The sequence below is a fragment of the Pseudomonas quasicaspiana genome (assembly GCF_021147825.1).
Taxonomy (GTDB): domain Bacteria; phylum Pseudomonadota; class Gammaproteobacteria; order Pseudomonadales; family Pseudomonadaceae; genus Aquipseudomonas; species Aquipseudomonas quasicaspiana.
Genome location: NZ_JAGTPI010000044.1, coordinates 1 through 51,397, shown reverse-complemented (window position 1 = coordinate 51,397; position 51,397 = coordinate 1). Strand labels below are relative to the sequence as shown.

At 57.2% G+C, this 51,397-nt stretch carries 40 protein-coding genes; 15 read left to right on the top strand and 25 right to left on the bottom strand.

The features are described from left to right. Nucleotides 1-91: 91 nt before the first annotated feature. The 3 genes from dapF to KDX30_RS21480 form a co-directional block, all read right to left on the bottom strand. Nucleotides 92-907, bottom strand: a complete 816-nt coding sequence (dapF, locus tag KDX30_RS21490; protein WP_231677433.1) for a diaminopimelate epimerase — start codon at nucleotides 905-907, stop codon at nucleotides 92-94. Between the two features lie 44 nt (nucleotides 908-951). Further along, nucleotides 952-1,281: a DHCW motif cupin fold protein gene (locus tag KDX30_RS21485; protein ID WP_027898278.1), complete on the bottom strand. Its 330-nt coding sequence runs from the start codon at nucleotides 1,279-1,281 to the stop codon at nucleotides 952-954. Nucleotides 1,282-1,494: 213 nt separating this feature from the next. Beyond that, nucleotides 1,495-3,645 (bottom strand): PAS domain-containing protein, encoded by a 2,151-nt coding sequence (locus KDX30_RS21480; protein WP_231677432.1) that lies wholly within the window; start codon nucleotides 3,643-3,645, stop codon nucleotides 1,495-1,497. A 385-nt stretch (nucleotides 3,646-4,030) separates the two neighbouring features. Between KDX30_RS21480 and dusA the strand changes: the two genes are divergently transcribed. After that, complete coding sequence (gene dusA, locus KDX30_RS21475; protein WP_231677431.1) at nucleotides 4,031-5,041, top strand: tRNA dihydrouridine(20/20a) synthase DusA; 1,011 nt, start codon at nucleotides 4,031-4,033, stop codon at nucleotides 5,039-5,041. A 166-nt stretch (nucleotides 5,042-5,207) separates the two neighbouring features. Continuing rightward, a complete protein-coding gene (gene tal, locus KDX30_RS21470) occupies nucleotides 5,208-6,134 on the top strand; it encodes a transaldolase (RefSeq protein ID WP_027898269.1) in 927 nt (308 codons plus the stop codon). Between the two features lie 75 nt (nucleotides 6,135-6,209). Here the strand turns inward: tal and rssC are convergent, their stop codons facing one another. Both rssC and rssB read right to left on the bottom strand, forming a co-directional pair. Then, complete coding sequence (gene rssC, locus KDX30_RS21465) at nucleotides 6,210-6,692, bottom strand: anti-sigma factor antagonist RssC (protein WP_027898268.1); 483 nt, start codon at nucleotides 6,690-6,692, stop codon at nucleotides 6,210-6,212. Next, entirely contained in the window at nucleotides 6,689-7,873 is a 1,185-nt protein-coding gene (gene rssB, locus KDX30_RS21460) for a two-component system response regulator RssB (RefSeq protein ID WP_027898267.1), read from the bottom strand. Before rssB ends, rssC begins: the two co-directional genes overlap by 4 nt. 264 nt (nucleotides 7,874-8,137) lie before the next feature. Between rssB and KDX30_RS21455 the strand changes: the two genes are divergently transcribed. After that, complete coding sequence (locus KDX30_RS21455; RefSeq protein WP_027898266.1) at nucleotides 8,138-8,437, top strand: PilZ domain-containing protein; 300 nt, start codon at nucleotides 8,138-8,140, stop codon at nucleotides 8,435-8,437. A gap of 78 nt (nucleotides 8,438-8,515) precedes the next feature. Here the strand turns inward: KDX30_RS21455 and KDX30_RS21450 are convergent, their stop codons facing one another. Continuing rightward, a complete protein-coding gene (locus tag KDX30_RS21450) occupies nucleotides 8,516-9,217 on the bottom strand; it encodes an MlaA family lipoprotein (RefSeq protein WP_027898265.1) in 702 nt (233 codons plus the stop codon). Nucleotides 9,218-9,426: 209 nt separating this feature from the next. On the opposite strand from KDX30_RS21450, the gene KDX30_RS21445 reads away from it, so the two are divergent. Both KDX30_RS21445 and KDX30_RS21440 read left to right on the top strand, forming a co-directional pair. After that, complete coding sequence (locus KDX30_RS21445; protein WP_231677430.1) at nucleotides 9,427-10,035, top strand: HAD family phosphatase; 609 nt, start codon at nucleotides 9,427-9,429, stop codon at nucleotides 10,033-10,035. Between the two features lie 270 nt (nucleotides 10,036-10,305). Next, nucleotides 10,306-10,569: a DUF4404 family protein gene (locus KDX30_RS21440; RefSeq protein WP_027898263.1), complete on the top strand. Its 264-nt coding sequence runs from the start codon at nucleotides 10,306-10,308 to the stop codon at nucleotides 10,567-10,569. 74 nt (nucleotides 10,570-10,643) lie between these two features. On the opposite strand, the gene queF is transcribed toward KDX30_RS21440, so the two are convergent. The 5 genes from queF to KDX30_RS21415 all read right to left on the bottom strand — a co-directional run bounded on the left by queF (nucleotide 10,644) and on the right by KDX30_RS21415 (nucleotide 15,415). Next, nucleotides 10,644-11,474, bottom strand: a complete 831-nt coding sequence (gene queF / locus KDX30_RS21435; protein ID WP_206361660.1) for an NADPH-dependent 7-cyano-7-deazaguanine reductase QueF — start codon at nucleotides 11,472-11,474, stop codon at nucleotides 10,644-10,646. A 73-nt stretch (nucleotides 11,475-11,547) separates the two neighbouring features. Next, nucleotides 11,548-12,060, bottom strand: coding sequence for a copper-resistant cuproprotein CopI (gene copI, locus KDX30_RS21430; RefSeq protein WP_049826770.1), 513 nt, complete (start codon nucleotides 12,058-12,060; stop codon nucleotides 11,548-11,550). A gap of 94 nt (nucleotides 12,061-12,154) precedes the next feature. Further along, nucleotides 12,155-13,399 carry a lipoprotein-releasing ABC transporter permease subunit gene (locus KDX30_RS21425; protein WP_231677429.1) on the bottom strand — a complete coding sequence of 415 codons (1,245 nt, stop codon included), beginning with the start codon at nucleotides 13,397-13,399 and terminating at the stop codon, nucleotides 12,155-12,157. Nucleotides 13,400-13,473: 74 nt separating this feature from the next. Continuing rightward, nucleotides 13,474-14,157, bottom strand: a complete 684-nt coding sequence (lolD, locus tag KDX30_RS21420; RefSeq protein WP_176469878.1) for a lipoprotein-releasing ABC transporter ATP-binding protein LolD — start codon at nucleotides 14,155-14,157, stop codon at nucleotides 13,474-13,476. 7 nt (nucleotides 14,158-14,164) lie between these two features. Continuing rightward, nucleotides 14,165-15,415, bottom strand: a complete 1,251-nt coding sequence (locus tag KDX30_RS21415; RefSeq protein WP_231677428.1) for a lipoprotein-releasing ABC transporter permease subunit — start codon at nucleotides 15,413-15,415, stop codon at nucleotides 14,165-14,167. 125 nt (nucleotides 15,416-15,540) lie between these two features. Here KDX30_RS21415 and KDX30_RS21410 point away from each other — a divergent pair, with 125 nt between their 5' ends. Both KDX30_RS21410 and KDX30_RS21405 read left to right on the top strand, forming a co-directional pair. Further along, nucleotides 15,541-16,122: a PilZ domain-containing protein gene (locus tag KDX30_RS21410; RefSeq protein WP_027898717.1), complete on the top strand. Its 582-nt coding sequence runs from the start codon at nucleotides 15,541-15,543 to the stop codon at nucleotides 16,120-16,122. 195 nt (nucleotides 16,123-16,317) lie between these two features. Continuing rightward, the gene (locus KDX30_RS21405; RefSeq protein ID WP_231677427.1) at nucleotides 16,318-17,040 is read left to right on the top strand and encodes a glycerophosphodiester phosphodiesterase; all 723 of its coding nucleotides are present in this window, start codon (nucleotides 16,318-16,320) and stop codon (nucleotides 17,038-17,040) included. Nucleotides 17,041-17,082: 42 nt separating this feature from the next. On the opposite strand, the gene sthA is transcribed toward KDX30_RS21405, so the two are convergent. Both sthA and KDX30_RS21395 read right to left on the bottom strand, forming a co-directional pair. Further along, nucleotides 17,083-18,477 carry a Si-specific NAD(P)(+) transhydrogenase gene (gene sthA, locus KDX30_RS21400; RefSeq protein WP_027898719.1) on the bottom strand — a complete coding sequence of 465 codons (1,395 nt, stop codon included), beginning with the start codon at nucleotides 18,475-18,477 and terminating at the stop codon, nucleotides 17,083-17,085. A gap of 312 nt (nucleotides 18,478-18,789) precedes the next feature. After that, complete coding sequence (locus KDX30_RS21395) at nucleotides 18,790-23,325, bottom strand: dermonecrotic toxin domain-containing protein (protein ID WP_231677426.1); 4,536 nt, start codon at nucleotides 23,323-23,325, stop codon at nucleotides 18,790-18,792. Nucleotides 23,326-23,655: 330 nt separating this feature from the next. Here KDX30_RS21395 and tcuC point away from each other — a divergent pair, with 330 nt between their 5' ends. Further along, entirely contained in the window at nucleotides 23,656-24,948 is a 1,293-nt protein-coding gene (tcuC, locus tag KDX30_RS21390; protein WP_099269245.1) for an MFS transporter, read from the top strand. A 227-nt stretch (nucleotides 24,949-25,175) separates the two neighbouring features. Here tcuC and KDX30_RS21385 read toward each other — a convergent pair whose 3' ends face one another. Further along, the gene (locus KDX30_RS21385; RefSeq protein WP_027898081.1) at nucleotides 25,176-26,639 is read right to left on the bottom strand and encodes a glyceraldehyde-3-phosphate dehydrogenase; all 1,464 of its coding nucleotides are present in this window, start codon (nucleotides 26,637-26,639) and stop codon (nucleotides 25,176-25,178) included. Nucleotides 26,640-26,855: 216 nt separating this feature from the next. On the opposite strand from KDX30_RS21385, the gene mfd reads away from it, so the two are divergent. From mfd to KDX30_RS21370, 3 genes are all read left to right on the top strand, one after another. Further along, the gene (gene mfd, locus KDX30_RS21380; RefSeq protein WP_231677425.1) at nucleotides 26,856-30,308 is read left to right on the top strand and encodes a transcription-repair coupling factor; all 3,453 of its coding nucleotides are present in this window, start codon (nucleotides 26,856-26,858) and stop codon (nucleotides 30,306-30,308) included. An 11-nt stretch (nucleotides 30,309-30,319) separates the two neighbouring features. Beyond that, the gene (locus tag KDX30_RS21375) at nucleotides 30,320-30,844 is read left to right on the top strand and encodes a CsiV family protein (RefSeq protein ID WP_231672381.1); all 525 of its coding nucleotides are present in this window, start codon (nucleotides 30,320-30,322) and stop codon (nucleotides 30,842-30,844) included. A 71-nt stretch (nucleotides 30,845-30,915) separates the two neighbouring features. Continuing rightward, nucleotides 30,916-33,657 (top strand): DEAD/DEAH box helicase, encoded by a 2,742-nt coding sequence (locus KDX30_RS21370; RefSeq protein ID WP_099269242.1) that lies wholly within the window; start codon nucleotides 30,916-30,918, stop codon nucleotides 33,655-33,657. 205 nt (nucleotides 33,658-33,862) lie between these two features. Here the strand turns inward: KDX30_RS21370 and KDX30_RS21365 are convergent, their stop codons facing one another. From KDX30_RS21365 to KDX30_RS21355, 3 genes are all read right to left on the bottom strand, one after another. Next, nucleotides 33,863-34,603, bottom strand: coding sequence for an S-methyl-5'-thioinosine phosphorylase (locus tag KDX30_RS21365; protein ID WP_231666220.1), 741 nt, complete (start codon nucleotides 34,601-34,603; stop codon nucleotides 33,863-33,865). 9 nt (nucleotides 34,604-34,612) lie between these two features. Then, nucleotides 34,613-35,611, bottom strand: coding sequence for a beta-N-acetylhexosaminidase (gene nagZ, locus KDX30_RS21360; RefSeq protein WP_231677434.1), 999 nt, complete (start codon nucleotides 35,609-35,611; stop codon nucleotides 34,613-34,615). An 86-nt stretch (nucleotides 35,612-35,697) separates the two neighbouring features. After that, nucleotides 35,698-36,414, bottom strand: a complete 717-nt coding sequence (locus tag KDX30_RS21355; protein ID WP_099269239.1) for a TetR/AcrR family transcriptional regulator — start codon at nucleotides 36,412-36,414, stop codon at nucleotides 35,698-35,700. A 247-nt stretch (nucleotides 36,415-36,661) separates the two neighbouring features. Between KDX30_RS21355 and lexA the strand changes: the two genes are divergently transcribed. Both lexA and sulA read left to right on the top strand, forming a co-directional pair. Further along, complete coding sequence (gene lexA, locus KDX30_RS21350) at nucleotides 36,662-37,270, top strand: transcriptional repressor LexA (RefSeq protein ID WP_027900633.1); 609 nt, start codon at nucleotides 36,662-36,664, stop codon at nucleotides 37,268-37,270. A 9-nt stretch (nucleotides 37,271-37,279) separates the two neighbouring features. Further along, complete coding sequence (sulA, locus tag KDX30_RS21345; protein WP_027900632.1) at nucleotides 37,280-37,750, top strand: SOS-induced cell division inhibitor SulA; 471 nt, start codon at nucleotides 37,280-37,282, stop codon at nucleotides 37,748-37,750. A 21-nt stretch (nucleotides 37,751-37,771) separates the two neighbouring features. On the opposite strand, the gene KDX30_RS21340 is transcribed toward sulA, so the two are convergent. From KDX30_RS21340 to KDX30_RS21310, 7 genes are all read right to left on the bottom strand, one after another. Beyond that, nucleotides 37,772-38,005, bottom strand: coding sequence for a hypothetical protein (locus tag KDX30_RS21340; protein WP_027900631.1), 234 nt, complete (start codon nucleotides 38,003-38,005; stop codon nucleotides 37,772-37,774). A gap of 151 nt (nucleotides 38,006-38,156) precedes the next feature. Continuing rightward, nucleotides 38,157-38,678 (bottom strand): DUF6586 family protein, encoded by a 522-nt coding sequence (locus KDX30_RS21335; RefSeq protein ID WP_231677424.1) that lies wholly within the window; start codon nucleotides 38,676-38,678, stop codon nucleotides 38,157-38,159. A gap of 221 nt (nucleotides 38,679-38,899) precedes the next feature. Further along, nucleotides 38,900-41,509 carry a type I DNA topoisomerase gene (topA, locus tag KDX30_RS21330; RefSeq protein ID WP_099269237.1) on the bottom strand — a complete coding sequence of 870 codons (2,610 nt, stop codon included), beginning with the start codon at nucleotides 41,507-41,509 and terminating at the stop codon, nucleotides 38,900-38,902. A gap of 114 nt (nucleotides 41,510-41,623) precedes the next feature. Beyond that, a complete protein-coding gene (locus tag KDX30_RS21325; RefSeq protein WP_027900628.1) occupies nucleotides 41,624-41,860 on the bottom strand; it encodes a DUF1653 domain-containing protein in 237 nt (78 codons plus the stop codon). Nucleotides 41,861-41,962: 102 nt separating this feature from the next. Then, complete coding sequence (gene fadA / locus KDX30_RS21320; RefSeq protein ID WP_027900627.1) at nucleotides 41,963-43,138, bottom strand: acetyl-CoA C-acyltransferase FadA; 1,176 nt, start codon at nucleotides 43,136-43,138, stop codon at nucleotides 41,963-41,965. A 34-nt stretch (nucleotides 43,139-43,172) separates the two neighbouring features. After that, nucleotides 43,173-45,320: a fatty acid oxidation complex subunit alpha FadB gene (gene fadB, locus KDX30_RS21315; protein ID WP_099269236.1), complete on the bottom strand. Its 2,148-nt coding sequence runs from the start codon at nucleotides 45,318-45,320 to the stop codon at nucleotides 43,173-43,175. Between the two features lie 586 nt (nucleotides 45,321-45,906). Next, a complete protein-coding gene (locus KDX30_RS21310; protein ID WP_231677423.1) occupies nucleotides 45,907-46,344 on the bottom strand; it encodes a hypothetical protein in 438 nt (145 codons plus the stop codon). Between the two features lie 110 nt (nucleotides 46,345-46,454). On the opposite strand from KDX30_RS21310, the gene KDX30_RS21305 reads away from it, so the two are divergent. Next, nucleotides 46,455-46,895, top strand: a complete 441-nt coding sequence (locus KDX30_RS21305) for a universal stress protein (protein WP_027900624.1) — start codon at nucleotides 46,455-46,457, stop codon at nucleotides 46,893-46,895. Nucleotides 46,896-47,118: 223 nt separating this feature from the next. On the opposite strand, the gene KDX30_RS21300 is transcribed toward KDX30_RS21305, so the two are convergent. Next, nucleotides 47,119-49,035 (bottom strand): ATP-binding cassette domain-containing protein, encoded by a 1,917-nt coding sequence (locus KDX30_RS21300; RefSeq protein ID WP_099269234.1) that lies wholly within the window; start codon nucleotides 49,033-49,035, stop codon nucleotides 47,119-47,121. A gap of 215 nt (nucleotides 49,036-49,250) precedes the next feature. Here KDX30_RS21300 and KDX30_RS21295 point away from each other — a divergent pair, with 215 nt between their 5' ends. Next, nucleotides 49,251-51,179: a transglycosylase SLT domain-containing protein gene (locus tag KDX30_RS21295; RefSeq protein WP_231677422.1), complete on the top strand. Its 1,929-nt coding sequence runs from the start codon at nucleotides 49,251-49,253 to the stop codon at nucleotides 51,177-51,179. Nucleotides 51,180-51,397 lie beyond the last annotated feature (218 nt).

Genomic DNA, 51,397 nt, shown 5'->3' with positions numbered 1-51,397 from the left:
ATTTAATTCCTTTTCGTAGCTGCCTACGGGTGCTTGGCATTTTCCGCCATCGCAGCCTTCGGCAGCTCCTACCAGTTAATGTGTGTCAGGACTACAGATCCAACAAGCGGTCGGCGATCAATCCCGACGCAACGCTCTCTACCGACCCGACCAGAAATACCGGGCCCATGCCATCCCATCGAACTGTCACTGTTCCGCCATCGCATTCGACCTCAACGGTATTGTCCAGCAAGCCACGCCGAATGCCGTTGACCGCAGCACCACACGCGCAGGACCCCGACCCGAGGGGAATACCACCGCCCCGTTCCCATATACGCAACCGGATGTGCTTGCGGTTGATAATCTGGACGAAATGCACGTTGGTCTTGAGCGGAAACAAGTCATTGGTTTCAAGGGCCGGACCGATTTTCGCGATATCAACATCAGCCAGATCATCGACAAAATAAGTGCAGTGCGGATTGCCCATGCTGCAGGCCGTCGGGCGACCGGCAAGTGGCAGCACTACAGAATCCAGTTCCAGAGACAGCGGAATATCTGCCCAACCAAACAGCGGCTTGCCCATGTCGACCGCGATATCACCGGTCGACGTTCGCTCGCACGCCAACAAGCCGCGATTGGTGCGTAACTTTACCGACGTTACATCCGCTTCGCGCATCAACAAATCCGCAACACCTCGCGTAGCGCTTCCGCACGCGTCTAGAGAAGAGCCATCGGCGTTCCAGAATATCAAGCGCGCCGCGGCATCTTCGCAATCGAGCAACACGGCGAGTTGATTGAAGCCGAGCCCTCGATTCCGGTCACCCAATCGGCGGGCGATGGCACTGGTGAACGGGTTGGCGGCGTTTCGCGTGTCTACAATGACGAAATCATCGCCATTGGCATGCATTTTATGAAAACCAAGCGGCATCACTGGATCCTGCGACAAGACGTGGAGATGATGTTTTAAGGGTATTAGTCCACCACAAACAACCTGGCGCCCGTTGTGGTGAACGAGCGATGTCCTTCGGCGTCATTACTGACCTGATAGCTCATACCCGCAGTGAGCACGAATTGGCGACCATCCTCAAGCTCGGTGTGCAATTCACCCTCAAGGCACAGCAGGATATGGCCTCTCCAACACCAGTGATCAGCCAGATAGCCTGGGCTGTATTCCACCATACGAACGCGCACCGCGCCAAACTGACAAGTGCGCCAATAAGCAGTACCGGTTTCACCGGCATGTTCTACAGGTTCGATTGTCGACCAGTCGGTTGTACCAAACGGGAAAGCGGTGAGTTCAATCATGGCTGGCTCAGAACAGGAGGGATGCAAACCGTATCAGCCCCAAGGAATGACCGACAGATACAGATTGCTTGTAGTCGCGAGATACAGAGCCCCCCCCATCCATGGCTGTTTGTGGGGCAGCAAAAATCAATCAGCATCCTGCCGCGCTTGGTAACCAGAAGCTACGGCGCATTGCGTGCCTCCATGAGTTACCGATAAGCCATACCGCGCTTACTCTCGCGAATCGCTGATCATCGCACTTATCCGCGCAGCCATGGTTTCGACCAGAAACGGTTTGGTGAGTACGGCCATCCCGGGAGCAAGGTGTCCATTCGCAAGAATCGAGCTTTCTGCATAGCCGGTGATAAACAACACTTTCAGGTTCGGTCTGGAAATCCGCGCCGCATCCGCCATCTGGCGTCCGTTGATTCCGCCAGGTAGCCCGACATCGGTCACCAGCAGGTCGATGCGAACATTGGATTGCAGCAATTTCAATCCGGCCGCGCTGTCCTTGGCTTCAATTGCCACAAAGCCAAGTTCTTCAAGGATGTCGGTGACAAGCATGCGCACCGTAGGCTCGTCATCCACCACCAGAACTGTTCCGCCGTGGTCGGCGCGATTGAATGCCGAAGGCGCAGCCAGTAAATCTTCGTCTGGCGTCTCACCGTGGTGCCGAGGCAAGTACATGCACACCTTCGTGCCCCGATCGACTTCCGAGTAGATCCGGACCTGCCCACCCGACTGCTGGGCGAACCCGTAAATCATCGATAACCCCAACCCCGTGCCTTCACCAATGGGCTTGGTCGTGAAGAAAGGCTCAAACGCACGCCCGACGATCTCAGGTGGCATGCCATTACCCGTATCGGTCACGGACAGCGAGAGGTACTCCCCGGCAGGTATCTGATGCTGTTTGGCGGCACACTCGTCGAGCCATGCGTTGGCGGTCTCGATGGTAATGCGACCGCCGTCTGGCATTGCGTCACGCGCATTGATGCACAGATTCAGGAGGGAGTTTTCAAGCTGAGAGGCGTCAACCAGCGCCCCCCAAAGCTCAGGCATATCGGCTACATCAATCGTAATGCCAGGGCCCACCGTGCGCTGAATCAGTTCAAGCATGCCTCGAACGAGTACGCCTACATCCGTGGGTTTGGGGTCAAGAGTCTGGCGACGCGAGAAGGCCAGCAATCGATGGGTCAGAGCAGCAGCACGCCGAGAGGCACTCTGCGCCGCTACCATGTAGCGTCCCACATCCCCAAACCGTCCCTGCTGCATTCGGGTCTGCATCAACTCGAGTGATCCGGAAATCCCCGCCAGCAAATTATTGAAATCGTGCGCCAAACCGCCGGTCAATTGGCCTACGGCCTCCATTTTCTGGGACTGGCGCAGCCGCTCTTCCGCCTCCGAAAGCTCAGCGGAGCGCTCGGCGACGCGCTGCTCGAGCGTTTCATTGAGCCTGCGTAACTCGGTAATTGCGAGGTCGCGTTCTGCTTCGACAATACGTCGTGCTTCAACGTCTATCAAAACGCCCGGAAAGCACTGAGGGGTGCCATCTGGCGCATGATCAACGCGACCGTTGGCTTCCAGCCAATAATATTTGCCGTCAGCACGCCGCACTCGATATTGGTGAGCATAGAGGCCGCCTCTGGCAATAGCCTCGTTGATAGCCCCGGCCAGTCCGGCCTGATCATCAGGATGGACAGTGGCAACAATCTGAGCAAGCGGGATACCTTCCCTGCCAAGCGCGGGATCCAGGCCAAATGCGTGGGCGAAAGCATCATCTACCGTAAAACGGTCGGTTGGCAGATCCCAACTCCAGGTACCAATGATTGCCCGGGCAGCCAGTGCAAGCTCTACGCGCTGGATATTTTCCTTATTGAGCGCCTCGCTGACACGCAAGCGCTCCTCGGCGGCGCGCCGTTCGGTCATATCAAATACAAATCCCGGAAAACTGGTGGGCTTGCCGTCGATATCGGTTTCAACACGCCCATGAGCGTCGAGCCAATAATACTTCCCGTCTGCGCGTCTCACCCTGTACTGATGGGAGTAGGTTCCACCGCGGTTAACGGCCTCTGCGATAGCGGCATCCAGCCCTGGCCGGTCTTCGGGGTGCACATTTTCCAGAACCCTTTCGATGGGTAGGTCAGCCTGTATCAGGCTTGAATCAATACCGAAAGCAAGGGCAAAACCAAGGTCGATAGTGAAACTGTCACGCGCGGGGTGCCAATTCCAGGTCCCGATCACTCCCCCGGCGGCCAGGGCGTTGCGTTGGTGCTCGTAATCCCGATGAGCCTCAACCTCGCGCGCGCACCGGCTCTCGGCTTCGGCCAGTCTCGCCCGAAGTTCATCGTTCTCAATCCTTAGGGAATAAATCTCGTTAGACACGCTGGCCATCTCAGACAAACTGCGCTGCTTCGGCCAGGGCCGAAACTGGATGCAGGTAACCAGGTGAACGTTTGAATGAGCTGCGGGGCAAGCAGACAGGCTGGCGGCAATGGATGTTCATGCCTTGAATGTTCCTATTACGCAAGTAATTGCCATATTACACGGGTGGCACAATGCCGTCCCCGGTTGAAGATGGCGGCGAAGCAAGGCACATGTATTTTCCGACGAGCACCCATTCCCGTTGTGCTCGGGCTATTGCCGGGGCTCTGGTAGACTTCAGCCTTTCGAACCCCTCGCGCTGAAATTCCGCGTCTCATTTACCGCTTCCAGGCGGTGATCATTGCGCAGTGACACGCTCGAAACTGGGAAAAACACGCAGACCAAAATGCAGACACAATTCGCTTCAAACCCTTTAAACACAGGCCCTGAACCCTCCCGCCGCTTCAGCGTTGCCCCAATGATGGACTGGACTGATAGACATTGCCGATTCTTCCTGCGCCTCCTCTCCAAGAACGCTCTGCTCTACACCGAAATGGTTACCACCGGCGCGCTGCTCAACGCTGACCCACATCGCTTTCTCCAGCACGACGAGGCGGAGCATCCGCTGGCGTTGCAGTTGGGGGGCAGTGTCCCGGCGGATCTGGCGGCGTGTGCGCGGATGGCCGAAGCAGTGGGTTATGACGAGGTGAATCTGAATGTCGGCTGCCCGAGTGATCGGGTTCAGAACAATATGATTGGTGCGGTGCTCATGGCGCATCCGCAGTTGGTGGCTGATTGCGTAAAGGCGATGCGTGATGCGGTGTCGATTCCGGTGACGGTCAAGCATCGGATCGGGATCAATGGTCGTGACAGCTACGAGCAATTGTGTGAGTTTGTCGGCACCGTTCGCGACGCGGGTTGCACCAGTTTTACGGTGCATGCGCGGATTGCGATTCTTGAGGGCCTTTCCCCCAAGGAAAACCGTGATATCCCGCCGCTGCGCTATGACGTTGCCGCGCAGCTGAAGCGTGATTTTCCTGATCTGGAAATCATCCTCAATGGCGGTATCAAGACCCTCGAACAATGCCAGGAACACTTGCAGGTATTCGACGGCGTAATGTTAGGTCGCGAGGCGTATCACAATCCGTATCTGCTGGCCGAGGTCGATCAGCAGTTGTTTGGCAGTGAGGCACCGGTGATTTCCCGGGCTGAAGCGCTGGCAGAAATGCGCCCATACATTGCCGCGCACATTCAGAGCGGCGGTTCCATGCATCACGTTACCCGTCACGTGCTGGGCCTCGGCACGGGTTTCCCCGGCGCCAGACGCTTCAGGCAGTTGCTGTCGGTGGACATCCACAAGACTCAGGATCCGCTGGCGCTACTGGATCAGGCGGCCGGGCTGCTGGAAGGTCGCTGAAAGCAGGGAACAAGCGCGGCGGATAGCGCTCCAACCAGTCTGGATCGAGTTTTCGCCCGCCCGGGCAACAGGCCGCCCTGTTCTGGCGCGGCGTTATGCTTAGCGCCCTTGAGTGGGCGCCATCGCTCGGGTAATGTCACCTAACCGCACAGGACAGAGCACGCTCATGACTTCCAAGCTGGATCAACTCAAAGCATTCACCACCGTTGTTGCCGACACCGGCGATTTCGCAGCCATCGAAAAGCTCAAGCCGGTCGACGCGACCACCAATCCTTCCCTGCTGCTCAAGGCCGGCTCCAGCGACAGCAACGCTGATCGCCTCAAGGCAGCCTTCAGCGGCGCCAATGGCGATATCGGTCTGGCATCTGATCGTTTTGCCGTCGCTATCTGCCAGGAAATTCTCAAGGTTGTTCCGGGCCGCGTTTCGACTGAAGTCGACGCCCGCCTCTCTTTCGACACCAATGGCTGCATCGAGCGCGCCCAGCGCCTGATCGATATGTACGAAACGGCCGGCATCAGCAAGGATCGCATCCTGATCAAGCTGGCTTCGACCTGGGAAGGCATCCGCGCCGCCGAAGTACTGGAAAAGAAAGGCATCCAGTGCAACCTGACGCTGCTGTTCTCCTTCGCCCAGGCCCAAGCGTGTGCCGATGCTGGCGTATTCCTGATTTCGCCGTTCGTAGGCCGTATCTACGACTGGTACAAGAAGGCTGAAGGCAAGGATTATGTGGGCGCGGAAGACCCGGGCGTGAAGTCTGTGACCCGCATCTACAACTACTACAAAGCCAACGACTACAAGACAGTCGTTATGGGTGCCAGCTTCCGTAACCTGAGCCAGATCGAGCAATTGGCCGGTTGTGATCGCCTGACCATCAGCCCGGACCTGCTGCAGAAGCTTGCCGAAGATACCGGCACGCTGGAGCGCAAACTGAAACCGGGCAATGCCGGTGAGCCGCGCGTAACGCTCAATGAAAGCGAATTCCGTTGGGCGTCCAACGAAGATGCGATGGCGACCGAGAAACTGGCTGAAGGTATCCGTCAGTTCGCTCGCGATCAGGAAAAACTGGAAGCGTTGCTAAGCGCCAAGGTCTGATCCAGAACGCTGAAAGACTAAAAGGGCGGCATCCTCACGGATGCCGCCCTTTTTGCTGCGCTCCTCACCAGTGGATCAGTGACGTTCGAGGGCGTTGACCAGGTCGTGGAAGGCTTCGCGATTGGAGTCATTGAGCCCCATCAGGATCTTGTGCGCTTCCAGCACCTTGGCCTTGACCACCTCTTCGCACTGGTCCTGAGACGGCAGGTCCGTCAGGCACTCAGGGCACGGAATCGGACGATCAACGATATTGAACACTTGATCGAAACCCATCGACTGCAGAAGCCGGGTGATGTCTTCGTGGGTGGTGACCAGCGTTGGCAACAACCCTACTTTTTGACGCGACAGGATCGACAGTTTGGCCAGCAAGCCAAGTGTCGTGCTGTCTATGCTGCGGGTTTCGGTCAGATCAATTACTACCGTTGAAAAATTCAGCGCAGTGAAGATCCGCTCAATAGTCGCATCCAAAGCCGAACATAACGTCAGACGCACTTCCCCGACAAACTTGAGGACAAACGTGCCTTCCTGCTCGGCGAACTGGATTCTACCGGTACTCATTCAAGGTTCCTGCTCAACACTAACAAGGCGATATCATCCGGCATCTCCCCTAGCGTGGCCAATCCAAAAGTCTGGCGCAAGCCATCCAGGCTGCCGCCCGCCGCCTTTACCAGTTCAGGTAGTGCGGCTTCTTTCTCTTTGAGTGTATCACCGGGAAGCAAGTCCAGAATGCCATCAGACAGCAGGGTCAGACTAAACGACTCGGGCAAGTCGATCACATGATCCTGATAGGTGGCTTCGTTGAACAGCCCTACGGGCAAACCGCGACCTTGCAGGTAGCGTGCTTCACCCGGTGTATACAACACAGGCAACGGCAGATGACCGCCGACTGCGTACGTCAGTTGCCCCGACTCCTCGTCAATCACACCGCCAACCATCGTTACATGCTTGCCCAGCTTGCAACTGATCAGGCCGCGGTTGATGTGGCCTAGAACGTCAGAGGGCTTGAATTCCGGTAGCGTACCACCACGCTTGGATTCGAACAGCAAGCGTGTGGTCATGAACTTGAGCAGCACGGTGATGAACGCCGAAGAAGCGCCATGCCCGGAGACATCCGCGAGATAGAACGCAACGCGGCGCTCGTCGACGCGGAAGTAATCAACGAAATCACCCGACAGGTAAAGCGAGGGAATGATTTCGTGAGCGAAATTGAACTGATCGATCGACCACGGGCTGATCGGCAGCATGTTCATCTGCACCTGTCGACCGGCATCTTGGTCTTCCTGGAGCAGATGCAAGCTTGCTTCCAGCTCGCGGTTTGCGGTTTCCAGCTTCTTGCGATACTGCTGGTTCTCCTGCAGCAGACGCGCACGGTCAAGTGCGCGACGCACCGAGTGCTCCAGCACGGCCAAGTCTTCCAGAGGCTTTATCAGGTAATCCGCAGCGCCCAGGCGGAGCGCCTCGACAGCGTCATTCATCACGCCTGCACCCGACACCACGATTACAGGCGTTTCCGGCGCGATGGCCGTCACCTGACGAATCAGCTCAAGCCCGCCCATTTGCGGCATGCGCAAATCGCAGATCACCAAATCAGGCTTGTCCTGCTCGAATATCTGTATGCCCTCCAAGCCGTTATTTGCTTGAAGGACGCTGAAGCCACTGTCTTCCAAATAGGCGGCAAGGCTCGCTCGCACTACTTCGTCGTCATCGATTATCAGCAGCGTGGCACTGGTTTTCTGCATGTGGGCAAACGGCGCCAGATAAGGTTGGCGTAAGCACCCCGGTTCACGGGTCTGCGTACTGGATTCGCTTCTAGCCACTCTGACCGCACGACCGGACTTGTGATCCCGTAACTGGCGTTTCAGAGGTGCCCTTCAAGGCGCAGACGGTACTCCCATCCGACGGGCGTTTCAAGCACGCGGCAGTCCCGACATTGCGTCTTTACACGGCAAATCGCTCAGAGTTATAAGAACCATGAATTCAGCAATGGAAATGAAGGACTGGACATGAGTCTAAATGATCGAAGCTACGAGGAGAAACGGGACTTCATCCGGATGCGCGTGGAAGCTGACATCAGCTTGATCTACGCAGGCCAGGTCATCCCGGCTGTATGCATTGATTTATCGAGCTCCGGGATGCAGGTACAGGCACCCAGAACCTTCAGGGTTGGCGAAAAACTGCACGTGAGAATCGATTCGGACCACGCAGCCCTCAAAGGCCTTGAAGCAGAAACAGAGGTTGTATGGGTCACTGACGAAGCCGATGGCGGACAAAAACTGGGCCTGACCATCGTCAAGATGAGCTGAGATCCGGCGGAACTGGTTCACAAATGGTAAAAAATAAAGGCGACCACAGGTCGCCTTTATAATTTCAACTGACCGAGATCAGAAATCGTCGACCACCTGACCATCCTTGACGCGGAACTCACGGTTCTGCAGGTACGCGTTACGGATAAAGATGTACTTGTCGCCATTGATCAGGCGCTCGGCCGACAACAGGCTGGCACGGGTATCCACCAGGTTGATGCCCAGCGCAGTGTTGCGGGTGGGTACGTGGTCAATGTAGCGGTACGGTGAGGTGTAGGTGTCCGGGTACTTGGCGACGGCGTCACGTACAGTGCTAGGCCCAAACAACGGCAGCACTACGTATGGACCGCTTTGCACGCCCCAGTAACCCAACGTCTGACCAAAATCTTCGTCACTGCGCTGCAGGCCCATTTTGGTGCCGACATCGATGAAGCCCAACAGGCCGAAGGTGGTATTGAAGATCAGGCGCGCAGTATCAACACCCGCTGCAGCCGGTTTAGCCTGCAGCACGTTGTTAGCGAGGTTTCCGACATCACCGATGTTGTTGAAGAAGTTATGTACGCCATCTTCTACAAACTGCGGAGCAATAAATTGATAGCCCTGCGCGATAGGCTTCAGCGCATAGGTATCAAGAGTGTCATTGAAGCGGAAAGTGAGCCGGTTGACGCTTTCCCACGGATCTTCCTCGGCGGCCTGCGCAACCATTGGCACTAGCGCCATACCGGCACACACACACAGCTGAGCAAGACGATTGAATACACCTGCACCGGTCACGGGCATAGCTGAAACTCCTGGCATAAGTAATGAAGCGGGCGCTACGCCCCCACACGTCAAGGCGAGGAGTATAAGGCCATATGACAGGGATTTGGCAGCGCCTTGGTCATTCAAGTCTGTAAGACTGGTAAAACACTGATAAACACCATCACCTGATATTCATCTTACTGTCACAAATGCCCCGTAGCGTTCAGCGTTATTTCAGAGATATCGCCATGCTCGCCCCTGTGACAGCTCCCCTGCCCGCTTTTACTGCCGTTCTTTTTGGTCTCAGTGGCTGCCTGGTGGACTTTGGCGCCCAAGCGCGCAACGCTTCCAGGCTGAGCGATGAGCATTCGCTACCTACACCAGGCGCCTTGAAAGCATTACAGAGACTGCATCAGCAGGCAGTGCCTTGTGCGTGGCTGGACGAGTTGCCCGACGACCTTGCAAACAGGCTGGCACAGCCATTGAGCCAGCTGATTAGTGCTACCCCTGCCGCCCAGACACCCTGGCCCGCTCCCCATGCTTGCTGGCAGGCGCTCATGGAGCTGAACGTCGGTCAACTGGATGGTTGTGTACTTGTCAGCGGCGAGCCACGCTTGCTGCAAGCGGGCTTGAGCGCCGGGCTGTGGACGGTCGGCCTCGCGTCGTGTGGTTCACTGTGTGGCCAGTCACCTTCTCAGTGGAATGCCCTGACCGATGCCGAGCGCGAATACCGCCGGGGCCAGGCGACATTGCAGCTTTACGCGCTGGGCGTGCATTCGGCGATCGATCATCTGGGCGAACTGGAATCCTGTCTGGCAGATATCGCGCTGCGCCGGACCAAAGGAGAGAAGCCTTGATAGTCAGTTACAAGACTTGCGTGAGTCTGTAGAAGCGAATTTATTCGCGAAGGCGGTGTATCAAAAAGGAATTTCAAGGCTGATGCCTTCGCGAATAAATTCTCCAGGAAAGTCTGCACAGTCTCTGCACAGTCACACTGGATGCTTGCCTGAATTGATCGCCATCATGCAAGCCGCACCAGAGTGGATTAGTCTTGTCACATACCCAAGAAGAACCTTTGGCCCCGCGCCGGGGTCCATGGGACAGACTTATCAAAGAAGGAGCACGTCATGCCTGCCCGCGAACTGCAAGAACAACTCAATACCCTGCGCGAGCAACTGGAGCAGAACCCGCCGCTCAACCCAGAGGAGCGCGCCGACCTGGAAACACTGGCGCAGCAGATTCAGTCGCAGATCGAACTGGAGTCCGTGACTCAGGACGCGAGCCTGGCCGACGGCGTTAATCTTGCCGTAGAGCGCTTCGAGCTGGAGCATCCTGGCATTGCAGGGACTCTGCGCAACATTGTTGTGACCTTGGGCAATATCGGTATTTGATGCCAAAAGACGCTAGAACGCACCGCCTGCCAACCAGCAGCAAAAAGCCCGTCGAAGACGGGCTTTTTTTATGCTTACTGCCTGGCCAGTCGGCGATTATCCGGGCTGATCGAGTCAGTGCTGCGATACGGATTGATATCCAGACCACCACGCCGCACATAACGCGCATAGACGGTCAACTTCTCCGGGTTGAGCAAACGCTGCAGGTCGAGAAACATCCGCTCGACACACTGCTCATGAAAATCCGAATGCTGGCGGAAGCTGACGATGTAAGCCAACAGGCTCGCAGGATCCAGCTCTGCGCCGCGATACTCCACCGCTACGCTGCCCCAGTCCGGCTGACTGGTCACCGGGCAATTGGATTTGAGCAAGTGACTGTGCAGGCTTTGCTCGACAATACGGGAATCATCGCAACGCAGCAGCTCTGGCTGAGGCCGGTCGTAGCTATTGATGCTCACATCAAGCTCATCGATGCAAAGCCCCGGCATCGTCGCCACGCCTTCGCCCTCAATGTCCGCCAGAGTGCGGATACGCACGCCTACCGGCTTACCCGCCGCGGCAGACAAATCCTTGACCAGCGTTGCAGTCAGCTCTGCACGATCAGCAAAGGCCGTCTGATTGAGCGAGTTGAGGTACAACTTGAACGACTTCGACTCGATGATATTCGGCGAATCAGCCGGAATGCTGAACTCGGCGATGGCCACCACCGGCTTGCCGGAGGGCAGCAGCCAGGAAAGCTCGTAGCAATTCCAGAAGTCGACGCCCTGATACGGCAACGTCTCGGCGGTCAGACCCAGTTCGGCCCATTTGGCGGCACGCGGGATCGGGAACAACAGAGACGGCGTGTAAGTGGCGATATATTCGCTGGACTTGCCTAGCGGCGAGTGTTCGGCTGCGGGGTGCATGAAAGTACCTGAATCACATAAAGCTGACGGAATAAGCGCCAAGTTTATAGGGTTTGCGCCGAGCTTTCAGCGACTAGTCGGTAATTGTCAGCTTGCCGACCATACCGGCCTGATAATGCCCAGGCAGATTGCAGGCGAACTCAAGATTGCTGGCCTTGGCAAAGGTCCACGTCAGCTCGGTGGTTTTGCCCGGTTCAACCAGCACGCTGTTCGGATCATCGTGCTTCATTTCCATGGAGCCATGGCCCATGTCGTGATGAGCCATACCCGTAGGCGTCAGCATGCCGCTTTGCTGCATTTTGATCATTTCCTGCTGATGACTGGCGTGCATCGCCGCATCGCCCAGGTTGAACTCATGCAGCAACTGGCCTTTGTTGATCAGCACGAAGCGCACCGTCTCACCGGCCTTGACCTGCACCGCCTTGGGGTCGAAATACATATCCCCCAATACCAGTTCAATGGTGCGCGAAGCCTGGGCGGCAGGCGCAGCATGTCCGAACGTAAGGGCGGGAGCTGGCGAAGCAAGCAATGGCTGACTGAGTGTCAGCAGTGCAGCAACCAGTGTGAAGCGGGCAATAGAGGGCATGGTGTTCTCCAGAGTGGCGACGAACAAAGGCTGAAGTCAATGAAGTGAGTGACCGGGCCAGACGAACAGAATCGAGTCAGGCCCGAGCCATCAATCACTCATACCGCAATGCATGCGCAGGCTGAATCTGCGCCGCGCGCCAGGCCGGGTAAAGCGTGGCCAGGAAGCTCAGGATAAAGCCCGCGCTGCAAATCAGCACCACATCGCCCGCTTGCAACTCGGAAGGCAGATTGCTGATGAAGTACACGTCAGAGCTGAAGATGTGCTGTCCACTGACCCGCTCTATCCAGCCCACAAGACTGCTGACGTTGATCGCGGCAATAATCCCCAGCACGCCACCAATGATCGTCCCGACGATACCGATGACCGTTCCCTGAACCATGAAGATGGTCATGATCTGTCGCGGTGTCGCGCCGATGGTGCGCAGGATTGCAATGTCCGCGCCCTTGTCGTTCACCACCATGATCAGCGTAGCAATGATATTGAACGCAGCGACGGCGACGATCATCAGCAACAGCAGGCCGATCATGGTCTTCTCCATCTTCATCGCGCTGAACAGGCTGCCCTGGGTGTGAGTCCAGTCATCGGCGCGATAATCTGCTCCGAGGCCTCCGGCAATTGTTTTCGAGACTTCAGGCGCCTTGTACAGATCCTTTAGAGCCAGACGCACACCCTGCACCTGATCAGGCTGCCAGCGGTTTATCTGCGCGGCGTCTGCGACGTTGATCAAAGCCATGGAGCCGTCAAGCTCGGCGCCAACCTTGAAAATGCCGACCACCGTCAGGCGTTGCAGGCGTGGCGTGATGCCGCCCGGCGCGCTGCTGACTTCAGGCACGATCAATGTCAGTTTATCGCCGACGTTCAGACGGAAGCGACGGGCGCTCAACTCGCCCAACACGACACCAAACTCGCCCGCTTTTAGATCTTCAAGCTTGCCCTGCACGATGTGTTTGGTGACGATCGACACCTCGTGCTCCAGCGCCGGATCAACGCCACTGATCTGAATCGGCTGCATCGCGCCCTTGTAAGAGAGCATGCCGTCCATTTCGGTGAATGGCACAGCGGCCGTGACTTCCGGATTCTTCAACGAAGCGTTCGCAACCGGCTTCCAGTCGTCCAGCGGCTTGACGCCCGCGATCACTGCATGGGGCACCATGCCGAGAATGCGCGAGCTCATTTCCCGCTGAAAACCATTCATCACGGACAGCACCACAATCATCGCGAGCACGCCCAGCGCCAACCCGATCATCGAAGTCATGGAAATGAACGAGATGAAATGGTTGCGGCGCTTGGCACGTGTGTAGCGCGCGCCAATAAATATTGATAACGGTCGAAACATTCGCAGTGCACCGTGGGAAAAATTGTCGCAAAAAATCAAATCCCGGCGCGATCAATTGCGCCGGGCTGGAGAGGTCAGGCTTCTACCAGACGACCGCCTTCCAGGCGCCATACACGATCCATCTGTCTGGCCAGATTCATGTCGTGAGTCACCACCAGAAACGCCGTGCGCGACGAAGTGCTCAGCTCCAGCATCAGGTCCTGAATACCTTGCGCGGTGTGGTGATCGAGGTTACCCGTAGGCTCATCAAGCATCACCAGCCCTGGCTGATTGACCAGCGCCCTTGCGATTGCCACACGCTGACGTTCACCACCGGACAACTCGGAAGGTTTGTGCGCCAGACGGTGTCCCAGCCCTACCCGCTCCAGCAGCGCGGTCGCACGCTGACGCGCTTCCGGGATCGCCGTCTTGCCGATCAGCAGCGGCATGCAGACGTTTTCCAGCGCAGTGAATTCCGGCAACAAGTGGTGGAACTGATAAACGAAGCCCAGCGCGCGATTACGCAGCAGGCCACGGGCCTTTTCGCCCAATGCGGAAAGCTCTTCGCCAGCCAGCCAGACACTGCCTTCGGAAGGTGTATCCAGGCCGCCCAACAAATTGAGCAAGGTACTTTTGCCAGAGCCTGAACTGCCGACAATCGCCACGCGCTCGCCCGGAAACAACTCCAGTTGCAACCCGGACAGGACCACTACCGACTCAGGGCCTTCCTCATAGGATTTGCCCAGGTTGCGGCAACTCAATACTGCTTTATCACTCATGCCCGACTCACTCATAACGTAACGCCTCCGCCGGTTGGGTGCGCGCTGCGCGCCAGGCCGGATACAGGGTGGCGAGGAAACTCAGGACCAATGCCGCGCCGCAGACCATCAACACATCTTCAGCCATCAGTTGCGATGGCAAGTAGTCGATAAAGTACACATCGGCATTGAGAAACTTGTGGCCGATCAGGCCTTCCAGCAGGGAAATAGCAGCACTGACGTTGAGCGCAGCAATAATGCCCACTACAGCGCCGATAAACGTGCCGACCACACCGATCACTGTGCCCTGGACCATGAAAATCGCCATGATCTGCCCGGGCGTGGAGCCCAGGGTGCGCAGGATCGCGATGTCGCCCTTCTTGTCGTTGACCACCATCACCAGCGTGGAAATGATGTTGAAGGCTGCGACGGCGACAATCAGCAACAGCAGCAGCCCGATCATGGCTTTTTCCATGCGGATCGCCTGATACAGGTTGCCGTGGGTGCGGGTCCAGTCACGGGAATAGTAGTTGTGTTCGCCGAGGGTCTGGGCGATTTGATAAGAGGTGCGAGGCGCTTCGAACAGGTCTTCGAATTTCAGGCGCAGCCCTTGTACTTCGTTGGCTTTCCAGCGATGCAGGCGGCCCAGGTCATCAATATTGGTCAGGCCGAGGTAGCCATCCAGCTCACCGGCTCCAACATGAAAAATACCTGTCACGGTAAAACGCTTCATGCGCGGGAACATACCGGCAGGCGTCACAGTTACTTCAGGGGCTACGAACGTCACCTTGTCGCCAATGCCAACCCCGAGCTTGGTGGCAGCCTTGTCGCCGATCACGATGCCGAAGCCACCGGCAGCCAGATCATCCAGCTTCCCCTGCTTCATGAAGTTATCGATGATCGAAACTTTCCGCTCTTGCGCCGGGTCGATGCCATTAAGCAGGACCTTTTGCACGTTGCCGTTATTGGTCAACAAGCCCTGCATCTGGGTAAACGGGGCAACAGCCAGCACCTGCGGGTTTTGCCTGACCTTGTCAGCCAGACCCTGCCAGTTGCCGATCGGCTCACCGGCTTCGATGGTGGCGTGCGGGACCATGCCGAGTACGCGAGTACGCATTTCATGATCGAAACCATTCATGACCGATAACACGACTATCATCACCACTACGCCCAGGGCGAGACCGATCATGGAAGTCAGGGAAATAAAGGAGACGAAATGATTACGGCGTTTTGCACGGGTGTAACGCGTGCCTATGAATACAAAAAGAGGTCTGAACATTTAGGGACTTGTTCGGAGGAATGGGAACGTCCTTGTGGCGGGTCTGAGCAGGCAGCTTTACACTCGAAATCACTCTGAGCACTGCGAGCAACCACTATGACCATCGCCGCTACCATGGGTTCGCCATGTCGACATTAGATGAAGAAGAACGCCGCGAATACTACCGTATCGAGGACAGCGTCGCACTTGAAATTAACCTGTTGTCCAGTACCGACGAGACTGGGCACCAGGCCATGCGCGAAACCTCGGCACTCTTCGAACTGCTCAGCGAGTTACACATAGCCGAGTTTGAATCCCAGCATCTTTTACGCCAACTAGACGACCGCGACCGGGTGGTGAATAGCCTGATGCAATCGTTCGGCAAGCGCATCGAACTGCTTGGCCGGGTGGTGGCGCAAACCACTCTGGGCAAGCTGGGCGCCCCGCAACCCGTGACTATTTCCGAAGGTGGCGTGCAATTTCACAGCGCTACAAGCTTCGCCGTCGATGCCCAGCTATCGATAAAAATGGTCTTGATGCCACAAGCGTCAGCATTGATGCTGCACGCCAAAGTGACCCATTGCGACATTCTGCTGGATGGTCAATTCGAGATCGGCACCGAGTTCATCGACCTGCCGGACTCTCAACGACAGCTGTTGGCCAGATACATTTTGCAACGACAAGCTGCGCTGCGGCGTCAGGCGCTGGAGCAGGAAAAGCCTGAGTAAACAAAAGCAGGCCAAGCAGACGCTGCACCTGTAGGAGCTGCCGAAGGCTGCGATGGCGGTGCGTCAGACTAAATGCTTCGCAGCCTTCGGCAGCTCCTACAGGGAATGTATTTCATCCAGAGGATGCATTTCGATAACAGTACATAACTGACTATCAAACCAAGACCAACGCCTTGAAGGCCACCAGGAGTAAACGTGACCCTTATTTATGGCCATCGCGGCGCCAAAGGCGAAGCACCGGAAAACACCCTGACCAGCTTTCAGGAATGCCTCAAGCACGGCGTACGGCGCTGTGAACTGGACCTGCACCTGTCCAGTGACGGGGAATTGATGGTGATTCACGACCCGACCCTGAAACGCACCACCGACAGGCGCGGCAAAGTCATCGAACACAGCGCCGCCGATCTGGTGACGTATGACGCACGCAAAGGCGGCCCCGGCTGGATCAATCCCTGCCCGATCCCACGCCTTGAAGAGCTGTTCGAAAAGTGCGATTTCGCGCACTGGCAGCTGGAAGTCAAAAGCGCATCCCGCACCCGCGCCGCATCAACCGTACTGGCCATTCGTGAAATGGCTCAGCGCCATGGCCTGCTGGACAAGATCACCATCACCTCAAGCTCTCGGGAAGTGCTTAAAGCGGCACTGGAACTGACGCCGGACATATCGCGCGGTCTTGTCGCCGAATACGCATGGCTCGACCCTTTGAAAGTCGCGCAAAGCTATGGCTGCGAGTACCTGGCATTGAACTGGACACTCTGCACCCCTGAGCGCCAGCAAAAAGCTCAGCGTCAGGGTTTGCATGTGTCGGTGTGGACGGTCAACGAACCTGCGTTGATGCGCAGGCTCGCCGACTTCGGCGTGGACAGCCTGATTACAGACTTTCCCGGTTTGGCCAGCGCCACCCTCGAGAATCGCTGAAATCGGTCTCCCCGGCCGGCTCAGGCCACCGGCCGGAGTCGCTTAAAAAAGCCGGTTCAGGCCATCGTAAGCAGCTACCCGATAAGCTTCAGCCATGGTCGGGTAGTTGAACGTTGTGTTGACGAAATACTTCAGGGTGTTGGCTTCACCCGGCTGGTTCATGATCGCCTGCCCGATGTGCACAATCTCTGATGCCTGGTCGCCGAAGCAATGCACACCCAGCACTTCCAGAGTTTCGCGATGGAAGAGGATCTTCAACATGCCCACACGCTCGCCGGAAATCTGCGCCCGCGCCATGCCCTTGAAGAATGCCTTGCCCACTTCGTAAGGCACTTTCGCCTGCGTAAGTTCGTGTTCGTTTTTGCCGATCGAGCTGATTTCCGGAATCGTGTAGATGCCGGTTGGCACGTCGTTGACATAGCGCCAGCTGCCGTTATCGACTACAACGCCTGCAGCTGAACGCCCCTGATCGTAAGCGGCACTGGCCAGGCTCGGCCAGCCAATCACATCGCCCGCGCCGTAAATATTCGGCACGTTGGTGCGGTAGCTTTCGTCGACTTCAATCTGGCCGCGGCCGTTAGCCTTGATACCAACATTCTCCAGCCCCAGCTTGTCAGTGTTGCCGGTACGACCGTTACACCACAGCAAGGCGTCTGCCTTGATCTTCTTGCCGGACTTGAGGTGCAGGATCACACCGTTATCCAGACCTTCGACTTTTTCGTACTCTTCGTTATGGCGAACCATCACGTTGTTGTTGCTGAAGTGATAACTCAACGCCTGAGAAATTTCCGAATCCAGAAAGCTCAGTAGCTGATCGCGGTTATCCACCAGCTCGACCATGACGCCCAGACCACTGAAGATCGAAGCGTACTCACAACCGATAACGCCAGCGCCATAAATGATCAGCTTACGCGGGGTGTGACCGAGGCTGAGGATGGTGTCGCTGTCGTAGATACGCTTGTGGGAAAAGTCGATATCCGCAGGGCGATATGGGCGCGATCCAGTGGCAATAATGATCTGGTTGGCGACCAGTTTCTCCACTACGCCGTTGCCGCACACCACATCAATGCTGTTCTCGTCAGCAAAACTGCCAGTGCCAAAGAACACATCGACGCGATTACGGGCGTAATAGCCAGTGCGCGAAGAAACCTGCTTGGAAATAACCATTTCGGCGTTTTTCAACACGTCCGGGAACGAAAACCAGCGTGGCTCGCCAATGGCCCGGAACATAGGGTTAGTGTTGAAGTGAATGATTTGCTTGACCGAGTGACGCAATGCCTTGGACGGGATGGTACCCAAGTGTGTGCAGTTACCGCCGACCTGCCGACGGCTGTCGACCATCGCTACTTTGCGCCCTGCCTTGGCGGCGTTCATTGCCGCGCCTTCTCCGGCAGGGCCGGAACCCAGTACTACTACGTCGTAGTTGTAGACAGCCATGCGTACTCCTTAGAACAGGCCGAGGTGCCACTCTGGCATCTCTGGCTAAATCACGTCGCGGCCAGCGACATGAAGGATCAGAATCTGGCGCGCAGTTTAAACCGCCGCCGAAGCGTGGAACATTAACCGTTGGTAGCGCCGCAAGCCACTTTTGTCTGCGACAAAATGACGCTCTGGCTTTTCCCGCGACGCTCCACGTCATGCAGACGGCAAACATTCGAACACTCCAAGGCTGCAAATGATAAAGCGCTTGCCGTCGCAAATCACAAAAAAGCCAACGCAGCTTTCAAGCCACGCTGCGATCGACCCCACTCAAGGGGTCAGCACCAGAAACAGACGCTGAGCGATCTCCTTGCCAATCGAACTGCGGTAAATGCTGACCACCTCCTGATTGGCTTTTGCCGCCTTGACCAGTGCCTTGTAGCCCAGCAACCGCTGCGCCGGCAACTTCAGATGCGCCGCTGTGAACGCGTCAGGGCTGGCACTTTCGGTAGCGTAGTGAAAATGCGCCCACCAGAGTATCTGATGGTCTTTGTCGCGAATGGCAAACTCCTGAAGGAAATCATCACGCCGGGCTCCAGACATATTTTTTCGACCGCCAAAACTGGAAATATCGATCTCCCGCTGCTGATGCAGATAACTGATACGCGCAGCTGTGGGTGGCTGTGCCTTGATCATCGCAATACGAATCAAGCGCCCCTGATCTTTCAAGCGGGCGGCCGCCGCTGCCAGATCCTGCATCTCTTTTGCAAAACCTGAAGCAGATGCCTCATCACTGAAGGGCTTCATCTGGTCGATCAGCACGATCAGCTTTTCAGCCCTTTGAACGAGAATATCTTCCATGTCCTCAGGCTCACTCGCCCGTTTTGATTGCCTCCATGCACTGTTGATACTGCCCTCCACTCTTGCCAGATGTTCCCGGGCCTGCCGCTGCAGCTCTGCTGGCAAGGCGCGGGGGATGACTGGCTTAGCGGCGGACTCAGGCGTCATGACCTCAACCCACTCACCGTCAGCGTGCTGATGCCATGTGTTGATCACTTTACTGGTCAGCGCATCGGAGACATCCACCACATCGCCCTCAGACTCGACGGCGCTCTGGCGAATGTTGCCGATGAAGGTCCGGTGGCCGCGGGTTTTGATCACCCGCTTGCCAGGCCTCGCAACCCTGGGCCTCTGTTCAGGAAACGTATCTGATGCTTCGGTATTTTCCTTGATCAACAGCGTGAGCCGTTGCAGGGCGACATCTTGAAAGGCACCGATCTGGGCAATGAACTGCTCAAGGTATTGACCTCTCCTGCCCGAGAACTCCAAAGCATGAATGTAGGTACTGATGTCACTGGCTCGATCGTACTCTTTGAGCGCACTTTCCAGAACACTGATGCTTTCAGCCAGTGAATACGTATTGGGCCTGTCCAGCTCGAGGTGGGATGCAATCGCCGCATGCAGATTCTGGTCGTTACGCAGAGTCCTCAGTTGCTTCAGGTCATCACTAAACATGCTTTCTGGACGACTGAACACCAGCTCAAGCGTCGAAAACATATGAACGGCTTTCCAGTCCAGATTCGAAGGCTGATTGTTGCCGTATGCCTCTGTGACTTCATTGCGCCAATATTCCTGCCCCACTTTTGGAACGTCACGCAGTTGAACCCAAACGGCCTCACGCATCTGTGACCAGTGCAGCCCTTTTGTCTGGGCGATCGTCAACTTGCGGAACAGATCAAAGTAAGCTTCAGCATTCTCGGGCACCACTGCTTCGCCAGAGGCCAGGGTGCGCAGGTTCGCCAGTTCATTATTGGCAATGATTGCCTGATCCTGAAAAAGCATGCCTTCGAAGTAACAGATATGCCGGGCCAGACTCTGCAACTGGATGGCAACGTCCTTTTCCGCAGGGCGGTCCCCCGGCCGGTGTTCCCGCTCCAGTTTGACACGCTCTTGCATCACACTGACCAGCTCGGCCAGGTCGCTTTCATAGCGATCCATAAAAAGCTGACGCACCGGGCCCTGCGCAGTTTTTAGCTGCTGATCGTAGGCCAGCATGTTTTTCAGCAATGCATCACGCCGCTTCACAAGTTCGGACAGGCCATCGTTAATACGCCGGGCGTTCGCTGCATTAGCCTGCGCGAGTTTTCGGGCATTCTGTTTTGGGCCGCCACCACGTAAATGCAGCCCCAGATCCAGCCGCCACTCCAGGCCGTCCCGAGTCAGCCAGGGCCCCTTAACGTCAGGGTCATCGTCCTGAACGATATACACACAGTCCTGGTCAGCGATAACGCGAAACAAACTCCCATCAACCCGTGCGTACCACTTTCCATGGCCCTCGTACAAACCGGTGTAAACACCAGAGAGAGTCACTGCATCAAGGGGCGGTTCGGGTGAGACATTAAAGGTCAGCAGCCTGGAGCGCTGAGCTGCAGTAAGTCGAGAAAGCGGGTTGGACCAGCTGAAATCGAGCCCGTCCCTACCGGCCGACATATTCAGCGTCCGCGGAGCCATCGGGTTTTCATCCATTTCTTGAGAGCTGAGCGTCGCATCAACCCCAGGCTTGCCACTACGAACCACCGGGCCTGAGGCTGATATGACACCCTGATGCAGGACAATCATCGCCACGTTGAGCAGCAAATCCGCAAGCGCCGCCGAGCGCGTACCTTGCTCGGCGTCATCCGCCAGCGTCAGGAGCTGGTCGGCGCTGCCTAGCAATTGCAAAAGCCACGCGGAGTGGCCTAATGAGCCACCAACAAGGGGTAGCAACATCTCGAGCAGCAGCCAGCCTCCTTCCTTAAGGTTCGCCCAGCGGTTTTCGACGTTGGAAACCGACTCGCGATCGGCTAACTGCACCAGCGCCATGGCAACGGCTTTGAACAACGCTTCAAGCGGATCACCAGCCATGACATCGCGGCTCAATACTGTCGGTTGCGGCCGCTCAAGCGGCTCAAACTCGGAGCCAAGCCCGAAGCGGACTATATGTGGCTCATCGAATCCTCCGTTGGCATAAACAGGGCGTGCCGCATCACTCAGCCAGGTCAGTACCTGTTGTTGCAAGGCACCGGGCTGAGCGATGGCGTCACGCAGAGCTTTCCAGTTGCTGAATTGCGTCAAAGGCGTCGCGAGAAAGGGCTGATAGAGCAGATATGGGCCCGACTCGATGTTCAGCGGGCCAATCACAAACATATTGCCGACATTGTCCACCTGCCCCGTGTGCCAGGCCTTGAAACCCACAGTGCGCAGAACTACAGACTGCTCGTCTTCTTCGCGCATGGGCCACAAATCGTTCAGCAAGGCAGCAATCAACCGGCAACCGGCATCACTTATCGCCCCTTCCCGTTTGAGCTTCTGCTCCAGAGCCTTCAGCGGAAGCTGGATACGCAACTGATTGCAGAACAGCAAGCGTCGCCTGTCAGCTTCATTGGCATCGGTAATCAGCAATCTGCGCAGCAATTCTGGGTAGGTCTGGCCGACGTTGACTGCCTGAACCAGGTGCTTGGCATAACCTACGGTCAGCCAGTCCGGCAAAGGCTGATCAGTGCTCCGGCGTAGCGTCACCGTACCCACAGGTAAGCCGACAAGATTCTCCAGCGCAAACTCAGACAGTGTCATGCGAACATTTTCCACTTCCCCCTGAGCAAACACCTGACCGCCAGACCCGGCGGCCACAGCGGTCACTTTGTCGATGACCAGCTCTATCTCGCTCAAAGGTACCTGTGTGGCGTCTGGATGATCCTCAAGCATCTGCCTCACAAGGGCCTGAGACGCAAACTCCGCGATGGGCGGCAATCCTTCGTTAAATGTCCTGCCTTGCGTATTGGCTTGCAATACAGCCAAAGCGGTCATGGATCGGCTGTAAGAGATTCGGTCCGAATCGCTTGCCTTGCTTAGCCATTCAGGAAGCGACTCGGCATCAGCCTTTGGCTGTTTGACGAATAAAGCCCCAACATCTGTCGACGCTTCCAGGTAACGCTCAAGCGTCGCGACTTCCAGATAGGCAGCATGAGTCAAGTAATGCACGGCCCTGATCTGATTTTCCAGAATGGCACGACCCAGATCCTCGAACACATCGTTATCAGGCTCGTAGAACCCCCACTCCAGAGATTGATGCCTGGGGTCCTGAATGAAGTCCTGCCGCAGGCGCGTCACCCAGCCAGCCAGCGTGTAGCGTTCACTCTCCCCGAAAAGACGGTAAACCAATACCTCAGGGTCGGTCGTCGACTGTTCAAGTGCCACTAACGCGGGTATCCCCCGCGTTTCCGAAACACCATCCTGAATCAGCGTTACATACGCAATACCCGCCTGAACCCCCGGCTGTTCGTTTTTGCCACACAGAGTAGTGATGGTACGGAGCATGGCACGCTGATCTGAACAAGACGCATCAAGCGCCGCCAACCGACCCATGACATCTCGCCTGATCGACTGCGAAAGCCAGGCCCAGCGAGTCGTAAGCCTGCCGCCGATGGCGCAGGGCCGGCTCCAGAAATCAGCAATCGACTGTTTGAAGTCGCCGATCAGCGCCAACGCTGACTGGCCGACGATGGTGCTGATTTCCTCCATATCCACAGCTAATGGCTGCTCAGATGAAGCACCGTGATCGGCCATAAGCGCAAAGCCAGTGTTCGTCCACTGCGGTGTTGCCCGGCGCTGAAAATATTCAAAAAGGCTATCCACCAGAGAAGGCCTTATTGATTTGGGCGACATAGCCGGGTCGCCTAAGGTCCGGGGCACGACCGAAACCGCCTCAGGGTCGATGGCCAAGTCTGGAAAACGCACAATTAAAGCACTGCGCAGGCTGCTCGTAGCCAGCTCACGCAGAGAAGGACGGGAGGCGAATTGCTCCGCCACGGCCAGCTTGATCGTCATGGATTTAACTCTTGGTGATTGAAATATCTCACCGGAGTTAACACCTTCGACGGGCCGGCAATGACATACAAAAGTAATGCAATCCGGCCCCTGCCAACGGTCTGCCAAATGCACTTACAAAGTATCAAGAGTTGTCTTTAAGGCGTTTTACACATATCGTTACAATTGTGCAGCGCGTGCAGGCAGGAGCCTCGAGCGGTGCAGCAGGACATAAAAATACAACGGATCCTTTGGGGCCTTTGTCGCTTCAACATAACCGGGCCAGAGCCTTCTGGCTGATGTTGCAAGTGCATAAGGCCCTGACCAGATAGCCCAAGCGAGTAATTTTCAATGACCTCGAACACCGGCAAAGGCAAGGCGATATTTCGCGTTGTCAGCGGCAACTTCCTTGAAATGTTTGACTTCATGGTCTACGGCTTCTACGCCACTGCCATCGCCAAAACCTTCTTCCCTGCCGACAGCGCATTCGCCTCACTGATGCTTTCACTGGCAACATTCGGCGCTGGCTTCCTCATGCGTCCGCTGGGGGCGATCTTCCTTGGCGCTTACATTGACCGCCACGGCCGAAAAAAAGGTCTGGTTGTCACCCTGGCGATGATGGCCATGGGCACAGTGCTGATTGCCTGTGTGCCGGGTTATGCAACCCTCGGCGTCGCTGCGCCGTTGCTGGTGCTGCTGGGTCGTTTGCTACAGGGCTTTTCTGCTGGCGTGGAACTGGGAGGTGTCTCGGTTTATCTGGCGGAGATATCTACCCCTGGCCGTAAAGGTTTCTTCGTCAGTTGGCAGTCCGCCAGTCAGCAGGCCGCCGTGGTCTTCGCCGGCTTGCTGGGTGTTGCCCTGAACCATTGGCTGAGCCCGGAAGAGATGGGCGAATGGGGCTGGCGCGTGCCGTTCCTGATCGGTTGCCTGATCGTACCGGTGATTTTCGTGATTCGCCGCTCGATGGAAGAAACCCCGGAATTCGAAGCTCGCACTCATCGCCCGACGCTGAAAGAAGTGGTGCGCTCGATTGGCCAGAACTTCGGCCTGGTGCTCGGCGGCATGGCGCTGGTGATCATGACCACCGTGTCCTTCTACCTGATTACTGCGTATACGCCGACCTTCGGTAAAAACGAGCTGCACCTGTCCGACCTCGACAGCTTGATCGTCACGGTTTTCGTCGGGATTTCGAACTTCATCTGGCTGCCGGTGATGGGCGCGCTGTCTGACCGTATTGGCCGCAAACCTTTGCTGGTTGCCGCAACCGTTCTGGCCATTGCGACGGCGTACCCTGCCCTGTCCTGGCTGGTCGCCAACCCGAGCTTCGGTAACCTGCTGATGGTCGAGCTCTGGTTGTCATTCCTGTACGGCTCGTACAACGGCGCGATGGTGGTTGCCCTGACCGAGATCATGCCGGTAGAAGTGCGCACGACCGGCTTCTCCCTGGCCTACAGCCTGGCAACTGCGACCTTTGGCGGCTTTACCCCGGCAGCGTGCACCTACCTGATTCACGCGCTGGACAACAAAGCTGCACCGGGCATCTGGCTGACAGGCGCAGCAATTCTTGGGCTGGTCGCCACACTGGTGCTGTTCCGCAAAGGCGGCCAGAAGCTGCAAGCGCCTGAAGCTGTGACTGCCGGATAATCCGGAGTCGCCGCAGTAGGAGCGCGATTGCCCGCGATAGCGTTAGTTCATGCAACAAACTATCGCCTGATTCAACGCTATCGCGGGCAAGCGCGCTCCTACAAGATCTGATCTCTGCAATACAGAACATCAAAAACAGCGCACAACAAAAAACGCCCCTACCAGTTACCCGGTCGGGGCGTTTTCGTTTCTGCTTGTAGCTTGTCGCTTAAAGCTTGTAACTGCTCTTAACGCGGGAACGCTGGTGGGTTAACGCCGGCCATGTCTTCCATCACGCGCACCACCTGGTGGCTGTAACCGAATTCGTTGTCGTACCAGACGTACAGAACAACGCGGTTATCGTTGGCGATGGTTGCTTCAGCATCCACTACACCGGCGTGGCGCGAGCCGACGAAGTCAGTGGAAACCACTTCCTGGGAGTTCACGAAGTCGATTTGCTTGTGCAGGTCCGAGTGCAGCGCCATGTAGCGCAGGTACTCGTTGATTTCTTCGCGGGTGGTCGCTTTCTCAAGGTTCAGGTTGAGAATCGCCATGGAAACGTTCGGCGTCGGTACGCGAATCGCGTTGCCGGTCAGCTTGCCAGCCAGCTCAGGCAGTGCCTTGGCAGCAGCAGTGGCAGCACCGGTTTCAGTAATTACCATGTTCAGCGCGGCGCTACGACCACGGCGATCGCCCTTGTGGAAGTTGTCGATCAGGTTCTGGTCGTTGGTGTACGAGTGAACCGTTTCAACGTGACCGTTGACGATGCCGAACTTGTCGTTGACGGCCTTGAGCACCGGCACGATGGCGTTGGTGGTGCAGGAAGCCGCAGAAACGATCTTGTCGTCAGCAGTGATTTCACCGTGGTTGATACCGTGCACGATGTTTTTCAGCTTGCCTTTGCCTGGAGCGGTGAGCACTACGCGGTCGATGCCTGGGCACCCAAGGTGCTGACCCAGACCGTCGGCATCACGCCATACACCGGTGTTGTCTACCAGCAGTGCGTCCTTGATACCGTACTGGGTGTAATCCACCTCGGTCGGATTCTTGGCGTAGATCACCTGAATCAGGTTGCCGTTCGCAGTGATGGTGCTGTTGGCTTCATCAACAGTGATGGTGCCATCGAAGGAACCATGCACAGAGTCGCGGCGCAGCAGGCTTGCGCGCTTGACCAGATCGTTCTCGGCGCCTTTACGGACGACGATTGCACGCAGACGCAGGCCATCGCCGCCGCCGGTTTTTTCGATCAGGATGCGCGCCAGCAGGCGACCAATCCGGCCGAAACCGTACAGCACAACATCAGTGCCCTTGCGTGGCGAAGCGTTCTGCTGCCCCACCAGCTCGGCCAGCTCTTCACGAACGAACTGCTCGGCGGTGCGGCCGTTGCCTTCAGTCTTGAACTTGACGGCCAGTTTGCCGAGGTCCACCGAGGCTGAGCCCAGCTTGAGCTCGCTCATGGCCTTAACGAGCGGGAAAGTCTCGTGTACGGACAACTCGCTTGCATCGGACTGGCGGTGACGCGCAAAGCGGTGAGCTTTGAGAATCGCGATAACCGATCGATTGATCAGGCTGCGGCCATAGATCGAACTCACCACATTATTATTGCGGTAGAGCTGACCGATAAGCGGGATCATCGTCTCGGCGAGAGCTTCACGATCAATCCATTCACCAAGACACTGGTCGGGCTTCTGAGTCACGGGAACCTTCCACATGTAGGGGCTGAAAAAAGGGGCTACATTATGCCGCCGCCTTTGTTTAAGGGCAATGCGCCGTAGTCAGATCAGCGAGCACTACATTTTGTTCCGCTGCACTTCAGAAATTGCCAAGGCGTGCACTTCTGAATCACAGCGTAGTCTTAGACCTGACATTTGCACCCTTCCCCCGGTACAATCGCGGCCCTCGTCGCAACGCTTGGAGCTCAATCTTCCGTGCCTGTTCTGCGTCTACCGCTACTCCCTGCCGCGGCAGGCAAACAACACTGGGGCAACCTTCCCGGTGCCGCGCTGAGCCTGGCGATTGCCGAGGCTGCCAGTGCCGCCAAGCGCTTCACCCTGCTTTTGACCGCCGACAGCCAAAGTGCCGAGCGACTCGAGCAAGAGCTGAAGTTCTTTGCGCCCAGCCTGCCGGTGTTGCATTTCCCGGACTGGGAAACCCTGCCCTACGATTTGTTCTCACCGCACCAGGACATCATTTCCCAGCGGATTGCGAGCCTTTATCGCCTGCCAGAGCTGGTGCATGGCGTTCTGGTAGTGCCCATCACCACAGCCCTACATCGTTTGGCACCGACCAAGTTCCTGCTGGGCAGCAGTCTGGTGCTGGACATTGGCCAGACGCTTGATATCGAGGCGATGCGTACACGCCTGGAGGCCAGCGGCTACCGGTATGTCGACACGGTTTACGAGCACGGCGAATTCACAGTACGCGGCAACCTGATCGACCTGTTCCCGATGGGTAGCAAACTGCCGTACCGGATCGACCTGTTCGATGACGAAATCGAAACGCTGCGCACCTTTGATCCTGAAACCCAGCGCTCCATCGATAAAGTCGAGTCGGTTCGTCTTTTGCCTGCACGTGAATTCCCGTTGCAAAAGGAAGAAGTGACCCGCTTCAAAGCCCGGTTTCGCGAGCGCTTTGATGTGGATTTCCGTCGCAGCCCGATCTTTCAGGACCTGAGCAGCGGCATCACACCGGCCGGTATCGAATATTACCTGCCATTGTTCTTTGAAGAGACCTCGACGCTGTTCGACTATCTGCCTCAGGACACTCAGGTGTTTTCCCTGCCGGGCATTGAACAGGCCGCGGAAAACTTCTGGAATGACGTGCGCAACCGTTACGAGGAGCGTCGCGTAGACCCCGAGCGGCCTCTCCTGCCTCCCGCCGAATTGTTCCTGCCTGTGGAAGACTGCTTTGCCCGCCTGAAAAGCTGGCCGCGGGTAGTGGCCAGCCAGCAGGACGTGGACACCGGCGTCGGCCGTGAGCGCTTCCCGGCGCAGTTGCTGCCTGAGCTGGCGATCGAAGCCAAGGCCAGTCAGCCATTGGCCGCCCTGTCGAAATTCATTGAAGAGTTCGACGGCCGCATCCTGTTTACCGCAGAGTCAGCCGGTCGCCGCGAGGTGCTGCTGGAACTGCTCGAACGTCTGAAGCTGCGACCTAAAACGGTCGACAGCTGGAATGACTTCGTTGAGGGCAAGGATCGCCTGTCGATCACCATTGCCCCTCTGGATGACGGCCTGCTGCTCGAACAACCTGCTATCGCCCTGATCGCTGAAAGCCCGCTGTTCGGGCAACGGGTGATGCAGCGTCGGCGTCGTGAGAAACGCACCGACGGTGGCAATAATGACGCCGTCATCAAAAACCTCACCGAACTGCGTGAAGGTGCTCCCGTCGTTCACATCGACCATGGCGTCGGTCGCTATCTGGGGCTGGCGACACTGGAAGTGGAAAATCAGGTCGCGGAGTTCCTGATGCTGGCCTACGCCGAGGACGCCAAGCTGTATGTCCCGGTGGCCAACCTGCACCTGATCGCCCGTTATACCGGCAGCGACGACGCTCTGGCCCCGCTGCACCGACTGGGCTCGGAAACCTGGCAGAAAGCCAAACGCAAAGCCGCCGAACAAGTGCGCGACGTCGCGGCCGAGCTACTGGACATTTATGCCCGCCGCGCAGCCCGGGAAGGCTACGCATTCGCCGACCCCAAAGCCGACTACGCCACGTTCAGCGCGGGCTTTCCGTTTGAAGAAACACCGGACCAACAAACCACGATCGATGCCGTCCGCGCCGACATGCTCGCGCCAAAACCCATGGACAGGCTGGTCTGCGGCGATGTGGGCTTCGGCAAGACCGAAGTGGCCATGCGCGCAGCGTTCATTGCCGTGCATGGTGGTCGTCAGGTGGCGATTCTGGTGCCGACCACCCTGCTCGCCCAGCAGCACTACAACAGCTTCCGCGACCGCTTCGCCGATTGGCCGGTGAGCGTTGAAGTGATGAGTCGCTTCAAGTCCGCCAAGGAAGTCAGTGCCGCGGTCGCGGATCTGGCTGAGGGCAAGATCGACATCGTCATCGGCACGCACAAGCTGCTGCAGGACGACGTGAAGATCAAGAACCTGGGCCTGGTCATCATCGACGAAGAACACCGTTTTGGTGTGCGTCAGAAAGAGCAGCTAAAGGCGTTGCGCAGCGAAGTCGATATTCTGACCCTGACCGCGACACCGATCCCGCGCACGCTGAACATGGCAGTGTCGGGCATGCGCGATCTGTCGATCATCGCCACGCCGCCCGCCCGACGCCTGTCGGTGCGCACCTTCGTCATGGAACAGAACAAGCCGACGGTCAAAGAAGCCTTGCTGCGTGAACTGCTGCGCGGCGGTCAGGTGTACTACCTGCACAACGATGTGAAGACCATCGAAAAATGCGCCGCCGATCTGGCCGAACTGGTGCCGGAAGCGCGTATCGGTATCGGTCACGGGCAAATGCGTGAACGCGACCTCGAACAGGTGATGAGCGACTTCTATCACAAGCGCTTCAACGTTCTGATCGCCTCGACCATTATCGAAACCGGCATCGACGTACCAAGTGCCAACACCATCATTATCGAGCGCGCTGATAAATTCGGTCTGGCGCAACTACACCAATTGCGTGGCCGGGTTGGACGCAGTCACCACCAGGCCTATGCTTACCTGCTGACACCGCCACGCAAGCAAATCACTCCGGATGCAGAAAAGCGTCTGGAGGCCATCGCGAATACTCAGGATCTGGGTGCCGGTTTCGTTCTGGCCACCAACGACCTGGAAATCCGTGGCGCGGGCGAGCTGCTGGGCGACGGCCAGAGCGGGCAGATTCAGGCAGTAGGCTTCACGCTGTACATGGAAATGCTCGAACGTGCGGTGAAATCGATCCGCAAGGGCGAACAACCGAACCTTGATCAGCCACTGGGCGGCGGACCGGAGATCAACCTGCGCGTGCCAGCCCTGATACCGGAAGCCTATTTGCCGGATGTGCATACCCGCCTGATTCTCTACAAGCGCATCGCCAATGCCACTGACGAAGACAGCCTCAAGGATCTTCAAGTGGAAATGATCGATCGCTTCGGCTTGCTCCCCGAGCCAACCAAGCATCTGGTGCGCATTACCCTGCTCAAATTGCAGGCCGAGCAACTGGGCATCAAGAAGGTCGACGCAGGCCCACAAGGCGGGCGCATCGAATTTGCTGCCGACACGCCGGTTGATCCACTGACCCTGATCAAATTGATTCAGGGCCAACCTAACCGCTATAAGTTCGAAGGTGCCACGCTGTTCAAATTCATGGTGCCCATGGAGCGTCCGGAAGAACGCTTTAACACCATTGAAGCGCTGTTCGAGCGCCTGACCTCGAAAACTGCTTGAAGGATTCATCCATGCGTGTGCTTCACTCACTCATCCTGCTGCTGACGCTGATCGCGCCAGCAGCCTTTGCCGATGGCAACTTTCAGGTCGAAATGATCCTGTTCCGCCAGCAAGGCGAACCGGCTGCAACGCGTCAGGTCGCACCCGAGAACTGGGCAGCCAACGCACAGAAGATTGATGCACAGAGTGAGCGCGGCGTTGCCTTGAAGGACCTGGCTGACAAACTCAACGCCAGCGGTACTTATCAGGTATTGCTGCACCGCGCCTGGCAGCAGAGCCTGAGTGCGGAGCCGGGAAAGGTCGCCGTCAGCAGCGGTGAGGAACGGTGGGGACACTTCCCGATTGAAGGCACCTTGAGCATAGGCATTGCACGCTTCACCGATATCGCGGCAGACTTCTGGGTCAACCAGCTTGATGCCCATGGTGTGCTGACCAGCAGCGAACGCCTGAAACAGACCACCCGGGTCAAGAACGGCGAATTGATATATATGGACCACGGAAGTCTGGCCATGCTGGTGAAAGTATCGCCTCTTTAATTATTCAAGTAGCGCAACACGTGCTTCTTTTTCCATTCAAGCATCGCTACGGCGTAGGGCTGTCCTGAACTGTGTCGTCCAATCTTGAAAAGGTCCTCGCTTGGTCGTGGACAGATTTATTTACCAGCAGAACCGTTGAACGGGGGTTTGACTATGCCCACGAAGACCGTATTCAGCTTGAGGAACTCAACCCTGACTCCGCACGTACGACATGCCGAGGCTCAGGTTCGGAAGTCTATACACAGACTTTCAAGTTCAGAGACCCTGACCGCTTCGCCAATGCCCTGATATGCAAATGCACTTGCCCGATGCGCGAGAACTGCAAGCATTGTGTGGCGGCCTTGTTTTATCTTCATGCACCGCAGAACAGCAACGCTTTGGAGGCTGCGCTGGACACCACTCCGTCTGTGCAGCGACCGCGCATCGAAAAAGCGCCAGCCCTGCCCGAACGACTGGTCGATGACATCAAGCCGCAGCCACGCCTGATGCTGGCCAGCGTCGAGTTCAGCGCCTACGAACCGCGTAACGGCCGCATGCAACGGCACATCCAGCATCGCGCCGCCCTTGCCTTCGGCTACGACAAACACTACGCCACCGGCACGGCTAACGTCAGCATCCTGGTCAGCTCTCTGGGCAGCGATCTGGTTAACCAGAAAAGCGACATCATCGAACACCGTGAAACAGAGACCCTGCGTATCCGCCGTCAGGGCGAGCTGGAACGCCAGCAACGCCAGGTTCTGCAGGACATGGGTTTCCGGGTCGCAACGCGGCAAAGCAAAGCGCTGCCGGACACCGCCGGTGATATGTTCGACCTGCCCAACGACAAGGCCTGGCTGCACTTCGTGCTCAACGACTTGCCGCGCCTTGAAGAACAAGGCTGGGAAATCGTTATCACTGACGACTTTGCCTTCGACGTGACGCCCGTGGACGACTGGTACGCGGTCATTGACGAAGAGGCCGAGCGCGACTGGTTCGATCTGGAACTGGGCATCATCGTCAACGGCGAACGCCTGAGCCTGCTTCCGATCCTGATCAACCTGCTGCGCAGTCATCCGGAATTGATGAGCGCGGCCGGGATCGCCAAGCGCGGCGACGACGAACAACTGCTCGTGCAGCTCAATCACTTCACCCAAAATGGCGGTGGGCCGGTGCAGATCGCCCTGCCCTACGGGCGTCTGAAACCGGTACTGGCCACCCTGGGCGATTTTTATTGGCGCGAAGAAGGCAGCAATTCGTTACGGCTGAACACTGCCGACGCCACACGCCTCGGTGAGCTCGATGACTTGCCCCTGAGCTGGCAAGGCGGCGATCGTCTACGCCAGTTCGCGGACCGGCTGGCCAATATCAAGGACGCTCCGGTCGTCGTACCCGAAGGGCTTAACGCCACATTGCGGCCCTACCAGCACGAAGGCCTGAGCTGGATGCAGTCGCTACGTGAACTGGAAGTCGGTGGCGTGCTGGCCGATGACATGGGTCTGGGTAAAACCCTGCAGACCCTGGCACACCTGCTCATGGAGAAACAGGCCGGCCGCCTGGATCGTCCGGCGCTGGCCGTGATGCCCACCAGCCTGATTCCCAACTGGCTGGACGAGGCCGAGAACTTCACGCCGCAATTGCGGGTACTGGCGCTGTATGGTGCCAATCGCCACGCCGACTTCGAAAACCTGAATCAGTATGACTTGATTCTGACGACTTATGCCCTGCTACCTCGTGACGAAGAAGTGTTGGCGAAGCTGCAGTTGCACACGCTGATCCTTGATGAAGCGCAATACATCAAGAATCCCAACAGCAAAGCCGCCCAGGCCGCTCGCAGCCTGAATGCCCGACAACGTCTGTGCCTCAGTGGTACACCTTTGGAAAATCATCTGGGCGAACTGTGGTCGCTGTTCCACTTCCTGATGCCGGGCTGGCTGGGCAGCAGCAAGGAATTCAACAGCAACTACCGCAATCCTATCGAGAAGCACGGCAACATGGAGCGCCTGCAGCATTTGAACGCGCGGATCAAACCTTTCCTGCTGCGTCGAACCAAAGAACAGGTCGCCACCGAGCTGCCGCCCAAGACCGAGATCATCCATTGGGTCGAACTTAACGAAGCCCAGCGCGATGTATACGAAACTGTTCGCCTGGCCATGGACAAGAAAGTCCGCGACGAGATCACCCGCAAAGGTGTAGCGCGCAGTCAGATCATCATCCTTGAGGCGTTGCTCAAGCTGCGTCAGGTGTGTTGCGACTTGCGTCTGGTCAACAGCGCCCCGGCCAACCCGCGTCAGGGCCACTCCGCCAAACTGCAAAGCCTGATGGAGATGTTCGAAGAGCTGCTGGCCGAAGGCAGGAAGATCCTGCTGTTTTCGCAGTTCACCTCGATGCTGACCCTGATCGAAGCCGAACTGAAGCAGCGCGGCATTGAATACGCCCTGCTTACCGGATCGACCCGAGACCGACGCACGCCCGTGCAAGCGTTCCAGGCGGGCAAGCTGCCGATCTTTCTGATCAGCCTGAAAGCAGGCGGCACCGGTCTTAACCTGACAGCAGCCGACACCGTGATCCATTACGATCCATGGTGGAATCCGGCAGCAGAAAATCAGGCCACCGACCGTGCTTATCGCATTGGCCAGGACAAACCGGTATTCGTCTACAAGATGATTGCCCGAGGCACCGTGGAAGAGAAGATCCAGCGCCTGCAGCAAGAAAAATCAGCACTCGCAGCCGGGGTGCTGGATGGCCGGGTGACGGGCGACTGGAAGCTGCAAAGCGAAGACATTGCCGCCCTGTTTGCGCCATTGCCGGCGCAGACCAGGAAAGACAAGAAGTAAGGGCATTACGCCCCTGTAGGAGCTGCCGAAGACTGCGAAGGCGGTGTGTCAGACAAGACCGCCTTCGCAGCCTTCGGCAGCTCCTACAGGGATCGCCGATATTTGTGGGAGCCGGGCTTGCCCGCGATTCAAACACTGCGGTTTATCGTGAATATAGAGTCATCGTTCTTCGCGAGCCAGCTCGGCTCCTACACAGTAAACCTTGTCAAACCGCACCCAGCACCCGTGCGAGTGTCGCCTTCACTTTCCCCATCCCGTCATGCAAGGCCTGTTCGATTTCAGCCATGGTGATAACAGCGGACGACTTGCCCGCGGCCGGATTGACCACCAGCGCCAGGCAGGCATATTCCAGTTCCAGCTCACGAGCCAGCGCAGCTTCCGGCATGCCGGTCATTCCCACGATGTCGCAGCCATCACGCTCAAGGCGGATGATCTCGGCGACAGTTTCAAGCCGTGGCCCCTGAGTGCAGGCATAAACGCCCCGCTCGCTGAATTCACAGCCCTCAGCCGCCAGCGCCGCAATCAGACGTCCGCGCAGCGCTTCGCTGTAGGGGTAGCTGAAATCGATGTGGGTCACTTGCTCCAGATCATCAGCAAAGAACGTGTGCTGACGACCACTGGTGTAATCGATCAGGTCATGGGGCACGCAAAAATGCCCGGTGCCCATGGCCGGATGAATCCCGCCCACCGCGTTGACCGCCAGAATGGCCTCGGCACCGGCGTGCTTCAGGGCCCAGATATTGGCGCGATAATTCACCTGATGGGGCGGGAAGCGATGTGGATGGCCGTGACGCGCCAGAAACATCACTTCGCGACCGGCATAATCACCGATCTGAATCTCGCCGGAAGGAACGCCGTAGGGTGTATTCACCGGCAAAGACTGACGAATGCTCAAGCCCTCGAGCTGAGTCAGCCCGGTACCACCGATAATCGCGTAAACAGTCATGAGAAATCCTTAGTCGATCAATTGCGCGGTGCGCAAGGCTTCAAGCGCGGCAAGCCAGCGCGGGTGTTGACGATACTCGGTGCTGGCAAAAGCCTGACCGCGCATCCTGGCGATACGGGACGACGGCTTGACCTTGAGCCGCTGTGCAGCAGTCAACGCCAGTTCTGCGGCCGCTCGGTCATTACAGACCAGCCCCATGTCACAACCAGCGCTCAATGCGGCTTCAATACGACTGGCAGCATCGCCAACCACATGGGCACCCGCCATGGACAGGTCATCGCTGAAAATCACGCCGTCGAACTTCAACTCACCGCGCAAAATCTCCTGCAACCAGCGCCGGGAAAAACCAGCGGGTTGGGGATCGACCTGCGGATAAATCACATGCGCAGGCATCACTGCCGCCAGTTGCTGGCTCAGCCGGGCAAACGGCACCAGATCATTGGCGCGGATCTGCTCAAGACTGCGCTCGTCGTTGGGTATCGCCACGTGGGAGTCAGCTTCAGCCCAGCCATGCCCTGGAAAATGCTTGCCGGTGGCGGCCATGCCAGCGGCATTCATGCCCCGAATGAAAGCGCCTGCCAACAACGCTGCTCGTTCGGGGTCACCCTCGAAAGCGCGGGTACCGACAACAGCGCTACGCTGGTAGTCCAGATCAAGCACAGGCGCAAAACTCAGGTCCAGGCCTACCGCCAGAACTTCCGTCGCCATCAGCCAGCCGCAGTGCTCAGCCAGCGCCTCGGCATTGGGCTGGTCAGCAATCGAACGCATGGCAGGCAGTCGCACAAAACCCTGACGCAAGCGCTGCACGCGACCGCCCTCCTGGTCCACTGCCAACAGTAAATCAGGCCGTACCGCACGAATCGCCGCACTCAGCTCACGAACCTGGCGAGGGTGCTCGATGTTGCGGGCAAAAATGATCAGGCCGCCCACTTCGGGCTGACGCAGAAACTGGCGATCCTCGGCGGTCAACCAGGTGCCCGCGACATCCACCATTAAAGAGCCTTGCAGGCCAGAACTCATAAAAAAACACCATTGCCGATATCCAGTCCGGGCAATGGTGCTTGATCATCGAGCCTGGCGCAATGCGCGAACAGTCAGGCCTTGGCGGTACTGGGGATAGCAGAGCTGCTTTTGGTGCGCGGCTTGAGTTGCGCAGCAATCATTGCGGCGTCGGTCACGCCGGTTTCAGCACGCATGCCAGCGGCCAGAAACGGCACCATCAGGCGCATGACCTGCTCAATCGAGGTGTTGACGCCGAAGTCGGTTTCGGCAATTGCCCGTAGCGCCTTGATGCCGGACATGCTGAACGCCGCAGCACCGAGCATGAAATGCACACGCCAGAACAGCTCAATGGGAGGTATGCGAGGTGCAGCCTCGTTGACCAGCACCATGTAGCGGCGGAAAACCTTGCCGTACATGTCTTCCAGGTAACGACGCAAGTGGCCCTGGCTCTGGCTGAACGCCAGACCAAGCAGACGCATGAAGATCGACAGATCATTATTGCTGCGTGGCTGCACCACGAGGGCTTGTTCGACAAGCATCTCCAGCAACTCTTCCAGCGTCGGCTTTTGATCAGGCCTGGCCTGACGGCGCTCCAGCTCACGGTCAAGGCTGATACAGAAAGGCCCGAGGAAGCGCGAGAACACAGCCTGAATCAGCGCCTTCTTGGAGCCGAAGTGGTAGTTGACCGCCGCGAGGTTGACCGACGCCTTGCTGGTAATCAACCGTAGCGACGTCTCTGCGAAGCCTTTCTCCGCGAACAACTGCTCGGCAGCATCAAGAATGCGTTCAACTGTTTCCGACTGGGCCATGGTTCTCTGCCTGACAAACACTTGTTTGAAACATACGTTTCAGATTATGTATCTGTCAAGTCCGCGATACTCCATGGGCCGACAGGGGCGTATTTAACCATATAAACCGCGGGCTGTAGCCACCCACTTGGTCCGCCCTGGCGCGCCGCCCCCGGAGCTCGAAAACAAGTCTGAGAAAAGGACGATTGCCAACTCGCTCGCACTGTATATAATCCCAGTCACTGTATAAAAAGACAGAGCGATCAACATGATTAAACTGACGCCACGCCAAGCTGAAATTCTGGGATTCATCAAGCGCTGTCTTGAAGACAACGGCTACCCGCCTACCCGTGCGGAGATCGCTCAGGAACTGGGTTTCAAATCGCCCAACGCCGCAGAAGAACATTTGAAAGCCCTCGCTCGCAAGGGCGCTATCGAGATGACGCCGGGCGCTTCCCGGGGCATTCGCATCCCAGGCTTTGAAGCAAAGCCCGAAGAAAGTGGTTTGCCCATCATCGGTCGCGTCGCTGCAGGTGCGCCGATACTGGCTCAGCAACACATTGAAGAATCCTGCAACATCAACCCTGCATTTTTTCACCCAAGTGCCGATTACCTGTTAAGGGTGCAAGGCATGAGCATGAAAGATGTCGGCATTTTTGATGGCGATCTACTCGCCGTGCACACCACCCGTGAGGCCCGCAACGGCCAGATCGTGGTAGCGCGCATTGGCGACGAAGTGACGGTCAAGCGATTCAAGCGTGAAGGCAGCAAAGTCTGGCTGATTGCCGAAAACCCGGACTTCGCGCCCATCGAAGTGAATCTCAAGGATCAGGAACTGGTTATCGAAGGTTTGAGCGTCGGCGTTATCCGTCGCTAAGGAGACATCATGCAGTTCGTCCAGGCCCCGCAATCACAACTTCCGCTGTTTGAAGCATTCCTCGCGCAGCCTATTGCGCCCATGCTCAAAGAAGCCGCAGTACCGTCATGGAACAATGAACCTGAAGTCTTCAGTGAGCTGTCATTGCGTGGTGCCGCTGGAAACTGCCTGAGTCTACTGGCGCCAATCCTGCGTGAACTGAGCGAAGAGTCCAACGCTCGATGGCTGACCCTGATCGCACCACCGTCCAGCCTTACCCAAAGCTGGCTGCGTGATGCAGGACTCAACCGCGAACGGATCTTGTTGCTGCAGCCACGCGGGACGCAAAGCGCATTTGAACTGACGCGCGAGGCACTTCGCCTCGGCCGCAGCCACACGGTTGTCAGCTGGATCAATCCGCTCGGTACAGGACTGCGTCAACAACTGATCAGCGCGGCAAAAATGGGTGATGCACAGAGCCTCAACATTCGTCTGGGCTAGGTATTACGGGCGAAGTCAGCTTCAGTGAAGGACTCGCGGGCCGGTATCTTTTTCCAGCTCGCCTTCAGCAAGACGACCCGCCATCTGTACACCAACACTCAACATTGCCTTGGCGATTTCGACGTGTTGCCCTTGCAGGAACTCTTTGGCATCAGCGGAGAAATCCAACGTCACCAACGACCCCTCATCATCGGCACGACGCAGTTCTATACGGCCGTCAGGCAGTTCCACAATTTCAAGAAACGATGTTGGCATCAGGGCAGTACTCCACGAAAGGCCGACATTGTAGCAGCCTGTCGACCCAGCCCCTAGGGTCTGTTCCCGTTTTATGACAAGCCGTACTGCCGGAGCTGTTTGCAGTAGCCGGCTTGAAAACCGAAGGCATTGAGCCATCCATCACGGCACTTCAGCACTCGCTGAGGCCTTCGCGGAAGCGAATCGCCAGCCCTTTGAGCTGTTGGCGCCAGCTTTCCAGTTCTTCGCGGGTCAGCTCAACCTCAGGCTCTTCATCGAGGTTGACCGCCACAATCAATGGCTGTGTTACATCGCCTTTCATTTTTTTCGGCGCACGCGGCGGTTCGAACAAGGCGTTGTACGCTGCCAGCAACTGAGCCAGCCAGGTTTCCCGGTGTTGAGCCAACTCGACCAGTTCGGCCATTTCCGGAATCGCCAGGGCATCCAGCACTTCCTGATTGAGCAGCATCTCGGCACGTGGCGCATTGGCTTGCGGCAGACGATAGTAACCGGCGATCTCGTGACACAAACCCAGCAAAGCGCCATACAGATGGAACAACGCCGACTCGCGCTCCGCCTGCAACAGCGCCTGAGCGTTCATGGCACGGCCTTCCTGCGCCTTGCCCATGGACTCCAGAGCGAGACCGGCGAAATAAATCTTTTGATTGGTGCGGGTATACAGTTCGTGCGCCATGGCGGCAGTCTCCGTAGCGATGAGCAAGACCTGAAGCCAGGCCTTGTCAAATTAGCTCAATTAAATGCTTCCTGGTAGGAGCGAACTTGTTCGCGAAGCGGTGTATCAGCCACAACGGCTCGCGAACAAGTTCGCTCCTACCGGAGTTTCACCCAGCCAAAACAACAAAACCCTCGGCACGACCAGCATACCGAGGGCTTTGTGTTCAGTCAGGCGTTAAATCAACGCTTGTCTTCGACCTTCCAGGCCTTGCCGTCGTAGAACGCTTTCCAGCCGGTTGGCTTTCCTTCCACTTCAGTCTGAACGTACTGCTCTTTCGTCTTGCGGCTGTAGCGGATCACTGTTGGGCGTCCGTCCGGATCTTTTTTCGGTGCATCACACAGGAAGTGATACTTCGGATCGATCTCGTCCTTGTGCGGTGCAATCTCCATGACCAGCGGCGCGCGGGTTTCACGATTTTTCGGGAACTGACTGGCCGCGAGGAACAACCCGGATGCGCCGTCACGCAGAATGTACGTATCGTCGACCTTATCGCACTTGAGCTCAGGCATCTTCACCGGATCCATCTTCGGTGGAGCTGCGTCGCCGCTCTTGAGCAGCTTGCGAGTGTTCTTGCAGTCAGGATTGGTACAACCAAAGAACTTGCCGAAGCGGCCCGTCTTGAGCTGCATCTCACTACCGCACTTGTCACACTCCAGGCTTGGACCTTCGTAACCCTTGATCCGGTAGTTGCCCTCTTCCACTTCAAAGCCAACGCAATCCGGGTTGTTACCGCAGATGTGCAGCTTGCGCTTCTCATCCAGCAGGTAAGCATCCATTGCCGTGCTGCAGATATGGCAGCGATGCTTGCCGCGCAGGACACGGGACTCGGATTCACCTTCGTCGTCTTCGGCGATTTCATCGCCCGGCGTCAGGTTGACGGTAGCCTTGCAACGTTCTTTCGGTGGCAGGCTGTAACCCGAGCAACCAAGGAACACACCGGTAGATGCAGTACGAATCTGCATCGGGCGGCCGCACACCTTGCACGGAATATCAGTCATCACCGGTTCGTTGGAACGCATTCCGCTGTCCGGCGCTTCAGCCACTTCGAGTTTCTTGCGGAAATCACCGTAGAACTCGTCGAGCACGTTTTTCCAGTCACGTTCGCCTTGGGCAACGTCATCGAGATTTTCTTCCATACCGGCCGTGAAGCCATAGTCCATCAGGTTGGAAAAGCTCTCGGACAGCCGCTCGGTAACGATATCGCCCATTTTTTCGGAGTAGAAACGGCGATTGTGCAGCGCTACATAACCACGATCCTGAATGGTCGAGATGATTGCCGCATAAGTCGACGGACGACCGATGCCACGTTTTTCCATCTCTTTTACCAGGCTCGCTTCCGAGTAACGCGCAGGCGGCTTGGTGAAGTGCTGGCTCGGGTCGAGCTTGATCAGCTTCAGGGTTTCGCCCTGAGCCATGTCCGGCAATACGTCGTCATCGCCCGGCTTGGTCATCTGCGGCAAGGCACGGGTGTAACCGTCAAACTTGAGGATACGACCCTTTGCACGCAACTCGAAGGTCCCGGCCGCGACACTGACAGTAGTCGACAGGTATTGCGCCGGAGGCATCTGGCATGCAACGAACTGGCGCCAGATCAGCTCATACAGGCGCTCAGCATCGCGCTCCATGCCGCTCAGCTTGCTCGGATGCGTGTTCACGTCAGAAGGACGAATCGCTTCGTGAGCCTCTTGTGCGCCTTCCTTGCTGCTGTAGACGTTTGGCGATTCCGGCAGGTACTTCTTGCCGAACTCGGCTTCGATGTAATCGCGCGCCATGCTTACCGCGTCAGCGGACAAGTTGGTCGAGTCGGTACGCATGTAAGTGATGTAACCCGCTTCGTACAGACGCTGGGCCATCATCATGGTTTTCTTCACGCCGAAGCCCAGGCGGTTACTGGCAGCCTGCTGCAGGGTCGAGGTGATGAAAGGCGCCGAAGGCTTGCTGCTGGTCGGCTTGTCTTCACGCTTGGCGATGCTGTAGCTGGAAGCCTTGAGCTTTTCCAGCGCCGCCATGGCTTGAGCTTCGTTGAGCGGCTTGAAGGCTTCGCCGTTCTCCCGGGCAACTTCGAAACGCACGTTGGCGCCCTTGGCAGTGCCCAGGTCAGCGTGCACTTCCCAATACTCTTCAGGGTTGAACGCCCGGATTTCCCGCTCACGCTCCACTACCAGCTTTACGGCAACCGACTGCACACGACCGGCGGACAGGCCACGAGCAATCTTCTGCCACAGCAGCGGCGACACCATGTAACCCACGACCCGGTCGAGGAAGCGGCGTGCCTGCTGAGCGTTGACGCGGGCGATATCCAGCTCGCCCGGCTTGGAGAACGCTTCCTGAATGGCTTTCTTGGTGATCTCGTTGAACACCACGCGCTTGTAGCGGCTGTCATCCCCACCAATGGCTTCGCGCAGGTGCCAGGCAATGGCTTCCCCCTCGCGGTCCAAGTCCGTCGCGAGATAGATGGTGTCAGCATCCTTGGCGAGCCGACGCAGCTCTTCGATCACCTTCTCTTTACCGGGAAGGATTTCGTACTTGGCTTTCCAGCCATGATCCGGATCGACGCCCATGCGGGCGACCAGCTGCTTCTTCGCCTTCTCTTTAGGCGTGAGCACCGGCCCTTCGCCAACCGCGGCCTTGCCACGTTTGACGGGTTCTTTACTGGCGCTAGCCGAACCGCTGGTGGGCAGGTCTCGGATATGGCCGATACTCGACTTCACCACGTACTGGTTGCCCAAATACTTGTTGATGGTCTTGGCCTTAGCCGGGGATTCCACGATGACCAGCGATTTGCCCATGGATCAGAAAATTCCTGAATACTGAAAATGAAAGACGGTTGGAACCTGTCAGGGCCCCGCTATATATAGTGGCTACAAGAGGAGGTCAAGCACGGGATAGTGATCGAACTCGCCTCACGGCCTGGAAAAGAGACTCGGTTCGACTTGAACCAAAGCAAAGCGCGGGACCTGCTCGCCGTCAACCTCGACGGACTCGAGAAACATGCTCAGCGGCCGCACCCACATCCCGAAATCGCCGTACAGCGCTTGGTAAAACACCACTTCTTCTTCGGTTTCGGAGTGCCTGGCAACACTGAATACGCGGTACTCGGGGCCTTTGTAATGGCGATAGAGACCTGGCTGTAAATTCATGTTGCTGTCCTCGCGAAAAAAACTGAAAAACTTTTCTGGAATGGCTTATACAAAAATACAAAAGCCGGGGCACCTGGCCCCGGCTCGCATCAAACAAACGCGTCAGACGCGTTCGAAGACGGTAGCGATACCCTGCCCCAAACCGATGCACATTGTTGCAACACCGAGATTGGCGCCATTTTGCTTCATGACATTGAGCAAAGTGCCGGAAATACGAGCGCCGGAGCAACCAAACGGGTGACCCAGGGCGATCGCGCCGCCGTGCAGGTTAACCTTCTCATCCATCTTGTCGAGCACTTTCAAATCTTTCAGCACTGGCAAGGCCTGTGCAGCGAAAGCTTCGTTGAGCTCGAAGACGTTGATATCAGCGATGCTCAGACCCGCGCGTTTCAAGGCTTTCTGCGTCGCCGGAACAGGACCATAACCCATAATTGCCGGATCCACACCTGCCACGGCCATGGAACGGATCACCGCCAATGGCTGAATACCAAGGTCCTGAGCGCGCTGGGCGGACATCACGATCATGCACGAAGCACCGTCGGTGATTTGCGAAGATGTGCCCGCCGTCACAGTACCGCCTTTCGGGTTGAAGGCTGGCTTCAAGGCCGCGAGGCTTTCCAGGGTTGTCTCGGGGCGAATCGTTTCGTCATAGTCGAAGACCTTGAGGAAACCGTTCTCGTCATACCCTTGCATCGGGATGATCTCGTCCTTGAACTTGCCTTCCAGCGTGGCCTTGTGGGCCAATCGGTGGGAACGCACGCCAAAGGCATCCTGCTGCTCACGGGTAATGCCATGCATTTTGCCAAGCATTTCTGCGGTCAGACCCATCATGCCCGATGCCTTGGCGGCATACAGAGACATGTGCGGGTTTGGATCAACGCCGTGCATCATGCCAACGTGCCCCATGTGCTCAACGCCGCCGACCACGAACACATCACCGTTACCGGTCATGATCGCTTGCGCGGCAGTGTGCAGCGCACTCATCGAGGAACCACACAGACGACTGACCGTCTGCGCCGCTGACGTGTGTGGGATCTGTGTCAGCAACGACGCCATACGCGCGATGTTCCAGCCCTGCTCCAGGGTCTGGTTGACGCAGCCCCAGATCACGTCTTCAACTTCGGCAGGATCAACCTTGTTGTTGCGCTCAAGCAGCTTGCTGATCAAATGCGCGGACATATCTTCAGCACGGGTATTGCGGTGCATGCCACCCTTGGAGCGGCCCATGGGTGTGCGACCGAAGTCGACAATCACCACATCTCTTGGATTCAAACTCATACATTCACTCCTGAAAGACGCTTGACCGAAGCTCTCAACCGAAGAAGCTCTGGCCGTTTTTGGCCATCTCACGCAGCTTCGCGGTCGGGTGGTATAAAGCGCCCAAATCAGCATATTGATCGGCCAGGGCAACGAATTCAGCGACACCAATAGAGTCGATGTAGCGCAACGCACCGCCACGGAACGGAGGGAAACCGATGCCGTAGATCAAGCCCATATCAGCTTCAGCGGCCGTTTCGACGATACCGTCTTCCAGGCAGCGTACGGTTTCCAGACACAACGGGATCATCATCCAGTTGATGATGTCTTCGTCGGACACTTCACGCTGTTCGTAGATGATCGGCTTGAGGACTTCGAGCACAGCAGAGTCGGTGACTTTCTTCGGCTTGCCCTTCTTGTCGGTCTCATAAGCGTAGAAACCTTTGCCGTTCTTCTGGCCCAGGCGCTTCGCTTCATAAAGCGCGTCAATAGCAGAGCGACGGTCGTCCTTCATGCGATCCGGGAAGCCTTCGGCCATGACGTCGCGACCGTGGTGGCCGGTGTCGATGCCGACCACGTCCATCAGGTACGCCGGGCCCATAGGCCAGCCGAATTTCTCCATGATCTTGTCGATGCGCACAAAGTCCACACCGGCACTGATCAGTCGGGCGAAACCGCCGAAGTACGGGAACAGCACGCGGTTGACCAGGAAGCCAGGGCAGTCGTTGACCACGATCGGGTTCTTGCCCATTTTCTTGGCGTAGGCCACGGTGGTGGCAACTGCCAGCTCACTGGACTTCTCGCCACGAATGACTTCAACCAGTGGCATCATGTGCACCGGGTTGAAGAAGTGCATGCCGACGAAGTTTTCCGGACGTTTGAGGGCTTTCGCCAGCAAGCTGATGGAGATCGTTGAGGTATTGGAAGCCAGAATAGTGTCTTCGCCCACTTGAGCTTCGACTTCAGCCAATACCGCCTGCTTGACCTTCGGATTCTCGACAACGGCTTCGACCACCAGGTCGACGTTGCCGAAATCGCCGTAGGACAGCGTCGGACGAATCGCATTGAGCGCTTCGGCCATTTTGGCAGCAGTCAAACGGCCTTTTTCAACACGGTTGCCCAAGAGTTTCGAGGCTTCGTTCAGACCCAACTGAATGGCGTCTTCACGAATGTCCTTCATCAGGATCGGCGTACCTTTGGAAGCTGACTGATAGGCAATGCCGCCGCCCATGATGCCTGCGCCCAGCACTGCAGCCTGTTTCACGTCTCTGGCGGCTTCATCGTAAACCTTGGCTTTGCGCTTCAGTTCCTGATCATTCAGGAACAGGCCGATCAGACTCTGTGCCGCAGAGGTCTTGGCCATTTTGACAAAACCGGCAGCTTCGATTTCCAGCGCCTTGTCGCGACCGAAGTTCGCAGCTTTCTGGATCGTCTTGATCGCTTCGACCGGGGCTGGATAGTTCGGGCCAGCCTGACCGGCGACGAACCCCTTGGCGGTTTCGAACGCCATCATTTGCTCGATGGCGTTGAGCTTGAGTTTTTCCAGTTTTGGCTGGCGCTTGGCCTTGTAATCAAACTCACCGGAAATAGCGCGCTTGATCAGGTCCAGCGCAGCTTCCTGAAGTTTTTCAGGAGCGACTACAGCATCGACTGCACCGACTTTCAGGGCGTCTTCGGCGCGATTTTCCTTGCCGGAAGCAATCCACTCGATAGCGTTGTCGGCGCCTACGATACGTGGCAGACGCACGGTACCGCCAAAACCAGGGTAGAGACCCAGTTTGACTTCAGGCAGGCCGATTTTGGCGCTGCTGGACATTACCCGGTAGTCCGCGGCGAGACACATTTCCAGACCGCCACCCAGCGCGATACCGTTGATGGCCACCACGGTAGGTACACCAAGGTCTTCGAAATCGCTGAAAATCCGGTTGGCTTCCAGATTGCCCGCCAGCAGCTCTGCATCCGGCAGCTTGAAGTTGTCGACGAACTCAGTGATGTCGGCACCGACGATGAAGACGTCCTTGCCGCTGGTGACAATCACGCCCTTGATGGAGCCATCAGCCTTGATGGTATCCACGGCCTGACGAAGGTCGTTGAGGGTGAGACGGTTGAACTTGTTGACGGACTCACCCTTGAGGTCGAAATTCAATTCGACGATGCCGCTCTCAAGAGCCTTAACCGTGATGGCTTTACCTTCGTAAATCATCAACTGATCTCCACGATATGGAAGCTGAACAATACACACCGGACGCTGAAATCTGGCGCGGCTACGACGTTATCGTCGTTGAAACGCCAAATCTTCAGGCACACCCGTCGATGCGGTAGCCGGGATCTGTAAGAACTGTCTTACTACCAAACGCTCAATTCATACGCCCGTTTGATTTGGGTGCGCCTACCTTCATGCAAATCCTGCGGTTTGTCAATTCGACGAATCACCGACAAATGCGGGTCATCCCCTAAAGCATCGCACGCTCAGGAGCTCTCGAGCCCAGCGTGATCAGCCTCTATTCACTGTGTTTATCGGCAAAAAGTGAACACCTGCGAATGCAGGTTTTTGCACCACATAGGGTCACGCATAAAAATAAATACAAGAAAGCGCGACAAATGAGAGCAAAGCGTCTACATTCAGCGCACGACAGCACGATGTGAAGTTTTCCATATCCGTCGAGGCTTTCGTCACCCGCTTTGGGCATTGCACCGCAAAGCGCCACAGAATTACCGGCCTGCCTGGCCAACCCGAGCCCGATGTTGTTATCGGGCTTTTTAATGCCTGAAATTTGATGCTGTGAACGCTATGCCAGCGCTTTCAGCACTGCAGCAATACGCTGCAACACCTCTGCTTCGCCCTTCTCGCCCCAATACAAGGTGATCATCTGCTGGTCCGCTTCGACCTTGTAGACGTCCGCCGGCAGGGTATTAAAGTGCGCCAGTAACGCAGCGTCCTCGCAAGGCTCACGCCACTGATTGAGCCAGACGCCGGGCTCTGCCTGCCAGTAAGCCCAAACGGAAGGTTTGCTGCCGCGTCGGGGCCGATGGTATTGAGCGCAGGGGCTTGGCGGCTCTTTGGCCAGCCAGTGCGGCCAGTCCTGAGCCGACAACTGCATCGCAAGCCCCATCCGCCGTGCCTCCATCCGTAGGGCCATTCTGCCGCCCTGCTGACGGGACGGTCGCAGCCAGACCAAAGGGCTGAGCATTACGCCAACGATTGACAGAATTATCCAGAACGTCATATTGCTTGCTGCCTTTTTATCCGCTTACCCAAAGATGAAAATAATGGCCTGCCCAGATTGGGCTGAAAGAGCCATACTGAACGCATCGCAACCTTAAGGAGGACTTCCTCATGAAATATGAACACGTTCTGGTCGCCGTTGACCTGACTGACGAGTGCAACCCTGTCCTTTCCCGCGGTCGCGAAATTGCCGAGCGCAACGGGGCCAAATTGTCGCTGGTTCATATCGTCGAACCCATGGCCATGGCCTTTGGGGGCGACGTGCCGATGGATCTTTCGCAACTTCAGCAGCAGCAGTTTGATCAAGCCAAGGAGAAGCTTGCTGCACTGAAGTCTCAGTATCCAGATACTCACATTGGTGAAGCACATCTGGTCTATGGCCAGCCTCGCCAGGAAATCCACGAGTTGGCGATCAAGGAAAAATGCGACCTGATCGTCGTGGGCAGTCATGGCCGTCATGGCCTGGCCTTGTTGCTTGGCTCAACAGCTAACGACGTACTGCATGGCGCACCCTGTGATGTACTCGCAGTTCGCCTGAAAAAGGCGGAGTGATTCAACAACAGGATTAGTAAGCGCACTCCCGGTCCGTGGCGCGATGCTGTCTTCTGGCGGACATTGGACCTGTAGGAGCTGCCGAAGGCTGCGATGGCGGTGTGTCATGTTGAACGCTTCGCAGCCTTCGGCAGCTCCTACGGAGAGCGCATATCAATTCAGTGGCTCGCCACACAATAAAAAGCCCGGATCACTGATCCGGGCTTTTTATTGGCCTTGAGTATCAGGCGTCCAGCTCGGCCCATCGCTCCAGCAAACCGTCCAGTTCAGCCTGACGGTTTTCCAGTTGTGCCAGTACTGCAGCCGTTTGCTCCGCAGGACGCTGATAGAAGCCAGGCTCGGCCATTTCAGCAGTCAGGGCAGCGATTTGCGACTCGACTTCATCGATCTGCTCAGGCAGTGCTTCCAGCTCACGCTGCAGCTTGTAGCTGAGTTTCTTCTTGGCGCTCGCCACCGGCATTTCCTTGGCTTCAACCGGCGCAGCCTCTACCACTGCGGTGGCCAGTTCGGCCTTGCCCGACTTGGAGTCAGTCACACCAAGCAGTTTTGGCGAGCCGCCCTGACGCAGCCAGTCCTGATAACCACCCACGTATTCGCGGACCTTGCCTTCACCTTCGAATACCAGGGTGCTGGTCACGACGTTGTCGAGGAATGCCCGGTCGTGACTGACCATCAGCACTGTGCCCTTGAAGGTCAACAGCACCTCTTCAAGCAACTCCAGGGTTTCCACGTCCAGGTCGTTCGTCGGTTCATCGAGAACCAGCAGGTTGGCTGGCTTGCTGAACAGCTTGGCTAGCAGCAGACGAGCACGCTCACCGCCTGACAACGCCTTGACCGGCGTACGGGCACGTTGCGGGCTAAACAGGAAGTCGCCCAAATAGCTCAGCACGTGACGACTCTGACCATCGATATCAATGAAATCGCGACCTTCAGCGACGTTATCGATCACGGTTTTCTCGAGGTCCAACTGGTGACGCAACTGGTCGAAGTAAGCCACGTCCAGACGCGTGCCGACATCTACCGAGCCGCTGGTTGGCTGCAGGTTGTCGAGCATCAGCTTGAGCAGCGTGGTCTTGCCGGTACCGTTGGCACCCAGCAGACCGATGCGGTCTTCGCGCTGCAGGACCATGGAGAAGTCCTTGATCAGCATAGGGCCACCCGGGTGGGCAAAGCTGACGTTGTCCAGAACCATGACCTGTTTGCCGGACTTGTCGGCCGTATCCAACTGGATATTCGCCTTGCCGGTACGCTCGCGACGGTCGCTGCGCTCAACGCGCAACGCCTTGAGTGCACGCACACGACCTTCGTTACGGGTACGACGGGCCTTGATGCCCTGACGGATCCAGACTTCTTCCTGGGCAAGCCGCTTGTCGAACAGCGCGTTGGCCGTTTCTTCTGCCGCCAGCACGGCTTCCTTGTGAACCAGGAAGCTGGCGTAGTCGCCGTTCCAGTCGATCAGACCGCCACGGTCCAGCTCGAGGATGCGCGTTGCGAGGTTTTGCAGGAAAGAACGGTCGTGCGTAATAAACAGCACGGCGCCCTGAAATTCCTTGAGGGCGTCTTCCAGCCAGGCAATCGCACCGATGTCCAGGTGGTTGGTTGGCTCGTCGAGCAGCAACAGATCCGGTTCGGAAACCAGCGCCTGGGCCAGCAAGACACGACGACGCCAGCCACCGGACAACTCGGCAAGAGTCTTGTCGGCGGGCAATTGCAGGCGGCTCAGGGTGCTGTCGACCAGTTGCTGCAAGCGCCAGCCATCGCGGGCTTCAAGGTCTTGCTGAACATGCATCAGCTTGTTCAGGTCTTCCTCGGTAACGCAGTTCTGCGCAAGGTGGTGATACTCGGCCAGCAAGGCGCCCACACCGTCCAGACCTTCAGCAACCACGTCGAACACTGTCCGGTCGTCGGCTACTGGCAATTCCTGAGGCAATTCACCGATTTTCAGGCCCGGCGCGCGCCAGACTGCGCCGTCATCAGGCTTTTGTACGCCCTTGACCAGCTTCAACATGCTGGACTTGCCAGTACCGTTACGACCGATGATGCACACCCGCTCACCACGGGCGATCTGCCAGGATACCTTGTCCAACAACGGCATAGCGCCGAACGCAAGGGACACATCGCTGAATTTGAGCAGGGTCATGAGCTTCTCCAAAAACCGGGGGCGCATTCTACCTGAGATAGAAGCCATATGTCGGGTTTCAATGACAAGCGCGCTGTCTGGAATGCGCAACAACGCACCTTGAGTCGTCCTCATTTGTTTCCAGTTGCGAACCCTCGGTCCGCAACGCTTTCAACCGGAGCTGGCAAAAGGCTAAGCTAGCGATACTTTTCACGATTCATCTGCTCGGAAGTCTCATGCGCAGTCGCTTGTTCAGCCTTTTTTCCTGCATGCTCCTCTCTGCTACTGCGGCTCAAACTGTCTACGCCGCAGATATCAATCAACAGCGTCAATATTACGATGTGGCCAAAAGCGCATTGGCCAAGGGCGATACCGGCCCCTATCGGGCCTATGCCGCAGCACTTGCGGATTATCCGCTGGAGCCCTATCTGGCTTACGACGAGCTCACTGCCCGCCTGAAGACTGCGAGCAATCCGGAAATCGAGAAGTTTCTCGCCGAGCACGGCGACCTGCCGCAAGCCAACTGGATGAAGTTGCGCTGGTTGCGCTGGCTTGCCGAACGAGGCGACTGGGCAACCTTCGTCAAGTATTACGACCCGAAGATGAACTTCGTGGAACTCGACTGCCTGTATGGCCAGTACTTGCTGGGGCATGGCAAAAAGGCCGAGGGTTACGCCAGCGCCGAAAAGCTCTGGATGACAGGCAAAAGTTTGCCCGCTGCGTGTGACGGTTTCTTTGCCCAATGGGCCGCAGACGGCCAGCTCCCGGAGCAGAAGCGCTGGCAGCGGGCCAAGCTCGCAGCCCAGGCTGGCAACTATCCTCTGGCTACCACACTGGTCAACAGCCTCAACAGCCTTGCACCCCAGGGCAAGCTGCTGCTGGAAATCGCCAAAAAACCGGAGATGCTCAACAACCCGGCACAGTTCGCTCCGGTGGATGAAGCGATGTCTGACGTAGTCGGCCTCGGCCTGCGCCGACTGGCCAAGCAAGATCCGCAGAAAGCCATGGAGATGCTTGACGGTTATTCGGCCAAAATGCACTTCTCCCATGAAGAGCAAGTGCAGATCGCCAAGGAGATCGGCCTCACTCTGGCACGCCGTTACGACGGTCGCGCTCTGGAGGTCATGACCAAATACGACCCGGACCTGCGCGACAACACGGTCACCGAATGGCGCTTGCGTCTGCTGCTGCGCCTCGGTCGCTGGGAAGATGCCTACGAACTCAGCCGTCGCCTGCCCAAAGACCTGGCTGAAACCAATCGCTGGCGCTACTGGGAAGCCCGCTCACTGGAGCTGGCTCAACCACACAGTCCTCTGATTCCGGCACTCTACAAAGACGTGGCCAAGGAACGTGATTTCTATGGTTTCCTGGCGGCCGACCGGACCCAAAGCGCTTATCAGATCAACAACAAGCCGCTGGTACTGAGCCAGGCGTTGATCAATAAGGTTCGCAATACACCGGGCGTTCGCCGCGCGCTGGAGTTCCATGCACGCGGGCAGATCGTCGATGGCCGTCGCGAGTGGTACCACGTCAGCCGCCACTTCAACCGTGATGAAATGGTTGCCCAGGCTAAACTGGCCTACGACCTGAAATGGTACTTCCCAGCCATTCGTACCATCAGCCAGGCGCAGTACTGGGATGATCTGGATATCCGCTTCCCGATGGCGCATCGCGATACGCTGGTTCGTGAAGCCAACGTTCGCGGCCTGCATTCCAGTTGGGTTTTTGCGATCACGCGACAGGAAAGCGCCTTCATGGACGATGCCCGTTCCGGCGTTGGTGCCAGTGGCCTGATGCAACTGATGCCCGCTACCGCCAAGGAAACTGCGCGCAAATTCAGCATCCCGCTGGCTTCGCCACAACAGGTACTGGACCCGGATAAAAATATCCAGCTGGGCGCAGCCTATCTGAGCCAGGTCCATGCCCAGTTCAACGGCAACCGGGTGCTCGCCTCCGCTGCTTATAACGCAGGCCCCGGCCGCGTAAGACAGTGGCTCAAGGGTGCCAATCACCTGGCCTTTGATGTGTGGGTAGAAAGCATCCCGTTCGACGAAACCCGTCAGTACGTGCAGAACGTGCTGTCCTACTCGGTGATCTACGGCCAGAAGCTCAACTCGCCACAACCGCTGGTGGACTGGCATGAGCGGTTCTTTGATGATCTGTAAGTAACCACTGCAATACCCGATGCCAGTCAGCTCACCTGACTGGCATTTTTGTTTGTGATGCCGACTTCATTGCGCTGCAACAAAAGGCTGATCAACTGGTGCCTGATTCTGGACCTCACAGCTTCCGCATATATAACCCGCTCACCCTGTAGGAGCTCACGAGCACCGCGAGGCAGCGATAGCGTCCTGTCTGATACACCGCTATCGCGGCCTCGCGG

Excerpts from the sequence above, each read along its gene's own strand:
- KDX30_RS21375 (WP_231672381.1), top strand. The coding sequence starts at position 30,320 with ATGCGTGTGCTTCACTCACTCATCCTGCTGCTGACGCTGATCGCGCCA.
- KDX30_RS21355 (WP_099269239.1), bottom strand. The coding sequence starts at position 36,414 with ATGGCCCAGTCGGAAACAGTTGAACGCATTCTTGATGCTGCCGAGCAG.
- KDX30_RS21365 (WP_231666220.1), bottom strand. The coding sequence starts at position 34,603 with ATGACTGTTTACGCGATTATCGGTGGTACCGGGCTGACTCAGCTCGAG.
- KDX30_RS21410 (WP_027898717.1), top strand. The coding sequence starts at position 15,541 with ATGTCGACATTAGATGAAGAAGAACGCCGCGAATACTACCGTATCGAG.
- KDX30_RS21395 (WP_231677426.1), bottom strand. The coding sequence starts at position 23,325 with ATGACGATCAAGCTGGCCGTGGCGGAGCAATTCGCCTCCCGTCCTTCT.
- fadB (WP_099269236.1), bottom strand. The coding sequence starts at position 45,320 with ATGATTTACGAAGGTAAAGCCATCACGGTTAAGGCTCTTGAGAGCGGC.
- KDX30_RS21440 (WP_027898263.1), top strand. The coding sequence starts at position 10,306 with ATGCCTGCCCGCGAACTGCAAGAACAACTCAATACCCTGCGCGAGCAA.
- dapF (WP_231677433.1), bottom strand. The coding sequence starts at position 907 with ATGCCGCTTGGTTTTCATAAAATGCATGCCAATGGCGATGATTTCGTC.
- sulA (WP_027900632.1), top strand. The coding sequence starts at position 37,280 with ATGCAGTTCGTCCAGGCCCCGCAATCACAACTTCCGCTGTTTGAAGCA.
- sthA (WP_027898719.1), bottom strand. The coding sequence starts at position 18,477 with ATGGCTGTCTACAACTACGACGTAGTAGTACTGGGTTCCGGCCCTGCC.
- rssB (WP_027898267.1), bottom strand. The coding sequence starts at position 7,873 with ATGCAGAAAACCAGTGCCACGCTGCTGATAATCGATGACGACGAAGTA.
- KDX30_RS21295 (WP_231677422.1), top strand. The coding sequence starts at position 49,251 with ATGCGCAGTCGCTTGTTCAGCCTTTTTTCCTGCATGCTCCTCTCTGCT.
- topA (WP_099269237.1), bottom strand. The coding sequence starts at position 41,509 with ATGGGCAAATCGCTGGTCATCGTGGAATCCCCGGCTAAGGCCAAGACC.
- fadA (WP_027900627.1), bottom strand. The coding sequence starts at position 43,138 with ATGAGTTTGAATCCAAGAGATGTGGTGATTGTCGACTTCGGTCGCACA.
- KDX30_RS21335 (WP_231677424.1), bottom strand. The coding sequence starts at position 38,678 with ATGGCGCACGAACTGTATACCCGCACCAATCAAAAGATTTATTTCGCC.
- copI (WP_049826770.1), bottom strand. The coding sequence starts at position 12,060 with ATGCCCTCTATTGCCCGCTTCACACTGGTTGCTGCACTGCTGACACTC.
- KDX30_RS21325 (WP_027900628.1), bottom strand. The coding sequence starts at position 41,860 with ATGAATTTACAGCCAGGTCTCTATCGCCATTACAAAGGCCCCGAGTAC.
- KDX30_RS21450 (WP_027898265.1), bottom strand. The coding sequence starts at position 9,217 with ATGCCCGTGACCGGTGCAGGTGTATTCAATCGTCTTGCTCAGCTGTGT.
- KDX30_RS21300 (WP_099269234.1), bottom strand. The coding sequence starts at position 49,035 with ATGACCCTGCTCAAATTCAGCGATGTGTCCCTTGCGTTCGGCGCTATG.
- queF (WP_206361660.1), bottom strand. The coding sequence starts at position 11,474 with ATGCACCCCGCAGCCGAACACTCGCCGCTAGGCAAGTCCAGCGAATAT.
- KDX30_RS21445 (WP_231677430.1), top strand. The coding sequence starts at position 9,427 with ATGCTCGCCCCTGTGACAGCTCCCCTGCCCGCTTTTACTGCCGTTCTT.
- dusA (WP_231677431.1), top strand. The coding sequence starts at position 4,031 with ATGCAGACACAATTCGCTTCAAACCCTTTAAACACAGGCCCTGAACCC.
- KDX30_RS21425 (WP_231677429.1), bottom strand. The coding sequence starts at position 13,399 with ATGTTTCGACCGTTATCAATATTTATTGGCGCGCGCTACACACGTGCC.
- KDX30_RS21305 (WP_027900624.1), top strand. The coding sequence starts at position 46,455 with ATGAAATATGAACACGTTCTGGTCGCCGTTGACCTGACTGACGAGTGC.
- lolD (WP_176469878.1), bottom strand. The coding sequence starts at position 14,157 with ATGAGTGATAAAGCAGTATTGAGTTGCCGCAACCTGGGCAAATCCTAT.
- KDX30_RS21455 (WP_027898266.1), top strand. The coding sequence starts at position 8,138 with ATGAGTCTAAATGATCGAAGCTACGAGGAGAAACGGGACTTCATCCGG.
- KDX30_RS21340 (WP_027900631.1), bottom strand. The coding sequence starts at position 38,005 with ATGCCAACATCGTTTCTTGAAATTGTGGAACTGCCTGACGGCCGTATA.
- KDX30_RS21310 (WP_231677423.1), bottom strand. The coding sequence starts at position 46,344 with ATGACGTTCTGGATAATTCTGTCAATCGTTGGCGTAATGCTCAGCCCT.
- KDX30_RS21385 (WP_027898081.1), bottom strand. The coding sequence starts at position 26,639 with ATGTGGAAGGTTCCCGTGACTCAGAAGCCCGACCAGTGTCTTGGTGAA.
- rssC (WP_027898268.1), bottom strand. The coding sequence starts at position 6,692 with ATGAGTACCGGTAGAATCCAGTTCGCCGAGCAGGAAGGCACGTTTGTC.
- lexA (WP_027900633.1), top strand. The coding sequence starts at position 36,662 with ATGATTAAACTGACGCCACGCCAAGCTGAAATTCTGGGATTCATCAAG.
- tal (WP_027898269.1), top strand. The coding sequence starts at position 5,208 with ATGACTTCCAAGCTGGATCAACTCAAAGCATTCACCACCGTTGTTGCC.
- tcuC (WP_099269245.1), top strand. The coding sequence starts at position 23,656 with ATGACCTCGAACACCGGCAAAGGCAAGGCGATATTTCGCGTTGTCAGC.
- KDX30_RS21415 (WP_231677428.1), bottom strand. The coding sequence starts at position 15,415 with ATGTTCAGACCTCTTTTTGTATTCATAGGCACGCGTTACACCCGTGCA.